This window comes from Variovorax sp. efr-133-TYG-130 (assembly GCF_030208835.1).
In the GTDB taxonomy this organism is placed as follows: Bacteria; Pseudomonadota; Gammaproteobacteria; order Burkholderiales; family Burkholderiaceae_C; genus Variovorax.
Genome location: NZ_JARVTD010000031.1, coordinates 112499 through 168822 on the forward strand (window position 1 = coordinate 112499; position 56324 = coordinate 168822).

Below are 56324 nucleotides of genomic sequence, written 5' to 3' on the forward strand. Positions count from 1 at the left end.
TCGTGCTGGCGGCCTACTCCTCGCTCACGCCGGCGCAGAGCAGCGTGACCATCTACGGCACGGTCGACCTTTACATGGCCTTCGCCAAGTCGGGCATCACCTCGTCGAAGCGGCTCGAGGACGGCGGCCAGACCGCCTCGCGCCTGGGCTTTCGCGGCACTGAAGACCTTGGCGGCGGGCTCAGCGCGCACTTCACGCTGGAGAGCGGCTTCGCGCCCGACACCGGCAACGGCACGCTGCCAGGGCCCGCCATGTCGTTCAGCCGGCAGTCCTTCGTCGGCCTGTCCGGGCCGTGGGGGCAGATCGACGCGGGCCGCATGTACACGCCCATGTTCTACACGCTGTTCAAGGCCGACCCCTACGGCGTGAATTCGGTGTTCTCGCCGATCAACCTGGTGGCCGCCACCGACGCGCAGCCGGGCCTCACGCCCTTCGCGGCCCGCGCCAGCAACATGATTCGCTACCGCACGCCGGCCAGCAGCGACTTCTTCGCGGACATCGCCTATGCGCCGGGCGAATCGAGCGCGCCGAGCCACCAGAGCGGCAACTTCTACGGCGGCAGCATGGGCTGGTCGCGCAAGCCCTACTACGTCGCCTATGCGTTCCAGCGCGCGCGCTCCGGCTCGGCGGCGGCGCCCGTGGCCGAGCCTGCCACCTCCACCTACCAGGCGCTGAGCGGCGCCTACGAACTGCCGGACATCGGCCTGCAGTTCTACGCGAACTACGTGCGCAACACCTCGAGCCTGCCGCGCGTGCCCGCCGCGAAGCTCGCGAGCCTGGGCGTCACCTACAACGTGACGCCGGCCTCGAACCTGATGTTCGAGGCCATGCAGCGCAAGGTGGACGACACCGGCCGCTCGCAGCTGGCCTGGACGCTGGGCTACGACTACTACCTGAGCAAGCGCACCGTGCTGTATGCGCGCTGGCTGCGGCTGCTCAACCGCAACGGCGCATCGGCCTCGCTCGCGACCATCGCGGTCGCGCCCGACAGCGGCAACGGCGTGCGCGTGCTCGCCACCGGCATCCGCCACAACTTCTGAAACCTCTACGCCACACTCCATGGATTTCTTCAGTTCCCAGGCCGAATCGCTCTCGGCCCTGTTCGCGCCGCGTGCCATCGCGGTGGTCGGCGCCTCTTCCAACCCGCAGAAGATCGGCGGCATTCCGGTCGACTACCAGCGACGCTTCGGCTTCGACGGCACGCTCTACCCGGTCAACCCCAACGCCGACCGCATCCAGGAGTTGCAGGCATGGCCCAGCCTGCGCGCCATCGGCCAGCCGGTGGACCTGGCCATCCTGGCCGTGCCCGCGGCGCTGGTCGACAGCGCGCTCGACGACGCCATCGCCGCGAAGGTAAAGGGCGTGGTGCTGTTCTCGTCGGGTTTCGCGGAAATCGGCGACGAGGGCACGGCCGCGCAGGCGCGGCTCGGCGACAAGGCGCGCGCGGCCGGCGTGCGGCTCATCGGCCCCAACTGCCTGGGCTTCATGAACATCGCGCGCAACGTGTACGCCACGTTCTCGCCCGCGCCCGGCGTGGGCCGCGTGAGCGCGGGACGCATCGGGCTGGTGAGCCAGTCCGGCGCGTTCGGCGCGTATGCGTACTCGATGGCGCGGGCGCGCGGCGTGGGCCTGTCGCTGTGGGCCACCACCGGCAACGAGGCCGACGTGCAGTTGGCCGACTGCCTGGCCTGGCTCGCGCAGGACCCGGCCACCGACGTGATCATGGGCTACATGGAAGGCTGCCGCGACGGCCCCCGGCTGCGCGCGGCGCTGGCGCTCGCGCAGGCGAACGGCAAGCCGGTGGTGATGGTCAAGGTCGGCAGCACTGCGCTGGGCGCGCAGGCCGCCGCCTCGCACACCGCCGCGCTGGCGGGCGACGACGCGGTGTACGACGCCGTGTTCCGCCAGTACGGCGTGCTGCGCGCGCGCAACCTCACCGAGTTTTTCGACCTGGCGCACAGCGCGGCGGTGGCCGGGCGGCCGCGCGACCGCTCGATCGGCCTGTTCACGCTCTCCGGCGGCGTGGGTGCGCTGATGGCCGACGAGGCCTCCGCGCAAGGCCTCGACGTTCAGCCGCTCAGCGAGGCAGCGCAGGGCACGCTGCGCAGCTGGGTTCCCTTCGCGGCGCCGCGCAACCCGGTCGACATCACCGGGCAGGTCACCAACGACATGAGCCTGCTGGAGCGCAGCGCGCGCGTGATGCTCGACGACCGCGGCTTCGCGTCGTGGATGGGTTTCCTGGCGGCTGCCGGTGCGTCGAATGCGTTCTGGCCGGTGCTGCGCGAACTGGTGGGCTCGCTGCGCGCGGCCTACCCCGACACGCTGCTCGCCATCAGCACGCTGCTGGCGCCCGAGCGCCGCGCCGAGCTGGAAGCCATGCGCTGCCTGGTGTTCGCCGATCCGTCGGACGGCATCCGCACGATTGCCGCGCTGGCGGGGCTGAAGACCGGCGCGGCTCCTTCGACGGTCTCGGCGGACCCGGCGCCCCCATCGAATCCGCTGAAGCTCGCGCCCGGCACCATGTCCGAACCCGAGGCGCTGGCGCTGCTCGCCGAAGCCGGCGTGCCCGTGGTCGAGCACCGCGTGGTGCGCAGCGCCGACGAAGCCGCCGCCGCCGCCGAAGTCATCGGCGACGCGGTGGTGGTGAAGATCGTGAGCGCGGACATTCCGCACAAGTCGGACGTCGGCGGGGTGGCGCTCGGCCTGCGCGGCGCGGCGCAGGCCCGCGCGGCCTTCGAACTCACGCGCGACCGCGCGCTCACCGCGCGGCCCGATGCGCGGCTCGACGGCGCGCTGGTGGCACGCATGCTGGGCGGCGGCGTCGAGTGCATCGCGGGCGTGCACCGCGATCCGGTGTTCGGCCCGGTGCTGATGTTCGGCCTGGGCGGCATCCACGTCGAGACGCTGCGCGACGTGTCGCTGCGCGCGCTGCCCATAACGCGCGACGACGCAATGGCCATGGTGCGCGAGCTGCGCGCCTTCGCAATCCTTGGCGGCGCGCGCGGCCGCGCGCCGGTCGATCTCGAATCGATCGCCGATGCGCTGTGCGCGCTGGCCGGCTTCGCGCTGCGCGCCGGTGATTCGCTCGACAGCGCCGAGATCAATCCGCTGATCGCGCGGCCGCTGGCCGACGGCGGCTGCGTGGCGGTCGATGCGCTGGTCGTCGGGCGCGGCGCATGAAACAAGGACCGGAGACAAAACGCATGACGACATCGAAGAGGCAAGCCACCATGATTGGAATCAGCGCCGCGCTCGCCTTCATGGCGGGCGGTGCGCACGCCGAAGCGCCCTTTCCGTCGAAACCGCTGCGCATCATCGTGCAGTACCAGGCGGGCGGCTCCACCGACATCCTGGCGCGCATCGTGGCAGAGGGGCTGTCGAAGCGGCTGGGCCAGCCCGTGGTGGTCGAAAACCGCAGCGGCGCGGGCGGGATCATCGGCACCGACTACGTCGCCAAGAGCACGCCCGACGGCTACACGCTGCTGTTGACGGTGCCGGGCCCGGTCACGGCCAACATGGTGCTCTACAGCAAGCTGCCCTACGACCCGCGCACCGACCTGCGCATGGTCTCGGACATCGCCACCACGCGCACCGTGCTGGCGGTGCATCCATCGGTGCCCGCGAAAGATTTCAAGAGCCTGATCGCCGCCGTGAAGGCCGCGCCCGGCAAGTACACGATGGGTTCGTGGGGCCCGGGCACGCAGCCGCACCAGATACAGGTCTACATGGACAAGACCTACGGCCTGCAGACGCTGCACGTGCCCTACAAGGGCGAGAGCCCGATGGCGGTCGACCTGATCGGCGGCGTCATCAACATGACCGTGGGCTCGGTCACCACGCTGCAGCCGTACATCGCGGCCGGCAAGCTGCGGCCGCTGGCGGTGGCCGGCCCGCGCCGCGCCAAGGCGCTGCCCGATGTGCCGACCTTCGCCGAGCAGGGCTACGCCGACGAGGTCTACGCGCTCACCGGCCCGACCTCGCTGATGGCGCCGGCGAAGACGCCCGACGCGGTCGTCGAACGGCTCGGGCGCGAAGTGAGCGCGGTGGTCCGCCAGCCTGAAGTCAGCCGCCGCATCGAGGAACTGGGCGCCGAGCCCGTCGGCAACCTGCCGGCCGAGGCCACGGCCGCCTACAAGGCCTTTCTTCCGGTGACGCTGCGGCTCACGCAGGCCACGGGCGTGAAGCTCGATTGAGAGCGCGCCCACTCGCATTCCATGAACCCCAGCAAAGAGAACTCCGACATGAACGCTCCCGAAACCCAACTCGCCGCGACCCTCGCGCGCAAGGCGCTCGCCCGCTCGATCGGCCTGGCCGCCTTCGTCTACGGCTACCCCCTCACCGAAACCTATCGCACCTGCGCCATGCAGACCGCGCCCCGGGCCGAGCGCCGCGCCGGCGCCTCGCACGGCTCGGACGTGCGCGCGCCGCTGAACACGCTGCATCACGCGCCGCGCCCCTCCACCCATGAAGACCGCGATGTGGTGACGCCGGCCAACGACCTGCTCTACGCCATCGCGTGGGTGCATCTGGCCCACGGGCCGATGCTGCTGACGGTGCCCGCGTCGTCGCGCCATCCGGGGCGCTACTTCGTGCTGCCGCTGTACGACGCCTACACCGAGAACTTCGAGAACCTGGGGCCGCGCAACTGCAGCCCCGAGGGCGAGACCGTGGTGCTCGTCGGTCCGGGCGGCACGGTGCCCGCATCGCTCGCCGGCCACCGCGTGGTGCATTGCCCGACGGACCTCGTCTGGCTGATCGGCCGCATCCTGGTCGGGGACGAGAGCGATTGGCCCGCCGCACGCGCGCTACAGTCCGAGATCAAGCTGGCCCCCGCGCCCGGCACGGCACTGCAGGGCCGGCCGGCCGCCGTCGAGCACTGGGACGGCCCGCTGCAGGACGCGATGGCCGCCGCCTTCGAACACGGCGAGCCGGCCGCGCAGGTCGCGCCCCGTTTCTTTACCAACATGTGCCTGGAGCTCGCCGAGGCGCCGGGCCGCGTGGAAGACCGCGCGCTGGTGGCCTGGTTCGGCCAGGCAGGGTTGCGGGCGGACGCCGCGTTCACGTGGGAGACGCTGGACGAAGCCTCGCGCGAGGGCCTGATCGAGGGCTTCGCGGAAGGCGTGCAGCTGATCGGCGCGGCAGGGCGCAACCGCCGCCCCAAGCCGTGGTCGATGACGCCTTCCACCGGACGCTACGGCAACGAATTCCTCGGCCGCGCCCGTACCGCCTACCTGGGCCTGGGCGCGCTGGCCACCAGCGAAGCCGTGTACGCCGCCGCGCACCACGACGCGAAGCAGGAGCCGCTGGACGGCCGGCGCAGCTACACGATGCGCTTCGAGGCCAACGACCTGCCGCCGGCCGACGCCTTCTGGTCGGTGACGCTCTACGACGCCGACCGTTTTCTCTACCCCAACGAGATCAGGCGCCATGCGATCGGCGACCGCACGCCGGGCCTGAAGCGCGCGGCGGACGGCAGCCTGGAGATCGGCCTGAGCCACGCGCGCCCGGGCGACACCGCCAACTGGCTGCCCGCGCCGGCCGGTCGCTTCTACCTGATCCTGCGCATGTACTATCCGCGCGAAGGCGTGCAGAGCTGGCGCATTCCTGCCCTGCAGGCACGGGAGGCCTGAGCCATGCCGGCGACCGAGGACAACGAACCGCGCGCGCTGGCCGAAGAGGCCGTCGTCTATTCTTTCCCGCTCTACGAGATGAGCCGCATGCGCGCGGCCACTTCGCCACAGCGCACCGACGTCGCAGGGGAAGCCCCGAAGCCCCATCGCTGGTGCAACGTGTTCACCCATGCGCGGCAACTGCTTGGCGCGGGCAAGAGCCGCGTGGTCACACCGAACAACGACACGCTCTACACCAACGCCTGGCTCGACCTGGGGGACGGTCCGCTCGTGATCGACGTGCCGGACACGGCGGGGCGCTACTACGTGCTGGGCCTGCTGGACTTCTACACGAACCCGTTCGCGCACATCGGCCAGCGGCTCACGGGGACGGCCGCGCGATCCTTTCTCGTCACTGCGCCGGGCTGGCGCGGCGAGCTGCCTGCCGCGTTCCGCGAGGCCGGCGCGCACATCGAGGCGCCGACGCGCTGGCTGTGGGTCATCGGGCGCATCCTGGTCGATGGGCCGCAAGACGTGCAGGCGGTCAATGCGCTGCAGGATGGCTTCCTCGTTCGCACGCTCGACGATTGGCGGTCCGGCAAGGCATCCATGCCGAAATGCTTCGACCCGGCCTGCGACCCGAAGGCACCCCTGAGCGCCGAGCACTTCGCGGCGCAGGTGAACCGCGCGCTGCGCGAGAACCCGCCGCCCGCGCGCGACGCGGCATTGCTCGCCCGCTTCGCCGCGCTCGGGCTGGGCCCCGATGCCGGCGCACTCAGTGAAACGCAGTGCAACTTGCTGCAGGAAGCGCTCGATGCAGTGCTGCCGCGGCTGCGCAACGCGCAGTCTGGCGCCACGGCTTCCACCGGCTGGGTGCAGATGCCGCTGGTCGAAGGCAGCTTCGGCGACGACCACCTGGCGCGCGCGCTGGTGGCGCTCAAGTACATCGGCATGCTCGAAAGCCGCGAGGCGACCTATCCGCTGGCTTGGCACGACGCCTCGGGCCGCAAGCTCGACGGGAGCGGCCGCTACACGCTGCGGTTCGCGCCCGGCAATCTGCCACCGGTAGAGGCCTTCTGGTCGCTCACCATGTACGACAGCCGCGACTACATGCTGGTGGGCAATCCCATCGACCGCTACGCCATCGGCGACCGCACGCCGGCGCTGCGCCGCGACGCCGACAGCGGGCTCACCCTGCACATCCAGCATGCGCGGCCCGAAGGCGAAGCCGCGCAGGCGAACTGGCTGCCCGCACCCGAGGGCGCTTTCTATCTCTGCCTGCGCGCCTACGTGCCGCGCGAAGAAATGCTGGACGGCCGCTATGCGCTGCCGGCACTGGTGCGCACCGGGGAGGCCGCATGAGCACGAGCATCGTGGAACAGGAAAAGCCCTTTCTCATCGTCGGCACGGGCACCGAGACGGTCGCGCCGGGACTGCACATCCTGCGCGGCCAGGGACAGTCTTTCGTGGCCGAGACGGACGCCGGGCTCGTGGTGATCGATGCGGGCCCGGGCGGCCCGGTGACGCAGGGAATGATCGATGCGGTGCGCGCGCTCAGCAGTGCGCCGCTGCACGCGCTGTGCTACAGCCACGGGCACGTGGGCTACAACGCCGGCGTGCCGATGTGGCTGGCGCATGCCGCGCAGCGCGGGGATGCGCCGCCGCGCGTCATCGCGCACCGCAACGTGCTTCGGCGCCAGGCCCGCTACAGGGAGACAGAGACGCTGCAGCACCGCATGGCCGAGATCCAGTTCAACCGGCCCGCCGGCTTCTTCGACCGCCGGCTCGCCATGCACGCGCCGACCGAGACCTTCGACGACCGGCTGCGGATCGGCGGCGGCGAGCAGCGCATCGAACTCCGCTGGGCGCCTTCGGAAACCGACGACGCGATCGCGCTGTGGAGCCCGTCGCAGCGGGTGCTGTACGGCGGCGCGGCGCTGATCGATTCGATCCCCAACATCGGAACGCCATTTCGCACGATGCGCGACACGGTGCGCTGGGCCGACACGCTCGATGCGCTCGCGGCGCTGGGCGCGCGCAAGGCGGTGCGCGAGTTCGGCGCCACGCTGGAGGGCGAGGATCAGGTGCGGCACGTGCTCACGCACACCGCGCGGGCGCTGCGCTGGCTGCGCGCGGAGGTGGTGCGGCTCATGAACGAAGGACTGAACGAGCGCGGCGTCCTGGCGCGCATCCGCTTTCCCGACGAGCTGTTCGGCGTCGAGTGGATGAAGCCCACCTACGGCGACCCCGGCTACATCGTGCGCGACATCTACCGCTCCGAGAACGGCTGGTGGGACCGCAACCCCACCTCGCTGCACCCCGAGGCGCCCGAGGCCATTGGCCGTGCCGTGGCCGACGCCATCAGCGACAAGCGCGGCGTGATCACGCATGCACGCACGCTGGCGCAAGGCGGCCAGTGGCAGCTGGCGCTCCACGTGATCGACCTGCTGGCCACCGCCGAGGGCGACACGCCAGAGATTGCGGAGGCGCGTTCGCTCAAGGCCGAATGGCTGCGCGAGCGTGCGCGGCAGGTGCCGAGTTACGTGTCGCGCAACCTGTATCGCGTCGGCGCGGACATGATCGAGCAGGGAACGCAGGCGCGCTTCGGCATTCACTGACCCATACCCCAGCATCCCAGGAGACAAGACATGACAACCACATTCCTCGGACACCGCGTGCGCGCGCTGGCCCTCGGCGTGCTCGCCGCATGCGCCGCGGCAGCCGGCCACGCGCAGGGTGCCGACACCTACCCCGACAAGCCGGTGACACTGGTCGTTCCCACGGCGGCGGCGGGCGGCACCGACACCATCTCGCGGCTGATCGCGGACGCGCTCTCCAAGTCGCTGAAGCAGCCCTTCATCATCGACAACCGACCCGGCGCCAACGGCATCCTCGGCACCGACCTGGTGGCACGCGGCACGCCCGACGGCTACCGGCTGCTGTTCACCTACGCCGCTGCGATGGTGGTGAACCCCAGCCTCTACAAGAAGCTGCCCTACGACCCGGTGAAAGACTTTGCGCCCGTGGCGCAGATCGGGCGCGGCGGCAACCTGCTGCTGGTGCGCCAGGACCTGCCGGTGAAGACGCTCAAGGAATTCATCGCCTACGCCAAGGCGCGGCCCGACAAGCTCAGCTACTGCTCGTGGGGCAACGGCTCCGGCGGCCACCTGGCGATGGAAAGCCTCAAGAAGCAGGCCGGCCTGGTGATGACGCACGTGCCCTACAAGGGCAGCGGCCCCTGCGTGCAGGACCTGATGGGCGGCCAGGTCGACGCGGCCTTCGCCGACATGTCGTCCACGGTGGAGCTGGTGCGCGCCGGGCGCCTGAAGGCGCTGGCCAACAGCGGCCCCTCGCGCATTCCGATGCTGCCCGACGTGCCGACGATGACCGAGGCCGGCTACCCCTTCACCAACTACTCGTGGTACGGGCTGCTGGCGCCCGCGAAGACGCCGCCGGCCATCGTGAAGAAGCTCAACACCGCGGTGAACCAGGTGCTGAAGGACCCGGCCGTGGTGCAGCGGCTGCGCGAACTCAATTTCACCGACCTGCCGCAGAACACGCCCGAGCAATTCGCCGCGACCATGCAGAAAGACCTGCACGACTGGAGCGTGCTGGTGAAGGACATCGGGCTGACGCTCGAATGAGCGGTCAGTCGTCGTCCATGTGTCGTGACCGGCCGAACCAGAAGCCCAGGATCATGCCGACCGTGCCGAAGCCGATGGCGATCCAGAGGCTCAGGAAGGTGAAGACGTTGTAGCGCCCGGGCTGCTGCGCGAGCGCGCTCGCCAGGTCGGGTTCGTTCAGGCCGCCGAGCCCGCGCGCGGCGGCGAAGTCGAAGCCCGCCGAGCCGAGGAAGTTGAGCGTCAGCAACAGCGGCAGGATGGTGAGCAGCGGAAACCACGCGCCGCGCATCTTGCGCCACGACATCAGCTGCGCCGCCACGAACAACGCCACGCCGACACCGATCAGCCCGAGCACGAAGCGGTCGCGGGCCAGCGGCAGCAGCCACGGCCAGACCCATTGCAGCGGGTAGAGCGGCCATTCCGCCTGCGGCGCCAGGCCGCCGGGGCGCGCAAAGGCCTGCCAGCCCAGCGCGAGCGTGACGCGCCCCACCAGCGCGGACGCACAGGCCACGGCCGCGACGCTCAGGCAGCCGATGCGCAAGGGAGACGAACGCGGCTGCGCAAAGGCATGCGCCGGCAGCACGGGCGACGGAAATTGCCCCGGCCGCCAGACCCGCTTCACCACAATGACCGGCGGCGGCGCCACCGACAGCGCGCCGCGCACCAGCCAGTCGATGGCGAAGATCGCCAGCGCAAAGGCCATCGCGGCCGTCAGCCAGGCGCAGGCGCCCGGCATGTCGACGAAGCCGATCGGCGTGAACATCGGCAGGTTGCCGTACACGAGCCCCGCGCAGCCGTAGGCCAGCAGGATCGGCACGCAGCCGACATGGGCCGCGCGCATCAGCAGTTCGTCGCTGCGGACCGACTCCTGGCCCAGCGCCTGGACGCGTGACCAGGCGCCGCGCAGGCTCACTTGGCCAGCGACTTCAGCGCGAGCTTGATGCCCTCGCTCACCGTCGCGTCCTTCGGCAAAGCCTTCAGCGCGAGCGCGGCTTCCTTGTCGCTGTAGCCCAGCGCGATCAGCGCCTGGAGGATGTCGGCCTGCGCGTCGGAGGCCGCATGCGCCGGCAGGCCGATGTCGGCGCCGAGCTTGCCCTTGAGCTCCAGCAGCAGCCGTTCGGCGGTCTTCTTGCCGATGCCCGGGATCTTCACGAGCCGGCCCAGCTCCTGGGTGGTGATCGCCTGCGCCAGTTCGCCCACGCTCATGCCCGACAGCAGGCCCAGCGCGGTGCGCGGCCCCACGCCGGTGATCTTGATGAGCTGGCGAAAAGCCGCACGCTCCTCGGCGGTACCGAAGCCGTAGAGAATCTGCGCGTCCTCGCGCACGACGAAGTGCGTGAGCAGCGACACCTTCGCGCCGACGTTCGGCAGGTTGTAGAACGTGCTCATCGGCACATCGACCTCGTAGCCGACGCCGTTGCAGTCCACCACCACCTGCGGCGGATTGCGTTCGGCAAGGATGCCGGTGAGTTTGCCTATCATGGGTGCCCTTTTTCCTTGAAATGTCCGGCGTGATTCTGCGACACACCTTTACCCCACTGAACAATTCGCGCCTCGGCCACCTGTGCGGGCCTTTGGACGCCCACCTGCGCCGCATCGAGGAAGCGCTGGGCGTGAAGATCGCGCACCGCCACGAGCAGTTCAAGGTCGACGGCCCCAAGGCCGCCGCCCAGCGCGCGATGGACGTGCTGCAGGCGCTCTATGAAATCGCCCAGCGCACGATCGACCCGGCCGTGGTGCAGCTCACGCTGGCCGGCGACGGCTCGATGCTCGAGGGCGATGACGACATCGCGATGCTGGTCACCCGCCGCACCGACCTGCGCGCGCGCACCCCCACCCAGGCGGTGTACCTGGACAACATCGCCAAGCACGACATCACCTTCGGCATCGGCCCGGCCGGTACCGGCAAGACCTACCTCGCGGTGGCCTGCGCGGTCGATGCGCTGGAGCGCGCGGCGGTGCAGCGTATCGTGCTCACGCGTCCGGCCGTGGAAGCGGGCGAGCGGCTCGGCTTCCTGCCCGGCGACCTGACGCAGAAGGTCGACCCCTACCTGCGCCCGCTGTACGACGCCCTCTACGACCTGATGGGCTACGAGAAGGTGCAGAAGGCCTTCGAGCGCAACGCGCTGGAGATCGCGCCGCTGGCCTTCATGCGCGGGCGCACGCTGAACAATGCCTTCGTGATCCTCGACGAGGCGCAGAACACCACGCCCGAGCAGATGAAGATGTTCCTCACGCGCATCGGCTTCGGCGCGCGCGCGGTGGTGACGGGCGACGTGAGCCAGATCGACCTGCCCAAGCAGCAACTGAGCGGCCTGATCGACGCCGAGCGCGTGCTCAAGCGCGTGAGCGGCATCGCCATGACGCACTTCACCAGCGCCGACGTGGTGCGCCACCCGCTGGTGGCGAAGATCGTCGACGCCTACGACGGCCAGCGCAAGCGCGCGGGAGCGCACTGAGATGGCCGCATCGAAGCTCCCGGCACTGTCCCTGTCGCTGCAGTTCGGCCGCTTCAAGGGCGTGGAGCGGCACCGCGCCGCGTTGCCGCGCCACAGCGTGACGCGCTGGATCCGCCATGCGCTCGACATCGACGGCGAGATCACCGTGCGCATCGTCGATGCCGAGGAAGGCCAGCGCCTGAACCGCGAGTTCCGCGGCAAGGACTACGCCACCAACGTGCTGACCTTCGACTATGCGCAGAGCCCGCTGGTGATGGCCGACCTGGTGCTGTGCGCGCCGGTGGTGGCGCGCGAGGCGAAGGAAAACCGCAAGACCCTGGCCGACCACTATGCGCATCTGCTGGTGCACGGCACGCTGCATGCGCAGGGCTGGGACCACGAGACCAGCGAGGCCGACGCCGACGAGATGGAAGCCTGCGAGATCGAGATCCTCGCGGGCCTGGGCATCCGCAGCCCGTACGGCAAGTAGCCGGACGGCGGCGGCTAAGCCGTCATCTGCAGCGGGATCGTCACCGGCCCGTCGTTCAGCAGGTGCACCTGCATGTCGGCGCCGAATTCGCCGGTGGCCACCACCGGGTGCGCGGCACGGGCCTGCGCCACGAAGTACTCGTAGAGCCGGCGCCCCTCGTCGGGCGGCGCCGCCTGTGTGAAGCTGGGACGGTTGCCGCCGCTCGCGTCGGCCGCGAGCGTGAACTGGCTCACCACCAGCAGGCCGCCGCCGATGTCCTGCACGCTGCGGTTCATCTTGCCCGCCTCGTCGGCAAAGATGCGCAGCTTGAGGATCTTGGCGAGCATGCGGTCGGCCAGCGCATCGACATCGCCGCGCTCGGCGCACAGCAGCACGAGCAGGCCGGAATCGATGGCGCCGACGGTGCGGCCCGAGATGTCGACGCGTGCATGGGCGACACGCTGGAGAACGGCTTTCATGGGGGGTGATGTTCGCCGGCCTGGGTGGCGCGGGCTTCCATGGTCAGGGGCAGGAGCTGGATGGTGACGCGCAGGCCCGGCACGGCGTCCATCAGGGACTGCTCGAGCTGGTCGCGCATGCTGGCGGCGTGCTGCAGCGTCCAGTCGCCGGGCACGTGCATGTGGAGGTCGGCAAAGCGGCGCTGGCCGGCGCTGCGCGTCACCATGTCGTCGAAGCGCAGCCGGGTGCCTTCGGGCATGCGGGCGGCGAAAGCGTCGAGGGTGGCGCGCACGGTGGCGAGCGTCTCGGGGTCGAGCGCGCGGTCCATGAGCCCCTGGGACGAGCGCCACACCAGCTTCGCGCCCTCGCGCACGATGTTGAGCGCCACGCCGATGGCCAGCACAGGATCGAGCCAGAGCCAGCCGCTGAGCTGCACGCCGACGATGCCGATCACCACCGCGGCCGAGGTCCAGACGTCGGTCATCAGGTGGCGGCCGTCGGCCTCCAGGGCGATGGAGCGGCGTTCCCGGGCCGCCCGGAACAGCATCACGGCCAGCCCGGCGTTGAGGCCCGAGCTCACGACCGACAGCGCCAGGCCCCAGCCGACCTGCTCCAGAGGCTGCGGCGACAGCAGGCGCTGCACCGACACCCAGAGGATCGCGATGGCCGCGCCGACGATCAGGATGCCCTCGAAGCCCGACGAGAAGTACTCGGCCTTGTGGTGGCCGTAGGGGTGCTCGTCGTCGGCCGGACGCTCGGCGATGGTCACCATGGCCAGCGCGAACATGGCGCTCGCGAGGTTGACGAAGGACTCCATCGCATCCGAGATCAGGCCCATCGAATTGGTGATGTAGCCGGCCGTTCCCTTGAGCACGATGGTGATCAGGGCGACCGCGACGGAGAGGCGAAGCAGGGTCTTGGGGGTCAGCGTCATGCGGGATCGGATGTGGATTTGGACGAATGGCCACGCAAAAAGCGGTAATAGGCCGCAAGATCCGGCTGAATTTTCGGCCTCGTGTCCATATGTAACGCCTTCGCCTTAATATTTGTGACCGTTGCGAAACATCTCGCGCAGAAAAGTCAGGATGATGAAAAAAACCGTGATCGCCTTGTGCGGCCTCGCCATTGTGGGCTCGGCAGCGATGGCCCAGACGCCCGCCGCCGAACCGAAGGCAGGCTTCGTGAAGTCCGTGCGCGGCAGCGTGCAGCTGCTCGATGCGGGCGGCGCCGTCCGCAACGCCAGTCCCGGCGATGCGCTGGGCTCCGTGGACCGCATCGTCACCGGGCCCGACTCCTCGGCCTCCGTGGTGATGCGCGACGACACGACGCTGGTGGTCGGCCCCGCGTCGCGCCTCGACCTGAAGGAATTCCATTTCGACGGCACCACGCACGAAGGCGGCATGCTGCTGTCGCTGCTGCGCGGTTCGATGCGCATGATCACCGGCCTGATCGGCAAGACCAACCCCGACGCGGTGCGGGTCGAAACCCAGACAGCCACCATCGGCATCCGTGGCACCGATTTCATCGTTCAAGCGGACGGGCGCCCATGAAGACCCGTTTCGCACTCCTCACCGTCCTCGCGCTGTCGCTCGCTGCATGCTCGACACCCGGCACGCGCGTGGTGCTGCTGCCGCAGGCCGACGGCACGCCTTCCGCCGTGGTGGTTCGCGCCAAGGACGGGGAAGAAGTCCTGTCCAAGCCCTACCAGCGCGCCACCGCCGCCGTCGGTGCCAGCGGCGCCCCGGTCGTCGACCAGGCCGACGCGGCCAAGGTGCAGGCGGAGAACAGGCAGCTGTTCGACATGCGCCCGCCGCCGCCGAAGCGCTACACGGTGTATTTCGAGCTCGGCGGCACCACGCTCACGCCGTCTTCGCAGCTGACCTTGTCCGAGGCGCTGGCCGAAGCACAGGCGCGCAGCGGCAGCGACATCGTCGTCACCGGCCACACCGACACCAAGGGCTCGATCGAGCAGAACGACGAGCTGTCGCGCCGGCGTGCGCAGGAAGTGGTCCAGCTGCTGGTGGAACGCCAGTTCCCGTCGCGCCGCATCGAGGCTGTCGGGCGCGGCGAGCGCGAACTGGCGGTACCGACCGCGGACGACGTGGACGAGCCGCGCAACCGGCGCGTCACCATCGAAGTCCGCTAGCGCCGCCCCGGTCAGCTCAGCGTCACGCGCGCGAACTTGCGCTTGCCGACCTGCACCACGTAGCTGCCCGCGGGCAGCTTCAGCGCCTTGTCGCTGACCACGGCGGAGTCGATCCGCACGCCGCCGCCGTCGATCAGGCGGTTGCCCTCCGAAGTCGACGGTGCCAGGTTGGCCTGCTTGAGCACCTGGGCGATGCCCAGCGGGGCGCCGCTCAGCGCCACTTCGGGAATCTCGTCGGGCACGCCGCCCTTGCTGCGGTTGATGAAATCCTGCTCGGCCGCCTCGGCCGCCGCCGCGCTGTGGAAGCGCGCGGTGATTTCCTTGGCCAGCGCGACCTTGGCGTCCTTCGGGTTGCGGCCGCCTTCGATCTCGGCCTTCAGCGCCGCGATCTGCTCGAGCGACTGGAAGCTCAGCAGCGTGTACCAGCGCCACATCAGGTCGTCGGAAATCGACAGCACCTTGGCGAACATGGTGTTGGCGTCCTCGCTGATGCCGATGTAGTTGTTCTTGCTCTTCGACATCTTCTCGACGCCGTCGAGGCCTTCCAGCAGCGGCATGGTCAGTATGCACTGCGGTTCCTGGCCGTATTCCTGCTGGAGGTGGCGGCCGACGAGCAGGTTGAACTTCTGGTCGGTGCCGCCCAGTTCGAGGTCGCTCTTGAGCGCGACCGAGTCGTAGCCCTGCATCAGCGGGTAGAGGAACTCGTGCACCGAAATCGACTGGCCGGCCTTGAAGCGCTTGTTGAAGTCGTCGCGCTCCATCATGCGGGCGACCGTGTACTTGGCGGCCAGCTGGATCATGCCGCGCGCGCCCAGGGGGTCGCTCCACTCGGAGTTGTAGCGGATCTCGGTCTTCTCGGGGTCCAGCACCAGGCTGGCCTGTTTGTAATAAGTCTGGGCGTTGGCCTCGATCTGCTCGCGGGTGAGCGGCGGGCGGGTGTTGTTACGGCCGGAGGGGTCGCCGATGGTGCTGGTGAAGTCGCCGATCAGGAAGATCACCCGGTGGCCCAGGTCCTGCAGCTGGCGCATCTTGTTGAGCACCACGGTGTGGCCGATGTGAATGTCAGGCGCGGTCGGGTCCAGTCCCAGCTTGATGCGCAGGGGCGTCCCGGTGGCTTCGGAGCGCTGCAGCTTGCGCACCCATTCGTCCTGCGGCAGCAGCTCGTCAGCGCCCCGGAGGGATATTTCGAGCGCGCGTCCTACACTATTTGAGAGGCTCATGGATGTAACAGATTCGGCCTTTACGGGCTTTTTTGGCTGACTTTTGGGGTGCCGAAGCTATACTCAGCCCGACTTTTCAAGCGCCGGATTCTAAGCGGCGCTTTTTTCCGCACCGTCTCCTGCCGCCCTGAACGTACTGGGCCTTGCAGCACGGATTTGCAGAACCTGAGCTGGAATTCAAGTTTGATCAACGGCATTCTTGCCGCCGAGGAGCTCCTTGCTTCCCGCGTGGCCTACACATTCCGGACGTACCCCAAGCAGATCACCGCAGTCATCGCGGCTGCCCTGCTGAGCGCCGGCACCCTCGCGGTGGCATCGCTCGGCCCGGATGCATCCGACCTCCCCGTGCGCCAGATCCTGGAAGCCACGGCACCTGTTTCAGTGGCCGACCAGAGCGAAGCGCTGGAAAGCTTCAGCTTCACGCTGTTCCGCACCGACGTCACCCGCTCGAGCGACACGGCCGAGGCGCTGCTGAAGCGCCTGGGCATTTCCGACCCCGCCGCCACCGCCTTCGTGCGCGGCAGCGTCGAGGCCCGCAACGCGCTGTTCTCGCGTGCCGGCCGCACCGTGACGGCCGAGGCCACGCAGGAAAACCAGCTCAAGAAGCTCAGCGCCCGCTGGATTCCGGACGGCGACGGCGGCTTCAAGCGCTACGTGATCGAACGCACGCCGACCGGCTTTGCCGGCGTGACCGAGCGCGACACCCTCACGGCAGGCACGCGCCTGGCGAGCGGCACCATCCGCACCTCGCTGTTCGCCGCCACCGACGACTCGCGCATTCCCGACGCGGTGGCGAGCCAGCTGGCCGACATCTTCGCGGGCGACGTCGACGTGCGCAACCTGCGCAAGGGCGACCGCTTCGCCGTGGTCTACGAGACCCTGGAAGCCGACGGCCAGGCGCTGCGCAGCGGCCGCGTGCTCTCGGCCGAGTTCGAGAACAACGGCAAGATCCACCAGGCCGTCTGGTTCCAGCCCCCGGGCGCGGGCCAGAAAGGCAGCTACTACCGCCCGAACGGCGACAGCCTGCGCAAGGCCTACCTGGCGACGCCGGTCGAGTTCTCGCGCGTATCCAGCGGTTTCGCGATGCGCATGCACCCGATTTTGAATAGCTGGCGCCAGCACAACGGCATCGACTACGCCGCACCCACGGGCACTTCGGTGCGCACGGTCGGCGACGGCACGGTCGATTTCGCGGGCACGCAGAACGGCTACGGCAACATCGTCATCATCAATCACCGCAACAACCAGCAGACGGCGTACGCCCACCTGAGCCGCATCGACGTCAAGTCCGGCCAGAGCGTGAGCCAGGGCCAGACGATCGGCGCCGTGGGCATGACCGGCTGGGCCACCGGCCCGCACCTGCACTTCGAATTCCGCGTGGGCGGGGTCTACCAGAACCCGACCTCCATCGCGCAGGAAGGCGGCGCGCCGATCACCGCGGCCATGCGCCCGGCCTTCGAGCGCATCGCAGTCGGTGCCCGCACCGAGCTGGCGGCAGCCTTCTCCGTCATCCAGGCCAGCGCGGACTGAGCACGCGCGGCGGCCCTTCTTTCTTCACCTGACGCCAGGATGGCCGCCGAACTTTTCATCGGCCTGATGTCGGGCACCTCGCTCGACGGCGTCGACGGCGTGCTCGCCGAGCTTTCAGACGGCCGCATCGCGGTGCGGTCCTACGCCACGGCTGGCTTCCCCGTGGCACTGCGCGCCGAGCTGCTCGCGCTCAACACCCCCGGCGACAACGAACTGCACCGCGCGGCGCTGGCCGGCAACGGGCTCGCGAGGGCCTATGCCGGCGTGGTCCGGCAACTGCTGGCGGACAGCGGCACCGATGCCGGCGCCGTCACCGCCATCGGCGCGCACGGGCAGACGGTGCGCCACCGGCCACTGGAGTTCGACGACGTCGGCTACACGCTCCAGATCAACAACCCCTCGCTGCTGGCCGAGCTGACCGGCATCGACGTGGTCGGCGACTTCCGCAGCCGCGACCTGGCTGCCGGCGGCCAGGGCGCGCCCCTGGTGCCGGCCTTCCACCGCGCGCTGTTCGCACGCGCCGGCGAGCCGGTCGCGGTGCTCAACATCGGCGGCATCTCGAACCTGAGCCTGCTGCCGCCCGCCGACGCGCCCGAAGGCGCGATCGTGCTCGGCTTCGATTGCGGCCCCGGCAACGCGCTGATGGACCATTGGTGCCAGGCCCACCAGGGCCAGCCCTTCGACCGCGACGGACAGTGGGCGGCCAGCGGCCAGGTGCTGCCCGGGCTGCTCGCGCAGCTGCTGGCCGATCCCTACTTCGGCAAGGCACCGCCCAAGAGCACGGGGCGCGACCTGTTCAACCCGGACTGGCTGGCCGCGCAACTCGGCACCACGGCCCTGCCGCCCGCCGACGTGCAGGCGACGCTGGCCGATCTGACCGCGAGCGCCTGCGCGGCCGACCTGCGCCGCCACGGAAAAGACGCCAGGCTGCTGATCGTCTGCGGCGGCGGCGCGCTGAACGGCCACCTGCTCGCCCGCCTGCGCGCGCTGCTGCCCGGCGTCAGCGTGGAGGCATCGACCGACCACGGCCTGCCGCCACAGCAGGTCGAGGCCGCCGCCTTTGCCTGGCTGGCCCGCGCCACCGTGCGGCGCGAGCCTGGCAACCTCGCCAGCGTGACCGGCGCGCGCGGGGCGCGCGTGCTGGGCGCCATCTACCCCGCCTGACAGCGGCCGTCCGTCAGCCCTGGCCGGACACTTCCGGCTGCGCGGGGTGCGCCGCGCGCACCTCCGACGGCAGGTGCCAGAAGATGAGAGCGGACGCCACGGTGATCAGCCCCATGGTCGCGAAAGTCGCCTGGAAGGCATCGAGCGTGTGGGCGGCCGTCTCGGTGCCGAAGATGCCGTTGTAGCCCGCCAGCACCGCGCCGGCGGCGGCCACGCCCATGCTCATGGCCAGCATCTGCACCATCGACAGCAGGCTGTTGCCGCTGCTGGCCATGCTGCCGTCCAGGTCCTTCAGCGTGATGGTGTTCATGGCGGTGAACTGCAGCGAATTGACCGCGCCGAAAGCCAGTAGCTGCAGCACGTGCAGCACCATCGGCTGGCCCGGCGCCGTGAGGCCGAAGCTGGCCATGGTGCAGCCCACGAGGGCCGTGTTGACCACCAGCACCCGGCGGTAGCCGTAGCGCGTGATCAGCGGCGTGGCGAAGCGCTTCATGGCCATGCCGGCCAGCGCGATCGGCAGCATCATCAGACCGGCGCGCACCGGCGAATAGCCCATCGACACCTGCAGCAGCAGCGGCACCAGGAAAGGCATGCAGCTGCTGCCGAGCCGCGAGAACAGGTTGCCGATCAGCCCGATGCTGAGCGTCGGCACCTGGAAGAGCGAGGGCGCGAACAGCGGTTCGGGCGTGCGCGAGGCGCGCAGCCAGTAAGCGGCGATGCTGGCAAAGCCGAAGATCAGCACGACCATCACGCCGCCCTGGCGCAGACCCACGCCGTCGAGCGAAAGCGAGATCGCCACCATGCCGAAGGCCAGCAGCGCATAGCCGACGCTGTCGAAGCGCTTCTGCACCACGCCGCGCAGGTCGGGCATGTACTTGAGCGTGGCGATGCAGCCGGCCAGACCCACGGGCACGTTGATCAGGAAAATCCAGTGCCAGGAGGCGTACTGCACCAGCCAGCCGCCCAGCGTGGGGCCCAGCAAAGGCCCTATGAGCCCCGGGATGGCCACGAAACTCATCGCCTGTAGGAACTCCCCGCGCGGCACCGTGCGCAGCAGCGACAGCCGCCCCACGGGCAGCAGCAGCGCTCCACCGAGCCCCTGCACCACGCGCGCGGCCACCAGCTGCCCCAGGCTGTGCGACAGCGCGCAAAGCACCGAGCCGAGCGCGAAGAGCACGATCGCCGAGAAGAAGATGCGGCGCGTGCCGAAGCGGTCGGCGATCCAGCCCGAAGCCGGGATCAGCATCGCCATGGTCAGCGCATAGGCCACCACCACCGATTGCATGCGCAGCGGGCTCTCGCCGAGGCTGGCCGCCATTGCCGGCAGCGCGGTGTTGATGATGGTGGCATCGAGCGTCTGCATGAAGAAGCCGACGGCGACGAGCCACAGCAGGCTCTTGCGAACGGGTTGAACGGCGGTTTCGGCCTCTGAAGTCATGGGCAAGGGGAAAGGAGCAGGAACGAAAAAGCCGCCCGGAGGCGGCTTTCTGGAGAGGGCTTGGTCAGCGGCATCCGGGCATCAGGCCGAGAAGCTCGATCCGCAGCCGCAGGTGCTGGTGGCGTTGGGGTTCTTGATCACGAACTGGGCGCCTTGCAGGTCTTCCTTGTAGTCGATCTCGGCGCCGACCAAGTACTGGTAGCTCATGGCGTCGATCAGCAGGGACACACCGTTCTTGGTCATGGTGGTGTCGTCTTCGTTGGTGATCTCGTCGAAGGTGAAGCCGTACTGGAAGCCGGAGCAGCCGCCGCCTTGCACGAACACGCGCAGTTTCAGGTCGGGGTTGCCTTCTTCGGCGATCAGGTCGGCCACCTTGGCTGCCGCACTGTCGGTGAAGACGATCGGCTCGGGCATCTGGGTCTGGATGTTTTCGGCTACGGCGCTCATGGGGTAATAACTCCTGGTGGGCCGAACAGGCGGCCAATGGAACGAATGCTACTGCAATGCCGCATTTTCGGCAGGCGGACTGTGGCGTGCACCCCTATGCAAGTGGGGTCGGACGGCAATGCGCCAAGACGTCGCAACGAAAAAGCCGCCCGGAGGCGGCTTTTTGTTCGAAGCGAACAGGATCAGCGCTTGCTGAACTGCTTGCGACGACGGGCGGAGTGCAGACCGACCTTCTTACGCTCGACTTCACGTGCATCGCGCGTCACGAAGCCGGCTTGGCTCAGGACGGGCTTCAGGCTTGCGTCGTAGTCGATCAGGGCACGGGTGATGCCGTGGCGCGTGGCGCCAGCTTGACCCGATTCGCCGCCGCCGTTCACGTTGACCATCACGTCGAAAGCTTCGAGGTTGTTGGTCAGCACGAGGGGCTGCTTCGCGATCATGATCGAGGTTTCGCGGCCGAAGAACGCTTGGATGTCCTTGCCGTTGACCGTGATCTTGCCGGTGCCCTTTTTCAGAAACACGCGGGCGACGCTGGATTTGCGACGGCCGGTGCCATTGTTCCATTCACCAATCATTCTCAAGGCTCCTTACAGTTCCAGCACTTTGGGCTGTTGGGCGGTATGCGGGTGCTCAGCGCCACCGTACACCTTGAGTTTCTTGATCATTGCGTAACCGAGCGGGCCCTTGGGCAGCATGCCCTTGACAGCCTTTTCCAGGGCGCGGCCCGGGTGCTTGTTCTGCATGTCGCGGAAGTTCGTCGCCGTGATACCGCCCGGGTAGCCCGAGTGACGGTAGTACACCTTGTCGATCGACTTGGCGCCGGTGACGCGCAGTTGCGCGGCGTTGATGATGACGATGAAGTCACCGGTATCGACGTGAGGCGTGTAAATGGCCTTGTGTTTGCCGCGCAAACGGAGAGCAACTTCGCTGGCTACTCGTCCGAGGACCTTGTCGGTCGCGTCAATCACAAACCACTCGTGCGTCACGTCAGCGGGCTTGGCGCTGAACGTTTTGGTCATGAGTTTTTCTCTTGAAAAGAGGGTTTGGCGAGCCCTTTTCCACGGTCGGCGTTCCTCTGGTGGGAATCTCTTAGGTGGGTTTGTAGTCTTCGCCGCGGGGCTACAAAAACGCTGCGAAGCCCGCGATTATATGAAGAAACGGCGAAATGGCCAATTTCCGGGGTTCGGGCCGGTTTCAGCGCTGGATGCGGACCAGCTCCAGAACCTCGTTTCCGCCGGAAACGATGCCTCGCTGGTACGCGGCTTCGAAGCGGACGACGCGGCGCAACTCGGGGCTGTAGAGGGCGGCCCCGGAGAAGCGGACGCTGCCGCTGGCGAGCGGTGCGCTCATGCTGGAGGCATAGATCCAGCCTTCGTACCCGATGCTGAGCACTTGGAGCTCGACCCCGTCCACGCGTACCGAGCGCTCTCCGCCCACCGTGGCGACGAGCTCATAGCGCTGGTTTTCGCCGGCGGACGCGTAGTTCGCCTGCCAGCGCATGCCGGGCAGCAGATTGTTGCGCGCCCACCCGCCTGGCGGCGAGGACGAGTCGAACAGCCCGCCGGCCGGCGACGTGACCGACACCACTTGCCCGTCGGTCTTCTCGACCTTGCCGCCACCGTTGAAGACAATTTCGTCCCCGTTGATCCGGTCCACCCGGTAGATCACCGTCGCGCGGGTGCCTGTGAGCTTGTCGGTGCGCACGTATTCGAGCGCATCGCCGGCGCGCAGCGGTTCGTTCAGGGCGACGCTGCTGCCGGCCCCCCGGCGGGCGCTGCCCGCGGGCTCGCTGGCCCGGGCCTCCAGCATCGCCTTCGCACGCACAGGCAATTCCGCCAGGAACTCGACCGGCATCGCGAAATTCAGGCTGCCGCCGTCGCGCGCGGCAAAGGTGGTGATTCCGAGCAAGCGCCCTTCGCTGTCGAACAGGCCTCCGCCGCTCGAGCCCGGCGAGATGGCCGCCGTCGTCTGCAACAGCCGCGCTTCAGGCTCGCCGGCGCCACCACCACCGGTGCCGCCGCGCAGCCCCGACAGGATGCCCTCGCTGAGCGTGTTCTCCAGCCCGCGCGGATTGCCGATGGCATACACCCGCTGTCCGACGCGCGCGCTGCCCGCGGGCGCCAGCGCGACCGGGGGCGCCGTGAAATTGGCCACCTTGATCTGGCACAGGTCGCGCGCAGGGTCCGGAAACTCCAGCGTCGCCCCGTAGGTGACGTTGTCCTGCTTGATGACGAAGCTGCTCGCCTTGGCCAGCACGTGGCAGTTGGTGACGAGGCGCCCGGGCGCGATCACCACCGCGCTGCCCGCACGCAAGGGCCGCTCCTGCGCGTCGAAGGTGCGAACCGCCCAGACGCTGCCCGACACCTTGCTGAACAGCACTTCCGGCTCCAGCGCGGCGGCCGCGCCCGCCGCGAGGGCCAGGCCCAGGAACGCGGATGCCGCGCGCAGCGGCACGGCCTTCACCGGGCCGCTCATGGCTTGTTCGGCAGCAAGCCGCTCAGGTCGTCCATCGAAACCCGTGTTTCGGCCTTGGGCTGCGGCGCAGGCGGGGCCACCGGAGCGGCCGGCGCCACCACCTTGACCGCAGGCGGCGGCTCCGGTGCCGGCACCACGGGCGCCGGACGCGCCTCCTCGGGCGGCTTCACCGCCACGACCTTGGGCGCCACGGGCGGTGCCGCGGCCATCTCGGTCGTGCCGATCCGGACACCGGCGGTTGGCCCTTCGCCCGTCTGGGCGCTGCGGTCGATGCTTCGCACTTCGCCGAAAATCAGCTGGATCCAGCTCGGATAGTTGTAGCCCGCCGCCGTGCCGGCATCGACCGCCGCGCCGATCAATCCGCCGATCAGGATGTTCCCCGCCATGCCCACGTTGGCGCGCGACACGGCCTGTCCGTTGGCCGGTGCGAAGCCGGGCTGGCTGCATTCGATGTTGAGATTGGCGCTAGAGCGCCTGATCGGCACCGTGTCGCCGGAGCGCATCACCGAGTCGTTGCGGTCGTTGGTGACCAGGCATTTCGCGCCGTCGACCACCTTGCCCGTCGACGTCATGGTCTCGATCTTCACGTTCTGCGTGGTGCCGTGCGTCACCGACGCGCAGCCCGTCAGAATAGACAGAACACCCGTGCAGGCGCACAGGCCCCAAAATCGCCATCCAGCTCCTCGCATCTGCGACGCCCTCTTTTTGTAAATCGATGTTTCGGCGCGAGAGTCTAGCGTCGTCCATCCACTTTTTTCAGGCCCATTCCTCATGTTCAGTTACCGCCACGCCTTCCATGCCGGCAACCACGCCGACGTGCTCAAGCACACGGTGCTGATTGCCACGCTCGACCACCTGCTCGAAAAAGACGCGGCCCTCACGGTCGTCGACACCCACGCCGGCGCCGGCCTGTACCGCCTCGACGGCGACTACGCCGGCACCAGCGGCGAAGCCGCCGAAGGCATCCTTCGCCTTCTTTCGGGCAAGAAAGAGCCCGCCGCGCCCGCAGCAGCAGCAGCAGCACCCGCGGCGAAGTCGGCCGCGAAGAAGGCGGCACCCGCCGCCGAAGCCCCGCTGGCCGACGCCATTGCCCGCTACCTCGGCGTGATCAGCGACTTCAACCCCAAGGGCGGCGCGCGCGTCTACCCGGGTTCGCCGTTCATCATCCAGCATCTGCTGCGCGACCACGACAAGCTCAAGCTGTTCGAGCTGCACCCGACCGACTCGCGCACGCTGAGCGCCAACATCGCGCAGCTCGAAGCCGGCCGCCAGATCGCCGTGCTGCTGGAAGACGGCTTCGGCAGCGCCACCAAGTTCCTGCCGCCGCCCTCGCGCCGCGCGCTGGTGCTGATGGACCCGAGCTATGAGATGAAGACCGACTACGGCCGCGTGCTCGACTTCGCGGCCGAGGCGCTCAAGCGCTTTGCCACCGGCACCTACGCGATCTGGTATCCGATCATTCCGCGCCCCGAGGCGCACGACCTGCCGCGTCGCCTGAAGACGATGGCGACCAAGGCCGGCAAGTCGTGGCTGCATGCCACGCTGACGGTCAAGTCGAGCAAGATCACGAAGGACGCCGCATCGGGCGAAACGCAGCGCCCGGGCCTGCCGGCCAGCGGCATGTTCCTGATCAATCCGCCCTACACGCTGAAGCCGCTGCTCGCCGAAGCGCTGCCACAGCTGGCGGAACGCCTGGGGCAGGACCGCAACGCCACCTTCTCGCTCGAATCGGGCGGCTAGCCCTTTCCCGTTACTTGCGGCGGCGCTGCGGCACGATCACCTTGCGCCGCGCCGGAACCTGCACCCTGGCGCGCTGCTGCGGCTCGGCCGACGCCACCGGCGCCTGCGCGTCGCCCGGCTCCACCGGCAGGCCGCCGCAGCGCATGCCGTCGTGGTCCACCACGGTCAGCGCCACCTGCTTGATGCCCAGGCCGGTCAGGCCGATGCGGTCGGCCGCGGCGCGGCTCAGGTCGATCACGCGGCCCATCGAATAGGGGCCGCGGTCGTTGATGCGCACCAGCACCTCGCTGCCGTTGACGAGGCTGCGCACGCACACGCGCGTGTTGAAGGGCAATGTCTTGTGGGCCGCGGTCATGGCGGTCATGTCGAAGCGTTCGCCGCTGGCGGTCTTGCGCTGGTGGAACTGGATGCCGTACCAGGAAGCGCCGCCGCGCTCGAAGATCTCGCGCGGGCCGTCGTCGCCGGGCACGCCGTCGTCAGGCGTCAGTTCGCCCGTGCCGGACACGGCCAGGTCATAGCGCACCGAGGGCACGCTCGACCGCGCCGCGACGCCCGGCGGCACCGCCAGCGCCCGCGGCAGGGGTTTCAGGCTGCCATCGCCTTCGGCATCGGTGGCGGGCGGCATGGCGCAGCCCACGAGTGCGCAGGTCGCGGCCACGAGGGCCGCGTGCAGCACGCTGCGCAGCGACGCTGCCGTCACCCCGACCGCGCGCCCTCTCAATCCAGGCGCTCCAGCAGAGCCAGCGTCGCGGCCGACTGGTTCATCGTGTAGAAATGCATCGCCGGCGCGCCGCCCTCGGCCAGGCGCGCGCACAGGTCCGTGACCACGTCGAGGCCAAAGGACTTGATCGACGCCGTGTCGTCGCCGAAGCCCTGCAGGCGCAGGCGGATCCAGCGCGGGATCTCGGCGCCGCAGGCGTCCGAGAAGCGCATGAGCTGCGTCGAGCTGGTGATCGGCATGATGCCCGGCACGATGGGCGTGTCGAGCCCCAGCCTGCGCGCGTCGTCGACGAAGCGGAAGTACGCCTCGGGGCTGAAGAAATACTGCGTGATCGCCGAATCGGCGCCCGCCTTCACCTTGGCGGCAAAGGCCTGCAGGTCGGCTTCGGGCGAGCGGGCCTGCGGATGGATCTCGGGGTAGCAGGCCACCTCGATGTGGAAGTCGCGGCCGGTCTCCTCGCGGATGAAGGCGACCAGGTCGCTCGCGTACTGGAACTCGCCGCCGATGCCGTAGCCGCTCGGCAGGTCGCCGCGCAGCGCCACCAGGCGCTTGACGCCCATGGCCTTGAGCTCGGCGAGCTGCTCGCGCACCGTGGCGCGCGTGGCGCCGATGCACGAGAAGTGGCTCGCCGCGTCCACGCCCTCGGACAGGATCTCCTGCACCGCACCGAAGGTGCCCTGGTGCGTGGAGCCGCCAGCGCCGTAGGTGACCGAGCAGAACTGCGGCTTGCGCGCATACAGCTGCTGGCGCACGGCGCGCAGCTTGACCGCGCCTTCGGGCGTCTTGGTCGGGAAGAATTCGAAACTCAGCGGAAGGCGCACCTGCGTCTCCTTAGGAACCGTCCGCGTGAACAGCGCGCACGGCGTGAATGAAAAACTCGCGGTTGCCGTCGCCGCCGGCGATCGGGCTGTCGAACCACTGCAGCACGCGCAGGCCGAGGGCCTCGCAGGCGTCGCGCAGGCGCTTCTCGACCACCGCATACATGGACTCGTCGCGCACGATGCCGCCCTTGCCGACCTGGCCCGGCTGCAGTTCGAACTGCGGCTTGACCAGCATCAGCAGGCGGCCGTCGTCCGCCAGGAACTCGACCACCGCCGGCAGCACCAGCGTGAGCGAGATGAACGACAGGTCGCCCACGATCAGGTCGAAGCGCGACTCGCCCTCTTCGCCGAGGTCCTCGGGCGACAGCGCGCGCGCATTGACGCCCTCGATGGGCACCACGCGCTCGTCCTCGCGCAGCTTCGCGTGCAGCTGCCCGTGGCCGACGTCGACGCCCACCACCTTGGTGGCGCCGCGCTGCAGCAGGCAGTCGGTGAAGCCGCCGGTCGACTGGCCCACGTCGAGGCACAGCTTGCCGGCCGGATCGACGCCGCTCGCGGCCAGCGCGCCTTCGAGCTTGAGGCCGCCGCGCGACACATAGCGCGCCTCGGCCGCGTCGACCAGCTCGAGCTCGGCCGACTCGGGCACTTCGTCCTTGTTCTTGGCGACGTTGCGCCACGCGTCGCTCGTGCCCGCGTCGCGCCACCGCATGCCGCCGGCGATGAGCCGCACGGCCTGGGAACGCGACGCGGCCAGGCCGCGCTCCACCAGCAATTGATCGGCGCGCATGCGCTGTCGATCAGTAGCGGTACGTGTCCGGCTTGTACGGACCGTTCTTGTCCACGCCGATGTAGGCGGCCTGCGCGTCGGTCAGCTCGGTGAGCATGGCGCCGACCTTCTTCAGGTGCAGGCGAGCGACCTTCTCGTCGAGGTGCTTGGGCAGCACGTAGACCTTGCCGGCCTCGTAGGCGTCGGGCTTGGTGAACAGCTCGATCTGGGCGATGGTCTGGTTCGCGAACGACGACGACATCACGAAGCTCGGGTGGCCCGTGCCGCAGCCCAGGTTCACGAGGCGGCCCTTGGCCAGCAGGATGATCTTCTTGCCGTCCGGGAAGGTGATGTGGTCGACCTGCGGCTTGATTTCTTCCCACTCGTACTTCTCGATCGAAGCGACGTCGATCTCGTTGTCGAAGTGGCCGATGTTGCAGACGATGGCCTGGTCCTTCATGGCGGCCATGTGCTCGTGGCGGATCACGTCGCGGTTGCCGGTGGTGGTCACGAAGATGTCGGCCTTGTCGGCGGCGTATTCCATCGTCACGACCTTGTAGCCTTCCATGGCGGCCTGCAGGGCGTTGATGGGGTCGATTTCAGTCACCCACACCTGCGCCGACAGCGCGCGCAGGGCCTGGGCCGAGCCCTTGCCCACGTCGCCGTAGCCGGCCACCAGTGCCACCTTGCCGGCGATCATCACGTCGGTCGCGCGCTTGATGCCGTCCACCAGCGACTCGCGGCAGCCGTACAGGTTGTCGAACTTGCTCTTGGTGACCGAGTCGTTCACGTTGATGGCGCGGAACAGCAGCGTGCCCTTGGCCGACATTTCGTTAAGGCGGTGCACGCCGGTGGTCGTTTCCTCGGTCACGCCGATGATCTCGGCGGACTTGCGGGTGTACCAGGTCGGATCGACGGCCAGCTTGGCCTTGATGGCGGCGTACAGGATGCGTTCTTCTTCGCTGGTCGGGTTGGCCAGCACGCTCTGGTCTTTTTCGGCGCGCTGGCCCAGGTGCATCAGCAGCGTGGCGTCGCCGCCGTCGTCCAGGATCATGTTCGGGCCTTCGCCCTTCGAGCCCTTGGGACCGAAGTCGAAGATGGCGTGGGTGTAGTCCCAGTAGTCCTTCAGCGACTCGCCCTTGATGGCGAACACCGGCGTGCCCTTTTCGGCGATGGCGGCGGCGGCGTGGTCCTGCGTCGAGAAGATGTTGCACGAGGCCCAGCGCACTTCGGCGCCCAGGGCTTGCAGCGTCTCGATCAGCACGGCCGTCTGGATGGTCATGTGCAGCGAGCCGGTGATGCGCGCGCCCTTGAGCGCCTGGCCCTTCGCGAACTCCTCGCGGATGGCCATCAGGCCGGGCATTTCGGTTTCCGCGATGCGGATTTCCTTGCGGCCCCAGGCAGCGAGGGACAGGTCGGCGATCGCCTGGTCGGCGGTCGAGACGGGGGTGGGCTTGAGAACAGCGCTCATGAGAACTCCAACAAAACTGGTTTGAAAGATGCCACTGCGTTCGGGGAAAAGGACTCACCGCGAGAACAGCGGGTGAGCGTGGTTGCGATGTGGATCCGAGCCTCACGCCTGGCGGCGCTGCAACGCTCCTCGGGACGGGGCATTGTAGACGGGGCGAACAGCCGCGCCAACCTCGGGGATTTGCGCGCATTTCGAGCGTCTTCTGCCCTCTTCGGCTGACATTTGAGACGCGCGGCGCGTCGCCCGCTCCCGGGGCCGCATGCCGCAACGCCGGCATGCGGCCCTTGCTCATTCAGTCCTAAGTCGGCCGCCAGCAGATTCCGGCGCGGCGGCGTACATTGCCCCGACTCCCACTCCGCCGAAAGCACCCATGCAGATCTTCCTGTCCCACAACCGCCGGGCGCTGCTCGCCGCCACGGTCCTCAGCCTGGGCTTCGCCGCGCTGCCGACCGGCGCAGCCGCCCAGACTTCCGACCCCGTGCGCATCCGCGGCACCATCGTCCGCGTCGACGCGAAGACCCTCGTCGTGCAGGACCGCGGCGGCGAGGTCGTCTCGCTCGCGCGGCCGGCCGACATGCCGGTGTCGGAGGTCTACCGCATCAAGCTGTCCGACATCAAGCGCGGCAGCTTCGTGGGCACGGCCGCCATGCCGCAGGCCGACGGTACGCAGAAGGCGATCGAAGTGGTGGTGTTTCCCGAGGCCGCACGCGGCACCGGCGAAGGCCACCGCCCCTGGGACCTGCTGCCCGAGAGCACCATGACCAACGCCACCGTGGCCGACCTGGCCGCGGCGCCGAAGTCGGTGCGCGGCGGCCAGCAGATGCGGCTGACCTACAAGGGCGGCGAGAAGACCGTCATCGTGCCGCCCAATGTGCCGGTGGTCACGTTCCGGCCCGGCACTGAGGCGCTGCTGGTGCCCGGCGCCAAGGTGATGGTGAACGCGCAGGAAAAGAACGGCACGCCCACGGCGCTGCGCGTGACCGCGGGCCGCAACGGCTTCGCGCCTCCGATGTAATCCATCCAAGGGAAATCCCGCAGGCATTTTTTTCGTGGCGGCATGCCGGTGCGGCGTATCGTGGCGATGGACTTTTGCCGTCCGGCCGGTCCTCGCCATCCATCCGTTCACCGTCACAGGAGATTCCGCACCATGGCCACAGCCAAGAAAGCCGCCGCCAAGAAGACCACCGCCAGCAGTAGCAGCAGCGACAGCACCGCCAGCGCGAAGAAGGCAGCGCCGACTGCCGCGGACATGCTCAATCCGCTGAAGGGCATGGCCGACCGGCTGCAGGACCTCAACCTGACCGGTGGCGCCGGCAAGCTGCTGGAAAGCGGCCGCAAGGACCTGGCGGCCCTGATGCAGGCCAACGAGAAGTCCTACCAGGGCCTGCAGACCGTGGTGCAGCGGCAGACCGAGATGATCAAGCACGCCATCACCGAATGGCAGACCGCCGCCAAGGAAATGCCGGGCAAGGATGCGAAGGAAAACCTCGCCAGGCTCGACGAGCTCGGGCGCCAGTCGTTCCAGCGCGCCATCGACGACATCAAGGAGCTGGCCAACCTCGCCGCCAAGTCGCAGGCCGACGCCTTCGACGTGGTGCGCCAGCGCATCCAGTCCAACGTGGACGAGGTCACGAAGATGCTGCAGCGCAAGTAAGGAAGCACCGGCGTTCGCGGGGCGCTTTGCGCCAGCCGGCGGGCGGAAATCCCCGGCCTTCTAAAATCGCGGCATTCCCCTGCCCGATTGCCCACCTTGTCTTTTGTTGCCGAAACCCGCCGCCGTCGCACCTTCGCGATCATTTCCCACCCTGACGCCGGCAAGACCACGCTGACCGAGAAGCTGCTGCTTTTCTCGGGCGCGATCCAGATCGCCGGCTCGGTGAAGGCGCGCAAGGCCTCGCGCCACGCCACCTCCGACTGGATGGAAATCGAAAAGCAGCGCGGCATCTCGGTGGCCTCGTCGGTCATGCAGATGCTGTACCGCGACCACGTCATCAACCTGCTCGACACGCCCGGCCACAAGGACTTCTCGGAAGACACCTACCGCGTGCTCACCGCCGTCGACTCGGCGCTGATGGTGATCGACGCGGCCAACGGCGTGGAAGCGCAGACGCGGCGGCTGATCGAGGTCTGCCGCCAGCGCGACACGCCCATCATCACCTTCGTCAACAAGATGGACCGCGAAGTGCGCGAGCCGCTGGACATCCTGGACGAGGTGGAGCGCGAACTCGGCATGCCCTGCGTGCCCATGACCTGGCCCGTGGGCCAGGGCAAGACTTTCCGCGGGATCATGAACCTGCGCACGCAGGCCATGACGGTGTTCGAGTCGGGCAGCGAGCGGCTGCCGCAGGACTTCGAGACCATTCCGCTGAGCGAGCGCGACACGCTCGCCAAGCGCTTCGGCGCCGACTTCGAGACCGCCATGGAAAGCATGGAGCTGGCCACCGGCGCATCGCCCACCTGGGACCGCGAAGCCTTCCTGGCCGGCAAGCAGACGCCCGTGTTCTTCGGCTCCGGCGTGAACAACTTCGGCGTGATGGAAGTGCTGGACGCGCTGGTCGACCTGGCGCCTTCGCCGCAGTCGCGCACCAGCACCACCATGGTCAACCGCCAGCCGGTGGTGAAAGAGATCCAGCCCGAGGACAAGGATTTCGCGGGCGTGGTCTTCAAGGTGCAGGCCAACATGGACGCCAACCACCGCGACCGCATCGCCTTCGTGCGCATGGCCTCGGGCAAGTACACGCCGGGCATGAAGCTCAAGGTGCAGCGCACCGCCAAGGAACTGCGCCCCACCAGCGTGGTGACCTTCATGAGCCAGCGGCGCGAGGCGGTGGAAGAGGCCTATGCGGGCGACATCGTGGGCTTCACCACCCATGGCGGCGTGCAGCTGGGCGACACCATCACCGACGGCGCGAGCCTGCAGTTCACCGGCCTGCCGTTCTTCGCGCCCGAGCTGTTCATGACCGTGATCCTGAAGAACCCGCTGCGTACCAAGCAGCTCCAGCAGGGCCTGGCCCAGCTCGGCGAAGAGGGCGCGATCCAGGTGTTCCGCCCCGAGATCGGCGGCCCGATGCTGCTGGGCGCCGTCGGCCAGCTGCAGTTCGAAGTGGTGCAGCACCGCCTGAAGGCCGAGTACGACGCCGACGTGCGGCTCGAAGGCTGCCAGTACACCGGCGCGCGCTGGATCACCGCCGACACCCAGGCCGAGCTGCGCGAGTTCGTCAATGCCTATCCGCAGCGCATGGCGAAGGACGCCGCGGACACACTGGCTTTCTTGTGCACCTCGCCGTACGACGTGCGGCTGGCGCAGGAGCGCTTTCCGAAGATCCACTTCCATCCGCTGCGCGAGCATGCGGGGTTGGCGCTGCAGAGCGCGGGCTGAGCGCCCGGACGGGATCAGCTCCCGGTAGAAGCATAGTGGCGCAACCCGAAGCGCCACACGCCGAAAGCCGCCGCGAGGAACACGAAGCCCGCGAGCGGCGACACCAGCCCCGTCCACGCGGGCGCCCCGAGCGGATCGGGCTTGCCCAGGATCGCCAGCGCCGGGTAGTACGCCACGCAGGCCAGCGGCACGATGAATGTCAGCACGCGCCGGAACCACTGCGCATACAGCGCCAGCGGATATTGCGCGGCCTGTACGCCGCCGTAGGTCAGCACGTTGGCGATCTCCAGGCTTTCGACGGTCCAGAACGACAGCGTGCCCTGCAGCACCAGGATGCCGAGGAACAGCGCTGCGCCGCCGGCCAGCGCGAAGAGCGCGATGCCCACGGCGCCCGGCGTCCACGCGATGTCGGCCTGCACCGTCGCGAACACGAGCACCAGAATGCCTTGCAGCAGCCGGCCCGCGCGGCTGATGCGGAAGTCGTGCCCCATCAGTTGCAATGCCACGGGGCGCGGGCGCAGCAGCAGACGGTCGAAGGCGCCGGTGCGCAGGAACTCGGTGCCGAGCGTGTCGAAGCCGCGCCCCAGCGCGTCGGCCACGGCGAACATGCAGTTCACGAGCCCGTAGAACAGCGCCACTTCGCCCAGCTGCCAGCCCTGCACTTCACCGAAGCGATGGAACAGCGCCCACACTGCGATGACCTCGATGCCGGTGCCCAGGAACTGGCCTGTGGTCAGCATCAGCGCGGAGGCTGGATAGCGCGCCTGGCCGCTGAGGGAGGCGGCGATGAGCCTTATGAGGAGGCGGAGCGATCTCATTTGTTCAGTGGCTCCGAATTGTTTTGCGTGCGCTGTGGGTGCGTGCACAGGCCACCGGGTAGCTCCCTCCGCGAATGTCCCCCGCCCTGCGGGCTCCTCCTTTATTTCGCTGCGGGAGCCACCCGGCGCCCTGTGCACAACGAGCGCTGCTCTCGTGCTGGCTGATCAACCGGTGCTCTGAGCGATCACGCCGGCTGGGTGCTCTGCGCAGCGAAATAAAGGAGGAGGCCGCAGGCCGGGGGACATTCGCGGAGCAGAGTACCCAGGCGGCGTGATCGCACCCCGAAAGCATCGAACACCCAGTCAAGAACTCAACCACCCTGCACCTCCAGCCGCCGCATCGTCCGCTGCATCGCCATGCGGCCGAACACGACCAGCACCACGATCCAGAAAGACTGCAGGCCCAGCCCCAGCATGGCCTGCCAGCCGCTCATCAACCCGAAGTAGAGCCGCGCGGGAATGTCGACCACGCCCGCGAACGGCTGCAGCAGCAGCGCCGTCTGCCATGCGTCGGGCAACAGCACCAGCGGCAGCAGGTTTCCAGAGAACACGATGACCACCGGCCCCGCCAGCGCATTGATGCCACGCTCGTTGAGCGCCGCGGTCGCCGCGATGTTGAGCAGCATGACCATCGACGTGGACAGCAGCAACGCCAGCACCGCGGACGCGAGAAATGAGACAGCTGCCGAAAAACTCGCCGGCGGCTGCCAGGCCCAGTCGCCCAGCCCGGCCAGCGGCAGCGCGATGCCAGCGAAGGCCGCCATCAACGCCACGCGCGGCAACACGCGCGCCGCGATCCAGCCCGCGCTGCGCGCGAACCACAGGGCGTAGGCATCGACAGGCCGAAGGCGGTCGTAGGCCACCGCGCCGGTGCGCACGGCCTGGGCCACCTCCGGGTCGCCGAGCCACGGCACCAGCACCAGCAGGCCCTGCGAAAGCCAGCTGTAGGTGATCGCCTGCGTCAACGACATCGGCGTGCCGGCCATCGACGCGCCGCTGTAGAAGGCGGCCAGCACCATCACCTTGATGCCGCCCCACCAGCACTGCGTGCCGAAGCCCGCGAGCGCGGCCGTGCGGTACTGCAGCATCTGCAGGAAGCGCGAGGCAAAGGCCGCGATGTAGGGGCGCGCGAGTTCGCGCAGGGCCGTCGTCACGCTTCGGCCGCTCCGTGCATCGCGTAGAAGCGCGCGATGACGGCCTCGATGGCCAGGCCTTCGAGGCGGATGTCTTCCACCGCATGGCCGGCCGCGATGCGGGCGATCAGCGCGGGCGCCGTCGTCACCGCCGGGTCGAAGTCGAGCACCAGCGTCTGGCCGTCGCGCGAATGCACCCTGGCGCCTTCCACCTGCGCGGGCAGCGCCGCGTCCTGCGCAAAGTCGACCACCAGTCGGCGCTCGGCCATCACCTGCGCGCGCAGCGCTTCCACCGGACTGTCGGCCAGCACGCGGCCGTGGCCGATGATGATCACGCGCTGCGCCAGCGCCTCGATGTCGTGCATGTCGTGCGTGGTCAGCAGCACGGTGGTGCCGCGCTCCCGGTTGGCGCGGCGCACGAAGTCGCGCACCGCCAGCTTCGACGGCGCGTCGAGCCCGATGGTCGGTTCGTCGAGGAACAGGATGTCGGGTTCGTGCAGCAGCGCCGCCGCGATTTCCGCGCGCATGCGCTGGCCGAGCGACAGCTGCCGCACCGGCTGGTCGAGCACGCGCTCCAGGTGCAGCAGCGCGACCAGCTCGTCGCGCGTGCGGCGGTAGCGCACGGGGTCGACCCGGTAGATGTCGCGCAGCAGGTCGAAGCCGTCGCCCACCGGCAGGTCCCACCACAGTTGCGTGCGCTGGCCGAAAACCACGCCGATGCGCCCCACGTGCCGCTCGCGGTCGGCGAAGGGGTCGCGCCCGTCGATCTCCACGCGCCCGCCGTCTGCCCGCAGGATGCCCGCGAGGATCTTGATGGTGGTCGACTTGCCCGCGCCGTTCGGCCCGATGAAGCCCAGCAGCTCGCCGCGCTCGAGCGAGAACGACACGCCCGACAGCGCCTCCACCGTGCGATGGCGGCGGTGCACGAGGCCGCGCAGCGCGCCCATCACGCCGGGGTCGCGCTCGGAGATGCGGTAGGTCTTGAGGAGGTTGTCGACGAGGATGTGGGGCATGAAGAGCGCCGCACCGGGCTCGATGCGCGGCGGGGGCGGGATGCTACACGAAAAGCGCCGCTACGATCACGCCTCCTCTCATCCTCATCTGCCCCCTCCTGCACGCCATGCCAGCGCCGTCTTCACTGCCCGTTTCGCCGAACCACCTGATGCCTCTGACACGTTGGGAGGCATCCGCGCGCGGCGCGCTGACGGGCGTGTTCACGGACATCGACGACACGCTGACCAGCGAGGGCGCGATCACGCCGGACGCCCTTGAGGCGCTGGCCGACCTCAAGGCCGCGGGCCTCGCGGTGGTTGCCATCACGGGCCGGCCGGTGGGCTGGAGCCTGCCCTTCGTCAATGCCTGGCCGGTGGATGCCATCGTGGCCGAGAACGGCGCGGTGGCGCTGCTGCCGGCCGCGGGCGGGGAAGTCGAGAAGCGCTACCAGCAGGACGCAGCCACGCGCGCCGCCAACTTCGCGCGCATGCAGGCTGTGCTGGCGCGCATCGAGCGCGAGATACCCGGCGCCGCGCGCGCCACCGATTCACCGGGCCGCGAGACCGACATCGCCATCGACCACAGCGAGTTCGTCCAGCTCGACGACGCCACCGTGGCGCGGGTGGTGGCGCTGATGCGCGGCGAAGGCATGCACGCCACCGTGAGCAGCATCCACATCAACGGCTGGTACGGCGACAACGACAAGCTCGAAGGCGCGCGCTGGATCGTGCGCGAGCTGTGGGGCCGCACGCTCGACGACGAGATGGACCGCTGGGCCTACGTGGGCGACTCCACCAACGACCAGTTGATGTTCCGCACCTTCGCGCACAGCATCGGGGTGGCGAATGTGGCGCGCTTCGTGCCGCAGCTGGCGCACCTGCCGCGCTACGTGACGCAGGGAGAGCGCGGCACGGGGTTTGCCGAGGCGGCGCGCGCCGTGCTGGCCGCGCGCCGCGCATAGCCGACGCCGGAGCTCAGGCGCCGGGCGCCTTCCGCAGCACCGCCCAGTAGTTCCATGCGCCGAAGGCGGCAATCAGCAGCAGCACGGCGGCATAGCCTTCCACCGTAGCCAGCAGGCCGAGCGGCTTGACGAGGAAGCCCGCCAGCATCGCCGGCAGGCTGAACGCGAGATAGCTCACCACGAAGATGGCCGCGAACAGTTCGCCGCGCTCGTGCGGCTGCGCCAGCGGCGCCAGCGCCTGCACCAGCGCCGAGAACGCACCGCCGAAGCCCACGCCCGCCACTGCGGTGCCGACGAAGAACAGTGCGAGCGAGCCCGTGGCCAGCGACGCGAGCAGCAGCACCAGCCCGGCCGCGATGCTGGCCATGCCGACGATGGCGGGCCGCGGCGCGGCAAGGCGCCCCAGCAGCGTTGGCGCGATGGCGCCGACACCCGACAGTACCGCCACCGTGAGCCCGTTGACCACGCCGTTGTCGACGCCGAACACGTGCAGCATCAGCGACGGCGCCAGCGAAAGAAACAACCCGCCGAGCGCCCACACCACGACGAACACCGGCAGACCGCGCGCGAACTCGGCGCGCGCCCGCGCCGGGATCGACACGCGCGGCACCAGCGAGGCCCAGGCGCCGGGGCGGCGCGTCACCGTCTCGGGCATCCACAGCACCACTGCCGCGCCGAGCGCGAACACCGCTGCCAGCACGCCGAACACCAGCGCCACGGGCTGGACCGAGAACTTCACCGCCACGCCCGTCAGCAGCGCGCCGAGCGCAAGGCCGGCCATCGGCGACACGCTGGTGATCAGCGCGCCCAGCCGCTTGCGCGATGCCGGCGCGGCCTCGACCACCGCCGCGCTCAGCGCGCCGCTCGCAACGCCCGTGGCCACGCCCTGCACCACGCGCGCGACGATCAGGCCGCCGATGCCCTGCGCCAGCAGGAAGAGCCCCATCGCCACGGCCTGCAGCGCCAGCGCCCCGAGCACCACCGGCCGCCGTCCGATGTGGTCTGACAGCGAGCCCGCCACCAGCAGCGAGATCAGCAGCGCGATGGCGTAGATCGCGAAGGCCACGGTGAGCAACGACGACGAGAAATGCCAGGCGTGCTGGAACACCACGAACAGCGGCGATGGCGCTGCGGCCGCAAAGAAGAAGGCGAACAGCACGGCGGCCAGCAAAGGGAACGCCACGTTCGCAGGCAGCCGCCGGGGCTTGGCGCGGGCGGCGATGCCGGCGGTGGCGGCTGCGAGTTCGGGGCAGGTGGACGGCATGTCGAATCCTTAATGCAACTTTTTTTGCTTTTGTGATTCTAGACCTGTGAATCTTCTAAAGCAAATATCTTTGCGTTAAAGTCCGGACATGAACGACGTCACCCTCCCCAACAAGCGTCCCGGCGGCCGCAGCGCGCAGGTGCAGGCGCAGGTGCGTACCGCGCTGGAAGAACTGGTGGCCGAGCAGGGCCGCGAGCGCGTCACCGTGCCGGCCGTGGCGGAGCGCGCGGGCGTCAGCGCGTCGAGCATCTACCGCCGCTGGGGCGACCTGCAGGGCCTGCTGGCCGAAACGGCCACCCATCGGCTGGACCCGAACCGCCCGCTGCCGGACACCGGCACCCTGCGCCAGGACCTGGAAGCCTGGGCGCGCGAACTCATCGAGCACCTGGCCAAGCCGTGCAACACCTCATTGCTGAAAGCCGCGGCCGCGCTGGCCAACGGCGATTCGGACACCGACTGCCTGCGCAACCGCCGCAGGGAAGCGCTGACGCTGGTGGAGCAGGCGCATGCGCGCGGCGAGCGCGCGCCCGAGCCGCAGCAGGTGATCGATCACCTGATCGCGCCGATCGTGTTCAGGCTGGTGTTCGGGAGTGAGCCGGTGAAGCCGGAGCTGGCGGCGCGGCTGGTGGACGAGCTGTTTGCGATCGGGGCGACTGCTCGCTGATCGGTGGTGTGCAGTTTTAGACCATTTCTAGACATGCGAGCATCAACATGTATAGAAATTCGAGTTTTCTATACACGGCAGGCCTAACATGCATGGAAATTCTCAATTCCTATGCACACGCTTGCCCGTCTTGATCAGCTCGACCCCGCCCGCTTCGACACGCCCGCGATTCTGAAGAAACTCGCGAGCGCAAGCCGCCAACTGGCTGAACTCAAGGGAATCGCAGCGGCCATTCCCAATCAAGGAATCCTGATCAACACCCTTGGGTTGCAGGAAGCCAAAGACAGCTCGGCAATCGAAAACATCGTCACGACGCACGACGAGTTGTTCAAGGACGACGTACTGCCCGAGGCCTTCGCCAATCCGGCGGCCAAGGAAGTGTTGCGATACCGGCAGGCTTTGCGCGTGGGCTTCGAACAAGTGCGCGAAAGCGGCTTGATCACATCGAATCACGTCATCCAGATTCAGTCCGAGCTAGAAAAGAACAACGCGGGGTTTCGCAAACTGCCGGGGACGGCGCTGAGAGACGGCGCTGGCCGCACTGTCTACACGCCACCGCAGGATCCCGACGAGATCGTCGCGTTGATGCGCGCATTGGAGCGCTTCGCCAATGAGGCAGAACTGTTCGCCGTGGATCCGTTGATCAAGATGGCGTTGATCCACCACCAGTTCGAGAGCATGCACCCGTTCTACGACGGCAATGGACGCACGGGACGAATCCTCAATGTGCTCTACCTGGTGAAAGAACGCCTGCTCGACATCCCGGTGCTGTATTTGAGCAGTCACATCGTGCGAACGAAGACCGACTACTACCGGCTGCTGCAGGCCGTCCGAGATGACGATGCATGGGAGGAATGGGTGCTCTACCTGCTCGAAGCCGTGGAACTGACGGCAGGCCAGACCATCGAGACCATCAACGCGATCAAGTCGGCGTGGTTCGACTACAAGCACCGCATTCGCAACAGCTACAAGTTCTACAGCCAGGACCTGATCAACAACCTCTTCATGCACCCGTACACCAAGATCGAGTTCGTGCAGCGCGACTTGCAGGTTTCGCGCCTCACGGCAACCAAGTATCTCGACTCGCTGGTCGAAGGCGGCTTTGTGCAGAAGCAGAAGGTCGGGCGCAGCAACTACTACATCAACACAGCGCTCGCCTCCATCCTGCGAGGCGACAAGTAGGTCGGCTTACTTCTCCTTCGCCAACCCCAGCTTCTCGATCACCGCCTTCTCCCGCACCACCGTGTCCTGCGCGAACTTGGTGTACGTGGCCGAGCTCATGTAGTTCGGCAGCATGTCGTAGCGGCCCAGCGACGCCACGTAGCTGGGCTCTTCCATCGCCTGCTTGAAGGCGTCGTGCAGCTTCTTCACCACCTCGGGCGGCGTGCCCTTGGGCGCGCCGATGCCGAAGGGCGAGTTCTGCACCACGTCGTAGCCCAGTTCCTTCAGCGTAGGCGCATCGGGGAACTTGGCCAGGCGCTTCTCGCCCCAGGTGTTGAGCACGCGCAGCTTGCCGGCTTCCACCTGCGGCGCGAAGCCCGTGCTGTCGGCGGCGGCCATCAGCTGGCCGCTGACCACCGCCAGCATCAGGTCGGCGCTGCCCTTGTAGGGCACGTGCTGCAGCTCGATGCCGGCCTTCTGCGCGACGATTTCGGTGGTCAGGTGCGGGCTGGTCAGCGTGCCGGTGGAGCCGTAGGTGAGCTTGCCGGGGTTGGCCTTGGCGTAGGCGACGAAGTCGGCCCAGGTCTTGAAGGGGCTGTCGGCCGGCACCACGATGCCGAAGGCGTAGCCGGTGACGTTCAGCACATAGGTGATGTCCTTCAGCGGGTCCCAGTTGATCTTGGTGGTGTAGCCGAGGCGGAACACGCCCAGCGGAATCTGCGCGACGGTGTAGCCGTCGGGCTGCGCGGTCTGCAGCGCCTGCGCGGGCAGCGTGCCGCCGGCGCCGGGCTTGTTGTCGATGATCACCGGCTGGCCGAGGATCTTGCTCGCGTTGTCGGCAAGCTGGCGCATGGTGATGTCGGTCGGGCCGCCCGCCGGAAAGGCGATGACCAGCTTGACCGGCTTGGTGGGAAAGCCCTGTGCGAAAGCCGCCAGAGGAGAAACGAGGCCGCACGCGGCGAGCGTAGCGGCGCAGAGGAATGATGAACGGCGGAGCATGGCTGACTGGATCCTGACTTGGAAAAGCGCCGATTGGGCCTTGCCCGGTGCGCGAAGGCAATCGGGACTGCCCTGATTTCCCGCCCGGCGAGGGGTGAATCGGGCGATCCGAGTCGCCTGCGCGTCAGCCAGCCGGCTGGCTATGCCTGCCCGAAGCCTTCGAGCACGTTCACCGCGTTCACGCCCACCTCGGCCACAGCATAGCCGCCCTCGAACACGAACACCGTCGGCAGGCCGGCGCGCGCCAGGTCCTCGCCCATGCGCAGGTAGTCGTCGCTCTTCAGCTTGAAGCCGGAGATCGGGTCGCCCTCGAAGGTGTCGACGCCGAGCGAGACCACGAGCGCGCCGGCCTTCACTTCGGCGATGCGCCCGAGCGCGGCCTTCAGCGCCGCGCGCCACGCCGTGAAATCGGTGCCCCGCGGCAGCGGCAGGTTGTGGTTGAAGCCCTCGCCCCTGCCCGCGCCGCGCTCGTCGGCATGGCCCAGGTAGTACGGGTAGTCGGTCAGCGGATCGCCATGCAGGCTGGCGAAGTGCACGTCGTCGCGCTCGTAGAAGATGGCCTGCGTGCCGTTGCCGTGGTGGTAGTCCACGTCGAGCACCGCCACGCGCCCCACGCCCGCATCGCGCAGCGCCTGCGCGGCGACGGCGGCGTTGTTGATGAAGCAGTAGCCGCCAAAGAAATCGGCGCCCGCATGGTGGCCCGGCGGGCGCGTGAGGGCAAAGGCCGCGCGCTCGCCGCCGATGACGCGCCGCGCCGCAGTCCACGCACAGGCGGCGCCATGTCGCGCCGCCGCCCAGCTGCCGGCCATCAGCGGCGTGCCGGAGTCGAACGAGAACAGCCCCATGCGCGCCGGAAAGCTCTTGGGCAGCACGTCGGTGCGCATGCCGCGCGTGGGCCAGTACGACGGCAGCGCATCGCGCGACGCGTTGGCCGGGTCCAGCGCCACCCACTCGTCCCAGGCATGCGCGATGAAGTCCAGGTAGCGCGGCGCATGCACCCTGGCCAGCAGCGATTCGTCGAACGCATCGGGCGCCTGCAGCGGGCCGAGGCCGCGGCGCTCCAGTTCATGCTTCACATGGTCGACGCGTGCGGGCACCTCGAAGCACGGCACGAGTTCGCCGCGGAACATCTCGACTTTGCCCTGGTGGAGAACGTGCTGGTCGTTGTAGATGGTGAGCATGGATGAAGAAGAGCGGCATCTGCGGTGGTGAAGCCGCCCATCATGCCGCACGCCGCAGCACCGCCCGGCGCCGGCCCGAGGCCGTGAGGCCGAACAGGTCCTTCGGGTCGTCCAGCTCGGGCACCAGCGCGATCTGCTGGCCGATGCCGCGCTCGGTGGCAATGCGCTGGATGTAGCGCAGCGCGGTGTAGTCCTCCAGCGCGAAGCCGACCGAATCGAACAGCGTGACCTGCCCCGGGCTCTCGCGGCCGGGCACTTCGCCCAGCAGCACGCGCCACAGTTCGTGCACGGGGAAGTCGGCCGCCACCTGCTGGATCTCGCCCTCCACGCGGGTCTGCGGCTCGTACTCGACGAACACGCGCGCCAGCCGCAGCACGTCGGGGTGCAGCTCGGTCTTGCCGGGCGAGTCGCCGCCCACGGCGTTGATGTGCATGCCGGGCTCGATCATGTCGGGCGTGAGCACGGTCGCGCGGCCCTGGTAGGCAGTGACGGTGGTGACGATGTCGGCGCCGCGCACGGCATCGGCCACGGAGCGCGCACGCACGATCTCCAGCGGCGTGCAGGCCGAGAGATGGCGCACCAGCTTGTCGGTGGCGTGCGGGTCGGTGTCGAACACGCGCACCTGCTCGATGCCCAGCAGCGCATGGAAGGCCAGTGCCTGGAACTCGCTCTGCGAACCGTTGCCGATCAGCGCGAGGCTGCGCGAGTCGGGCCGCGCCAGCGCCTTCGCGGCCATTGCCGAGGTGGCGGCCGTGCGCAGCGCGGTGGTGAGCGTGAGTTCCGACAGCAGCATGGGGTAGCCCGTGTCGACCTCTGCCAGCACGCCGAAGGCCATGACCGTCGGCAGCCCGACCTGCGTGTTGTGGGGATGCCCGTTGACGTACTTGAAGGCATAGGCGCCGTCGTCGGCCACCGGCATCAGCTCGATCACGCCGAGGTGCGAATGGCTGGCCACGCGCGCTTTCTTGTCGAACTCGCGCCACCGCAGGAAGTCGTCGCGCAATGCGTCGGCCAGGGCCTCGAGGAATTGCGGAACGCCGGTCTCGTCCACCAGGCGGACCAGGCTGTGAACATCGATGAAGCGGGTCATGACATGGCTCCTTGCGTGGCCCGCGGCACGGCGCTTCACCCCTTCACATGGTCTCCACCATGGCTGATTCAGGATGCGCCTGCGCCAAGGGTTGAAGCCATTGTGCGCCGCTTTCCACGACCTTGGCGAGGCCCCCGAAAGGCCTATGCGTTCAGATGGAACGGCGCGTTGGCGAACAGCTGCACGCCGTGCAGCAGCGCGTCTTCATCGAAGTCGAAATTCGGATGGTGATGCGGATGCACGATGCCCTTGGCCGCGCTGCGCGCACCGATGAACACATAGGCGCCCGGCGCATGCTTCAGGAAGGCGCCGAAGTCCTCGCTGTTCGGCAGCGGCCGGATCGGCTGCAGCGCCGCCGTGGAAACGCCCTGGCGCACCACCTCGCGCATGCGTTCGGCCACGGCCGGGTCGTTGACCACCGGGCTGTAGCCGCGGACGTATTCCAGGTCGCAGGAGGCGCCGTGCGCGCCCGCCACACCGTTGGCGATGCGTTCGACCAGGGCCGGTACCAGTTCGCGCACATGCTCGCTGAAACAGCGCACCGAGCCCCACAGCTCCACCGTGTCCGGAATCACGTTGAAGGCGCTGCCGCCTTCGAAGCGGGTGATCGACAGGATCAGCGCCTCGTGCGGATCGGCGTTGCGCGAGACCACGGCCTGCAGGTTGCCGACGATCTGGGCGCCGATCATGATCGGATCGATGCAGCGGTCGGGGTTGGCCGCATGGCCGCCGCGCCCGCGCAGGCGCAGCACGAAGCGGTCGGAGCTGGCCAGCGCCGGGCCGTCGAGCACGGCGATGCTGCCGGTGTCCAGCGTCGACATGACGTGCGCCGAGATCACCTGGTCTACGCCCCGCATCACGCCCGCGTCCACCATCTGCTGGGCGCCGCCCGGATGCTGTTCCTCGGCATGCTGGAAGAAGAAGCGCACCTCGCCCGGCACCTGCGCGCGCAGGCCGGCCAGGATGCGCGCCGCGCCGAGCAGCATCGCAGCGTGGCCGTCGTGGCCGCAGGCGTGCATGACGTCGGGCCTCGTCGAGGCGTAGTCGCAGCGCTTGCGATCCTGCAGCGGCAGCGCATCGACGTCCGCGCGCATCGCCAGCGTGCGGCCTTTCCTGCCGCCGGCCAGCCGCGCGAGCAGGCTGGTCGGCGTGGGACGGCTCACTTCCAGGCCCTTGATGGCAGCGAGCTCGCGTTCGAGGAAGTTGGCGGTATCCACCTCCTTGAACGAGAGTTCGGGGTGGCGGTGCATATGGCGCCGCCATGCGACGACCTCGGCATGCTGGCGCTGCGACTGCGATTCGATGGTCTCGGCGATGCCGGCGAGCGAGAACCGCGTGCTGAATACGTTCATGGTGCCGTCGCTCACTCGGGACTGATGCCCGCAGCCTGCATGATGCGGCGGTTGCGCGCCAGCCCGCTTTCGATCTGCGAGCGGAAGGCGTCGGCAGAACCGCCGACCGGGTCCGCGTCCATCTCGTTCAGGCGCGCGATCAGCGCCGGATCGCGCAACGCGGCCACCGCGGCGTCGTGCAGCCTCTTCTGGATGGCGGCCGGCGTCTTCGCCGGCGCCACCAGGCCGAACCAGGTCATCGCAAGCTGGTTGAGATCCGGCTGGCCGAGTTCCTTGAGCGTGGGCACGGAAGGCAACGCCTGCAGCCGCTTCGAGGCGCCCACGGCAAAAGGCAACAGCTTGCCGCTCTTGATATGCGGGGCCGACGAGGGGTACTGGTCGATCGATACCTGGGTCTCGCCCGCCAGCGCGGCCGTCATGGCCGGCCCCATTCCGCGGTACGGGACGTGGCGCAGCCTGAACTTGAGGTCGGCATTCATCGCCTCGATCAGCAGGTGGCTGATGGAACCGGGGCCCGACGAGCCGATGTTGTAGATGTCGGGCCTGGCGCGCACCTCGGCCACCACTTGCTCGAAACTGCGCCCCGGGAACGAAGGATGCACCATGAGGACCGTGGGCACGGTCGCCAGCATGGTGATCGGCGCGAGGTCCTTCAGCGGATCGACGCGGTTGGCCTTCAGCATGACCGGATTGACGGTCAGCGTGCTCACGGTGCCGATGCCCAGGGTGTAGCCGTCCGCCTCGGCGCGGGCCACTGCTTCCGAGCCGATCATCCCGCCACCGCCCGCCCGGTTGTCCACGACCACCGGCTGGCCCAGCGTGGCCTGCATCTTGTCCGCCACCAGGCGGGCCACGATGTCGGTGGAGCCGCCGGGCGCAAACGGCACGATCAGCTTGACCGGGCGCTGGGGATAGCTGTCCTGCGCCGCTGTCGGAAGCGCGAGCTGGCCCAGCAGGGCGGCCGGAATGGCGGCAAACCGGCGACGTGAGAGCTTCATGGGTTGGTGATCCGTGTATGCCGAAAGTTGTCGGATTATGTTGACGCCCATGATCGGCATCCAATAAATTCGCGGCCCTTCGTATAAGCAAATCCAATACCCCGGAGCCCGCATGCACGCCGCGACACCAGCCTCCTCCGTCCTCTATTCCCGGCTGGTCACGAAGGGACGCTTGCGGCACCTGCAGCTCCTGGTGTCGGTCGCAGATTCGGGCAGCGTGCGGCGCGCGGCCGAACAAATAGGTATCAGCCAGCCGGCGGCGACGCAGGCCTTGGCCGACATCGAGTTCCTGCTCGGCACCCCTCTGTTCGACCGTCACGTGCGCGGCATGCGGCTCACACCCGCGGGCCACGCGATGGTGCCGATGGCGCGCAACACGCTGAGCGCCTTGCGCGCATCCGCTGACACGGTGCATGCGCTGGCGGAAGGCGCCGGCGGCGTGCTGCGCGTGGGCGCGATCACCGCCGGCGTCGGTGGCCTGCTGTGCCGGGTGCTGCCCGCGTTTGCAACACGCCACCCGTCATTGCGCATCGAGGTGCTGGAGGCGCCCGGCGACCAACTGCTGGCCGACGTGATGTCGGGCCGCGTCGACATGGCGCTGTGCCGCCGGCCGCCCGAACTGCCCGCGCCCTGCACCTTCGAGATGCTCGCGCCGGACGCCCCCTGGATCGTGGCGGGTCGCCGTTATCCGCTCGTGCGCAATGCCCGGCCGACGCTGGCCGATCTGCGCGCCGCGCGCTGGATGGAGCCTGTCCGGGGCATCGGCGTGCGCAGCGTCTTCGATGCGCTGTTCGACACGCCCGATGCACCGAAGCCCCAGCTTCACCCGATCTCCAGCACCTCGCTGCCGCTGGTGCTCGAGTTGCTGCGCAACCACCGCGTGCTGACGCTGGTGCCGCGCAGCATCATCGCGCCCTTCGTGGAGTGGGGCGTGGTCGCCCGCGTGGCCTACGAACTCGGCGGCGAGTTTGAGGGCCTGGGCGTGCTGCAGGGTTCGGACAGCGACAGGCCGGCGGTGGCCGCCTGCCTGGAGGCATTGCGCGAGGCCGCCGGCTGGGAAGCCCCCGCCTGAGCGGCGGCGGTCAGCGCGCCAGCACAGGCGCCAGCGCCACCCCGGTGTGGGTACCCAGGCGCACCACTTCTTCCGGCGGCGCCGCCGCGACGATGCGCCCGCCAGCGTTGCCGCCTTCCGGCCCCAGGTCGAGGATCCAGTCGGCCTCGGCGATCAGGTCGAGGTCGTGCTCGATCACCACCACGCTGTGGCCACCGTTCACCAGCCGGTGCAGCACGTGGATCAGCTTCTCGACGTCGGCCATGTGCAGGCCCACGGTCGGCTCGTCGAGCACGTACAGCGTGTGCGGCGGCTTCTGGCCGCGGCGGGTGATGTCGTCGCGCACCTTGCTGAGTTCGGTCACCAGCTTGATGCGCTGCGCCTCCCCGCCCGACAGCGTGGGCGAGGGCTGCCCCAGCGTGAGGTAGCCCAGGCCCACGTCCTTCAGCAGCTGCAGCGGATGGGCGATGTTGGGCATGCTCGCGAAGAACTCGACGGCCTCGTCGACTTCCATCTTCAGCACGTCGCCGATGCTCTTGCCGCGCCAGCTCACGGCCAGCGTCTCGGGGTTGAAGCGCGCGCCATGGCAGACCTCGCAGGGCACCTTCACGTCGGGCAGGAAGCTCATCTCGATGGTGCGCACGCCCGCGCCCTCGCAGCCTGGGCAGCGGCCTTCGCCGGTGTTGAAGCTGAAGCGCGCCGGGCCGTAGCCGCGCGCCTTGGCTTCGAGCGTGTCGGCAAAGAGCTTGCGGATGGTGTCCCAGAAGCCGATGTAGGTGGCCGGGCAGCTGCGCGGCGTCTTGCCGATGGGCGTCTGGTCGACCTCGAGCACGCGGTCGATGGTCTCGTAGCCGTCGACCTTCCTGCAGCCGGCCCATGCCGGGCGCTTGCCGGCGGCGTCGGCGTCGCGGCCCGCCTTCGTCATGCGCTGCACCACGATGCCCTGCACGTTGGCCAGCAGCACGTCGCGCGCCAGCGTCGACTTGCCCGAGCCGCTGACGCCGGTGACCACCACCAGGCGGTGCAGCGGCAGCGTGGCGGTCACGTCCTGCAGGTTGTGCAGGTCGGCGCCGTGCACGGTGAGCCAATCGCCGCTCTCCTCGGCCTTCGGGTCGGGCGAGGGAATCGTGCGGCGTGCCTGCAGCGGGTGCCGGATGGCATCGCGCAGGTAGCGGCCGGTCTGCGAATCGCCGGCATTCTGGATGTCGGCCACCGAGCCTTCGGCCACCAGCCGGCCGCCGCGCTTGCCCGCGCTCGGGCCGATGTCGATGATGTGGTCGGCACGGCGGATGGTGTCTTCGTCGTGCTCCACCACCACCAGCGTGTTGCCCTTGTCGCCCAGCTTGTGCAGCGCGTTCAGCAGGATCTGGTTATCGCGCGCATGCAGGCCGATGGTCGGCTCGTCGAGCACGTAGCACACACCCTGCAGGTTGCTGCCCAGCTGCGCCGCCAGGCGGATGCGCTGCGCCTCGCCGCCGGAGAGCGTGGGCGCGCCGCGGTCGAGCGTGAGGTAGCCCAGGCCCACTTCTTCGAGGAATTCGAGCCGGCTCTTGATTTCCGGCACCAAGTCGCGCGCGATCTCGGCTTCGCGGCCCGTGAGCGCCAGCCCTTCGAACCACTGGCGCACCTCGGTCACGCTCATGCGCGCAAGCTCGGTGATGCCGATGCCGCCCGTGCCGTCGGCCGCGGTGCCGAAGCCCACGGCGCGGGCGGTGGCGTTCAGGCGCGTGCCCTCGCAGGTCGGGCAGACCACGTCGGCCAGGTCCTCGACCTCGGGTTCGGCGAAGGTCTGCTCGCGGCCCTTGTTGTCGTCGTCGCGCACGGAGTCGTCGAACACCTTGCGCTGGTCCTTGCTGAGCTTGACGCCGGTGCCCACGCAATCGGGGCACCAGCCGTGCTTGCTGTTGTAGCTGAACAGGCGCGGATCGAGCTCGGCATAGCTGGTGCTGCACACCGGGCAGGCGCGCAGCGTGGAGAACACGTTCACGCGGCCGATGCCCGCGGCGGACACGCCCGCCATCATCGCGGCGCGCAGGCCGTCGAGTTCGCTCAGCACATGCACCACGCCCTTGCCGTGTTCGAGCGCCCTGGTCAGCGCCTCGCGCAGTTCGGTTTCCTTCGACGGCAGCACGTCGAGGCTGGCCACGGGCAGCTCGATGCTGTGTTCCTTGAAGCGGTCGATGCGCGGGAAGCCGGTGGTCGGCAGGAAGTCGCCGTCCACGCGCAGGTGCGTGAAGCCGCGCGGGCGCGCCCAGTCGGCCAGCTCGGTGTACACGCCCTTGCGGTTGCTCACCAGCGGCGCGAGCAGGCCGATGTGCTGGCCCTTGAAGTTGCGCATCAGCTGCGCGGCGATGCTGTCGGGCGTCTGCGGCTGCACGGCGGCGCCGTCGTGAATGCAGTGCTGGATGCCCAGCTTGACGTACAGCAGCCGCAGGAAGTGCCACACCTCGGTGGTGGTGCCCACCGTGCTCTTGCGGCCGCCGCGCGACAGGCGCTGCTCGATGGCCACGGTCGGCGGAATGCCGTACACCGCGTCCACCTCGGGCCGGCCGGCGGGCTGCACGATGCTGCGCGCATAGGCGTTGAGCGACTCGAGGTACCGGCGCTGGCCTTCGTTGAAGAGAATGTCGAACGCGAGCGTCGACTTGCCGGAGCCGCTCACGCCGGTCACCACGCTGAACTTGCCGCGCGGAATGTCCACGCTCAGGTTCTTCAGGTTGTGCTCGCGCGCGTTGACGATCTTGATGGCATTGCTGCCCGGCGCCGTCTTCGCGTTGGCGATGTAGCGGCGCGCGGCGCGCTCGGCCACCTTGTAGGCGTCGGGGCCGATGGCAAGCTCGTAGTCGGCCAGCGCGGCGCCGGTGAGCGAGGCGCGGTTCTCGCGCAGCTGCTCGGGCGTGCCTTCGGCCACCACCTGGCCGCCGCCCTCGCCTCCTTCGGGGCCGAGGTCGATGAGCCAGTCGCTCGCGCGGATCACGTCGAGGTTGTGCTCGATCACTATCAGCGAATGCCCCGCGTCCAGCAGCTTGCGCAGCGCGCGCATCAGCCGCGCGATGTCGTCGAAGTGCAGGCCGGTGGTCGGCTCGTCGAACAGGAACAGGGTGCCCTTGCGCGCCACCGACTGCTTGCTGGCGGTCGCGTTCTTCGCGGCCTCGGCCAGGAAGCCGGCGAGCTTCAGGCGCTGCGCCTCGCCGCCGGAAAGCGTGGGCACGGGCTGGCCCAGCTTGACGTAGTCCAGGCCCACGTCGGAGATGGGTTGCAGCACGCGCAGCACGTCGCGGTCGGCCTCGAACACCGCCGCCGCTTCGGCCACGGTGAGGTCGAGCACGTCGGCCACGTTGTAGCTCCTGCCCTTGCGCTCCACGCGCACTTCGAGGATCTCGGGGCGGTAGCGCTTGCCGTCGCAGTCGGGGCAGCGCAGGTACACGTCGGACAGGAACTGCATCTCGACGTGCTCGAAGCCCGAGCCGCCGCAGGTGGGGCAGCGCCCGTCGCCGGAGTTGAAGCTGAACTTGCTCGCGGTGTAGCCGCGCTGGCGCGACAGCGCCGCGGTCGCGAAAATTTCGCGGATGGCGTCCCACGCGCCCACGTAGCTCGCGGGGTTGGAACGCGCGGTCTTGCCGATGGGCGACTGGTCGACGAACACCACGTCGCCGAGGTGGTCGGCACCGAGCATGCGGTCGTGCGCGCCGGGCGTTTCCGTGGCCTTGCCGAAGTGGCGCATGAGCGCGGGCGCCAGCACGTCCTGTATGAGCGTGGACTTGCCCGAGCCGCTGACGCCGGTGACGCACACCAGCCGCGCCAGCGGAAACTCGACCGTCACGTCCTTCAGGTTGTGCTCGCGCACGCCTTCGAGGATGAGCCGGTGCGTGTTCTCGCTCACCAGCCGCTTGAAGCCCATGCCGATCTTCTTGCGACCGCCCAGGTACTGGCCGGTGAGCGTGTCGGCGTCGCGCAACTGGTCGGTGGTGCCGTCGAACACGATCTGCCCGCCGCGCGCGCCGGGGCCGGGGCCCATGTCGATCACGCGGTCGGCGGCCAGCATCACGGCCGGGTCGTGCTCGACCACCACCAGCGTGTTGCCCGCGTCGCGCAGGCGAAGCATGGCCTCGGTGATGCGGTTCATGTCGCGCGGATGCAGGCCGATGCTGGGCTCGTCGAGCACGAACAGCGTGTTGACCAGCGAAGTGCCGAGCGCGGTGGTGAGGTTGATGCGCTGCACCTCGCCGCCGCTCAGCGTGCGGCTCTGGCGATCCAGCGTGAGGTAGCCGATGCCGACGTCGTGCAGGTAGCGCAGGCGGGTGGTGATTTCTTCGAACAGCAGCTTCAGCGCCTGCGCCTCGCCCTGTCTTGCTCCTTCCCCCGCCGGGGGAAGGTCGGGATGGGGGCTCTCGGCCTCCACCACGGCCACGGCCTTTGCGGAGGCCGCGTGCCCCCACCCCTGCCCTCCCCCAGCGGGGGAGGGAGCCATGCCGTTGCCCATGCGGTCGAAGAACCTGCGCAGCCTCTCGATGGGCAACAGCATCAGGTCATGCAGGCACAGCCCCGGCAGCGCCTCCAGCTGCGCGCGCGTCCACTTCGCGCCGGTCGGCATGAAGCGCTTCCCGGGCGGCAGCACCGCGTCGGCGTCTTCCTTGCTGCCGATGCGCCAGATCAGGCTGTCGAGCTTCAGCCGTGCGCCGCTGCAGGTCGGGCACTGCGTGTAGCTGCGGTACTTGGACAAGAGCACGCGGATGTGCATCTTGTAGGCCTTGCTCTCCAGGTAGGCGAAGAAGCGGCGCACGCCGTACCACTGCTTGTTCCAGTTGCCTTCCTTGTAGTTCGGCGTGCCCTCGATCACCCAGTGCTTCTGCTCGTCGGTGAGCTTGTTCCAGGGCGTGTCGCGCGGAATGCCCGCCGTCTCGGCGTGGCGCATGAGGTCGTCCTGCGCTTCTTTCCACGCGGGCGTCTGGATGGTCTTGATGGCGCCCGCGCGCAGCGTGAGCTTGTCGTTCGGAATCACCAGGCCCAGGTCGACGCCGATCACGCGGCCGAAGCCGCGGCAGGTGTCGCAGGCGCCCACGGCCGAGTTGAACGAGAACATCGACGGGATCGGGTCGGCGTAGCGGATGTCGCTCTCGGGGCAGTGCAGGCCGGTCGAAAATTTCCACACATCGGTTGCAGCGTTTTCCTCGGCTCCCGTGGCATGCACGGTGACGCGCCCGCTGCCGCGCTTGAGCGCGACCTCGATGGCCTCCACCACGCGCGAACGCTCGGCGCTCGAGGCGCGGAAGCGGTCCGCCACCACGTCCAGCACCTTGCGCGGGCCGGTGGGCGTGGCCACTTCGCGCTCGGCCTGCACGCGCGTGAAGCCGCTGGCCGACAGCCACTGCGTGACTTCCTCCGCCGTGGTGCTCGCGGGAAGCTCGACCGGGAAGGTGACGACCAGGCGCGGGTCGCCCGCAGCCGCTGCGCGCTCGACGATCTGCGCATAGATGCTGTCGGGCGAGTCGTGCCGCACCGGCAGCGCGGTTTCGCGGTCGAACAGATCGGCCGCGCGCGCGAACAACAGCTTCAGGTGGTCGTTCAGCTCGGTCATGGTGCCGACCGTGGAACGCGAGGAGCGCACCGGGTTGGTCTGGTCGATGGCGATGGCGGGCGGCACGCCCTCCACCTTGTCGACGGCCGGCTTGTCCATGCGGTCCAGGAACTGGCGCGCATAGGCGGAGAAGGTCTCCACGTAGCGCCGCTGTCCTTCGGCATAGAGGGTGTCGAACACGAGGCTCGACTTGCCCGAGCCGCTGGGCCCGGTGACCACGGTCATCTCGCCGGTGCGGATGTCGAGGTCGAGGTTCTGGAGATTGTGCTGGCGCGCGCCGCGAATCCGGATGGAGCCCTGTGTCATGAATGCCTTGAGGGGTGGGGCAAACATTCTAGGGAGTGGTCCATGACGGGCTTGCGCGGTGGGTCACAAGGTCCGTGCCCGCGCAGGGGTTTGTCCGAATGGAGTTCGAGACACTTCTGGAAACAAATACGACGTTTGTTTACGCCGATTCACACACCGCTTCCCAGCCCTGTTCCGAAAGGTTTCCATGACGAAGACGCGCACGCTTTGCGCCGCAGCCCTGCTGGCTTTCAGCGCCGCCGGCGCCTCGGCCCAGCTCCTGATCGGCCAGACCGCAGGCATGACAGGCTCGGTGGCCGCGAGCGTGAACGAGACCATCGGCGGGGCGCAACTGGTGATCGACGCGGTCAACGCGCAGGGCGGCATCCACGGCGAGAAGATCGAGGTGCTGCGCATGGACGACGGCTTCGACGTGAAGCGCGCCGGCGACAACGCCCGCGCGCTGATCGAGGACAGGAAAGTGCTGGCGCTGTTCATGAGCCGGGGCACGCCGCATTCGCAGGCCATCATCCCCTGGCTCGACAAGTACGACGTGGCGCTCATCGGCCCCTCGACCGGCGCGATGGTGCTGCACAAGCCGCTGCAGAAGCATGTGTTCAACGTGCGCGCCACCTACCAGCGCGAGGCGGAAAAGGCGGTGCAGCACCTGCTGACCATCGGCCTCACGCGCATTGCGGTGGTGTACGTGACCGACTCGTTCGGGCAGGACGCGCTGGAAGGCGCGATGGCCGGCTTCGCCAAGGGCGGTGCCAAGCCCACCGCGACCATTCCCGCGGACCGCGACAAGCCCGACTACAAGGCCATCGTGCCGGCCATCAAGGAGGCCAACGCGCAGGCCGTGGTGTGGATCGGCTCGGGCGTGGCCGTGGTGGACGGCATCAAGGCGCTGCGCGCGGCCGGCTCGGCGGCGCAGGTGGTCACGCTGTCGAACAACGCGTCGTCGGGCTTCATCAAGCAACTGGGCGATGCAAGCAAGGGTGTGATCGTGACGCAGGTGTTCCCTAACGAACGCTCGCTGGGCCAGCCCATGGTGAAGGAAGCGCTGACGCTGGCGCAGGCCAAGGGCCAGGCGGAGCTGTCGCCGGCCGCGCTGGAAGGATTCGCGTCGGCCAAGGTGCTGGTGGAGGCGCTGCGCCGCGCCGGCCCCAAGCCCACGCGCGCCAAGGTGACGGCCGCGCTGGAAAGCATCAGGGGCTTCGACCTGGGCGGCGGGCTCGAAGTGAGCTACTCGCCGCAGGACCACAGCGGCATCGACTTCGCCGACCTGTCGATCATCAGCGACGGCCGCTTCAAGCGCTAGCCGGGCCAGGCGAGGCTACTTCGGCGCGGCGGCCGGCGCGGCTTCGTGCGTGGTCGTGTCGCCGCCGTGCTTTTCGCCAGACATGTCGACCTTGTCGCCGGCCTTGGAAATCACGAACAGGGCAAGTGCGGCAAAAGCGATGAAGCCGACGACGATCTTCCACATGGGTCTGGTCTCCTGAAAAACTGGGGGGATGAAGGGAAAGGGCTCAAGAAAAAGGCTTCATGCGGGGTGGCATGAAGCCTCTTTGTTGAACGGAGGGCGTTGCGCCCTCCTGCTTGCGGCGGACTCAGTCGTTGGCGTAGATGTCCACGTCCTTGGTCTCGCGGATGAACAGCGTGCCGATCACCAGCGTGATGCCCGCGATGATGATCGGGTACCAGAGGCCGTTGTACATGTTGCCGGTCGAAGCCACGATGGCGAAGGCGGTGGTCGGCAGCAGGCCGCCGAACCAGCCGTTGCCGATGTGGTACGGCAGGCTCATCGAGGTGTAGCGGATGCGCGTGGGGAACATCTCGACCAGCATCGCGGCGATCGGGCCGTAGACCATCGTCACCAGCAGCACCAGCCAGAACAGCAACAGCACCGTCAGCACCTTGTTCATCTTCGCGGGGTCGGCCTTGGACGGGTAGCCCGCGACCTTCAGGTCTTCGGCCACGCCCTTCTTGAAGGCGGCGATTTCCTTGGCGGAGTTCTCGTCGAACTTGAGGTTCACCACGTTGCCGATGGGCGCCTCGACGGTCTTGTCGCCGATCTTCACCACGGCCTTGGAGCCCGGCGCGCCTGCCACGTTCTCATAGCTCACCGAGTTCTGCACCAGGTAGCGCTTGGCGATGTCGCACGAGCTCTTGAAGTCGATCTCGCGGGCCACCGGGTTGCCCTGGAACGAGCAGGTCGCCGGGTCGGCCGTCACCGTCACGCCGGCGGTGGCCTGTGCGCGGGCCAGGTCGGGGTTGGCGGCTTCGGTCAGCATCTTGAAGACCGGGAAGTAGGTGACCACGGCCAGCAGGCAGCCGGCCATGATGATCGGCTTGCGGCCGATCTTGTCGGACAGCGTACCGAAGATCACGAAGAAGGGCGTGCCCAGCAGCAGTGCCGCGGCGATCATCAGGTTGGCCGTGGTCGCGTCGACCTTCAGCTGTGCCGTCAGGAAGAACAGCGCGTAGAACTGGCCCGAATACCAGACCACTGCCTGGCCGGCCGTCAGGCCCACCAGCGCCAGGATCACGATCTTCAGGTTCTTCCACTGGCCGAAGGACTCGGCCAGCGGCGCCTTCGAGGTCTTGCCCTCCGCCTTCATCTTCTGGAAGGCGGGCGACTCCGACAGCGTCAGGCGGATCCACACCGAGATGCCCAGCAGCAGGATCGACACCAGGAACGGAATGCGCCAGCCCCAGTCGTTGAACACCGCTTCGCCCAGGCCTTCTCGCACGCCCAAAATCACCAGCAGGCTCAGGAACAGGCCGAGCGTGGCCGTCGTCTGGATCCACGAGGTGTAGGCGCCGCGCTTGCCGTGCGGCGAGTGCTCGGCCACGTAGGTGGCGGCACCGCCGTACTCGCCGCCGAGCGCCAGGCCCTGCAGCATGCGCAGCGCGATCAGGATCACCGGCGCCGCGACGCCGATGGTCGCGTAGCTGGGCAGCAGGCCGACGATGAAGGTCGACAGGCCCATGATCAGGATCGTGACCAGGAAGGTGTACTTGCGCCCGATCATGTCGCCCAGGCGGCCGAACACGATGGCGCCGAACGGACGCACCAGGAAGCCGGCCGCGAACGCCAGCAGCGCGAAGATGAAGGCCGCACCCGCATCGAGGCCGCTGAAGAACTGCTTGGCGATGATCGCGGCCAGCGAGCCGTAGAGATAGAAGTCGTACCACTCGAACACGGTGCCGAGCGACGAGGCGAAGATGACCTTCTTCTCCTCCGCTGACATGGGCCGGGGGGCCGGATGCGGCACTCCCCGCGAATCTAGTGTGGCTGCCATTTGGTCGTCTCCTGTGTGTATGCGTCCATGCGGTTCCACCGATTCCGGGGACCGTGGGGCATTCTTGGAGGCGCGACTGACCCGAGGCTTTCGCGAAACTGAATCGACGCTTACGGATTAGGGTGAAACCCGCGCCGTGCGTTTCAGCTTGTAAGAAATCGGACCCTTGCTCGGGTTTGTCCTCAGCCCTGCTTGCCGCTGCGCAGCAGGGACGGGCGCTGGTCGGCGGCGGTCCATTGCGGGCCGTCGAACCATGCGTCGCCGCTCAAGTAGGCGCGCAGCATGGCGAGCCCGTCGAAGCCCCAGAACAGGCGCCCGTCGACCACGTAGGCCGGCGTGCCGAACACGCCCAGCTGCAGCGCCTCTTCGGTGTTGCGCTTGAGCAGGGCCTTGCTCTCGTCGCTGTTCGCGTCGCGCAGGGGCTCGAGCTGCGCGGTGAGCGCGGCAAGGCGGGCCGGGTCGCCCGCTTCCTCGCCGCCGCGCCACACATGGCGGAAGACGGTCTCCGCCACGAGCCGGCTGATGGTGCCGTCGTCGCCGGTCGACAGCGCGAGCCGCAGGTGCGCCAGCGGGTTGTAGGGATGCGAGGCGGGCATCTCGATCGGGATGCCGTGCGCGTGGCCCAGCCAGAGCACGTGGCGGTAGGTCCAGCTGCGCTTGGACGGAATCTCCGCCGGGCCGAGCTGGCCGTGCTGCTTGAGCAGCGCCCCCAGCAGCACCGGCTTGTAGGCCACGCTGTAGCTCAGCCCTTCGAGCGCCTCCGGCAGGTGCTCGAACGCAAGGTGCGCGTAGGGCGAGATGAAGTCGAGATAGAAGTCGATGTGCTTCATGCGGCGTGGTCTCCTGGGGCGCGCCAGATGCCGGCGAGCGCCCGCAACTCTATCGCGCGCCACACATGGCGCCGGGTCTCGTCTTCCATCTTGCTCCACCCCGCGATTTCGGGAATGGTGCGCAGGCAGCCTTCGCAGAAGCCGCTCAGGCGGTCCATGCGGCACACCGACGAGCAGGGCGAGGGCACGTCTTCGGCCATGGCCTGCACGGCCACGGCGCGCTCGGCCAGCGTCTGCGCCTCGCCGAAATTCACACCACGTCCGCCACCGGCGCGCCGGTGAGCTTCTCGAGGTCTTGCGGGCGCAGCTGGAACACCGCATGCGGGTGGCCTGCCGCGGCCCAGATTTCCTCGAAGCGGAACAGCTCGCGGTCGATCAGCACCACCGGCTTGGTCAGGTGGCCCACGGGCGACACCCCGCCGATGGTGAAGCCGGTGCGCGCCTTCACGAAGTCGGCGTCGGCACGGCCGGTCTTGCCGATCAGCGCATCGACCTTCTTCTCGTCCACGCGCTTGTCGCCGGAGGTGATGACCAGCACCGCCGCCTCGTCGCTCTTGCGGCGGAAGATGATGCTCTTGGCGATCTGGCCGACGGAAATGCCGAGCGCGTCGGCCGCCTGCTGCGCGGTGCGGCAGGCGTCATCGAGCATGCGTGGCGAATGGGGATGGCCGGCGTCCTGCAGCACGCGGGAAACGCGCTGGACGCCTTCGGGGAGGGAGTGGAGTTCGGAGCCGCACATGGGATT

52 protein-coding genes and 1 riboswitch (1 of these 53 cut by a window edge) are annotated in these 56324 nt (G+C 68.6%); of the genes, 22 read left to right on the forward strand and 30 right to left on the reverse strand.

Translation table 11 applies throughout. The features are described 5' to 3' along the window. The 7 genes from QRN67_RS26010 to QRN67_RS26040 all read left to right on the forward strand — a co-directional run. A protein-coding gene (locus tag QRN67_RS26010) for a porin (protein WP_285414194.1) crosses the window boundary here: on the forward strand, positions 1-1040 show its 3' portion. Its footprint begins 25 nt before the window's first position; the window shows 1040 of its 1065 coding nt (coding positions 26-1065); the start codon falls outside the window, past its left edge; it ends in the stop codon at positions 1038-1040. 19 nt (positions 1041-1059) lie between these two features. Continuing rightward, a complete protein-coding gene (locus QRN67_RS26015; RefSeq protein ID WP_285414195.1) occupies positions 1060-3180 on the forward strand; it encodes an acetate--CoA ligase family protein in 2121 nt (706 codons plus the stop codon). Positions 3181-3260: 80 nt separating this feature from the next. After that, on the forward strand, positions 3261-4193 hold the full coding sequence (locus QRN67_RS26020; RefSeq protein WP_503010947.1) for a Bug family tripartite tricarboxylate transporter substrate binding protein: 933 nt from the start codon (positions 3261-3263) through the stop codon (positions 4191-4193). A 21-nt stretch (positions 4194-4214) separates the two neighbouring features. Next, positions 4215-5630 (forward strand): DUF1254 domain-containing protein, encoded by a 1416-nt coding sequence (locus QRN67_RS26025; RefSeq protein WP_503010946.1) that lies wholly within the window; start codon positions 4215-4217, stop codon positions 5628-5630. Between the two features lie 3 nt (positions 5631-5633). Then, a complete protein-coding gene (locus QRN67_RS26030) occupies positions 5634-6971 on the forward strand; it encodes a DUF1254 domain-containing protein (protein WP_285414197.1) in 1338 nt (445 codons plus the stop codon). After that, a complete protein-coding gene (locus QRN67_RS26035; RefSeq protein WP_285414198.1) occupies positions 6968-8227 on the forward strand; it encodes an alkyl sulfatase dimerization domain-containing protein in 1260 nt (419 codons plus the stop codon). The genes QRN67_RS26030 and QRN67_RS26035 overlap by 4 nt, the downstream gene beginning before the upstream one ends. Before the next feature lie 30 nt (positions 8228-8257). After that, positions 8258-9253: a Bug family tripartite tricarboxylate transporter substrate binding protein gene (locus QRN67_RS26040; protein WP_285414199.1), complete on the forward strand. Its 996-nt coding sequence runs from the start codon at positions 8258-8260 to the stop codon at positions 9251-9253. 4 nt (positions 9254-9257) lie between these two features. On the opposite strand, the gene QRN67_RS26045 is transcribed toward QRN67_RS26040, so the two are convergent. Beyond that, positions 9258-10145 (reverse strand): hypothetical protein, encoded by an 888-nt coding sequence (locus QRN67_RS26045; RefSeq protein ID WP_285414201.1) that lies wholly within the window; start codon positions 10143-10145, stop codon positions 9258-9260. Continuing rightward, the gene (gene ruvA / locus QRN67_RS26050) at positions 10142-10714 is read right to left on the reverse strand and encodes a Holliday junction branch migration protein RuvA (RefSeq protein ID WP_081269699.1); all 573 of its coding nucleotides are present in this window, start codon (positions 10712-10714) and stop codon (positions 10142-10144) included. Before ruvA ends, QRN67_RS26045 begins: the two co-directional genes overlap by 4 nt. A 20-nt stretch (positions 10715-10734) precedes the next feature. Here ruvA and QRN67_RS26055 point away from each other — a divergent pair, with 20 nt between their 5' ends. Both QRN67_RS26055 and ybeY read left to right on the forward strand, forming a co-directional pair. After that, positions 10735-11691, forward strand: a complete 957-nt coding sequence (locus QRN67_RS26055) for a PhoH family protein (protein WP_172839902.1) — start codon at positions 10735-10737, stop codon at positions 11689-11691. 1 nt (position 11692) lies between these two features. Further along, positions 11693-12160: an rRNA maturation RNase YbeY gene (ybeY, locus tag QRN67_RS26060; protein WP_106936758.1), complete on the forward strand. Its 468-nt coding sequence runs from the start codon at positions 11693-11695 to the stop codon at positions 12158-12160. Between the two features lie 14 nt (positions 12161-12174). On the opposite strand, the gene dtd is transcribed toward ybeY, so the two are convergent. Together dtd and QRN67_RS26070 are read right to left on the reverse strand one after the other, a co-directional pair. After that, positions 12175-12618, reverse strand: a complete 444-nt coding sequence (gene dtd / locus QRN67_RS26065; protein ID WP_106936757.1) for a D-aminoacyl-tRNA deacylase — start codon at positions 12616-12618, stop codon at positions 12175-12177. Continuing rightward, entirely contained in the window at positions 12615-13532 is a 918-nt protein-coding gene (locus QRN67_RS26070; RefSeq protein ID WP_106936756.1) for a cation diffusion facilitator family transporter, read from the reverse strand. Before QRN67_RS26070 ends, dtd begins: the two co-directional genes overlap by 4 nt. 151 nt (positions 13533-13683) lie before the next feature. Here QRN67_RS26070 and QRN67_RS26075 point away from each other — a divergent pair, with 151 nt between their 5' ends. Both QRN67_RS26075 and QRN67_RS26080 read left to right on the forward strand, forming a co-directional pair. Next, positions 13684-14148 carry a FecR family protein gene (locus QRN67_RS26075; RefSeq protein WP_285414203.1) on the forward strand — a complete coding sequence of 155 codons (465 nt, stop codon included), beginning with the start codon at positions 13684-13686 and terminating at the stop codon, positions 14146-14148. After that, complete coding sequence (locus QRN67_RS26080; protein WP_285414204.1) at positions 14145-14744, forward strand: OmpA family protein; 600 nt, start codon at positions 14145-14147, stop codon at positions 14742-14744. The genes QRN67_RS26075 and QRN67_RS26080 overlap by 4 nt, the downstream gene beginning before the upstream one ends. A gap of 11 nt (positions 14745-14755) precedes the next feature. On the opposite strand, the gene tyrS is transcribed toward QRN67_RS26080, so the two are convergent. Then, positions 14756-15964, reverse strand: coding sequence for a tyrosine--tRNA ligase (gene tyrS, locus QRN67_RS26085; RefSeq protein WP_081269693.1), 1209 nt, complete (start codon positions 15962-15964; stop codon positions 14756-14758). A 183-nt stretch (positions 15965-16147) separates the two neighbouring features. Between tyrS and QRN67_RS26090 the strand changes: the two genes are divergently transcribed. Together QRN67_RS26090 and QRN67_RS26095 are read left to right on the forward strand one after the other, a co-directional pair. Next, positions 16148-17494 (forward strand): M23 family metallopeptidase, encoded by a 1347-nt coding sequence (locus QRN67_RS26090; protein WP_106936752.1) that lies wholly within the window; start codon positions 16148-16150, stop codon positions 17492-17494. A 39-nt stretch (positions 17495-17533) separates the two neighbouring features. Beyond that, complete coding sequence (locus QRN67_RS26095; protein WP_285414205.1) at positions 17534-18658, forward strand: anhydro-N-acetylmuramic acid kinase; 1125 nt, start codon at positions 17534-17536, stop codon at positions 18656-18658. Positions 18659-18671: 13 nt separating this feature from the next. On the opposite strand, the gene mdtD is transcribed toward QRN67_RS26095, so the two are convergent. The 6 genes from mdtD to QRN67_RS26125 all read right to left on the reverse strand — a co-directional run bounded on the left by mdtD (position 18672) and on the right by QRN67_RS26125 (position 23629). Beyond that, positions 18672-20096, reverse strand: a complete 1425-nt coding sequence (gene mdtD, locus QRN67_RS26100; RefSeq protein WP_106936750.1) for a multidrug transporter subunit MdtD — start codon at positions 20094-20096, stop codon at positions 18672-18674. A gap of 81 nt (positions 20097-20177) precedes the next feature. Next, complete coding sequence (gene erpA / locus QRN67_RS26105) at positions 20178-20543, reverse strand: iron-sulfur cluster insertion protein ErpA (RefSeq protein ID WP_007827949.1); 366 nt, start codon at positions 20541-20543, stop codon at positions 20178-20180. Positions 20544-20725: 182 nt separating this feature from the next. Continuing rightward, a complete protein-coding gene (gene rpsI / locus QRN67_RS26110; RefSeq protein WP_081269689.1) occupies positions 20726-21118 on the reverse strand; it encodes a 30S ribosomal protein S9 in 393 nt (130 codons plus the stop codon). Between the two features lie 12 nt (positions 21119-21130). Beyond that, positions 21131-21562: a 50S ribosomal protein L13 gene (gene rplM, locus QRN67_RS26115; protein ID WP_007827946.1), complete on the reverse strand. Its 432-nt coding sequence runs from the start codon at positions 21560-21562 to the stop codon at positions 21131-21133. Between the two features lie 175 nt (positions 21563-21737). Then, positions 21738-23018 (reverse strand): S1C family serine protease, encoded by a 1281-nt coding sequence (locus QRN67_RS26120; protein WP_285414206.1) that lies wholly within the window; start codon positions 23016-23018, stop codon positions 21738-21740. Next, the gene (locus tag QRN67_RS26125) at positions 23015-23629 is read right to left on the reverse strand and encodes a hypothetical protein (RefSeq protein ID WP_285414207.1); all 615 of its coding nucleotides are present in this window, start codon (positions 23627-23629) and stop codon (positions 23015-23017) included. Before QRN67_RS26125 ends, QRN67_RS26120 begins: the two co-directional genes overlap by 4 nt. 160 nt (positions 23630-23789) lie before the next feature. Between QRN67_RS26125 and QRN67_RS26130 the strand changes: the two genes are divergently transcribed. Continuing rightward, positions 23790-24758 carry a 23S rRNA (adenine(2030)-N(6))-methyltransferase RlmJ gene (locus QRN67_RS26130; RefSeq protein WP_285414208.1) on the forward strand — a complete coding sequence of 323 codons (969 nt, stop codon included), beginning with the start codon at positions 23790-23792 and terminating at the stop codon, positions 24756-24758. A gap of 10 nt (positions 24759-24768) precedes the next feature. Here the strand turns inward: QRN67_RS26130 and QRN67_RS26135 are convergent, their stop codons facing one another. From QRN67_RS26135 to ahcY, 4 genes are all read right to left on the reverse strand, one after another. Continuing rightward, positions 24769-25383 (reverse strand): septal ring lytic transglycosylase RlpA family protein, encoded by a 615-nt coding sequence (locus tag QRN67_RS26135; protein ID WP_285414284.1) that lies wholly within the window; start codon positions 25381-25383, stop codon positions 24769-24771. 92 nt (positions 25384-25475) lie between these two features. Further along, on the reverse strand, positions 25476-26300 hold the full coding sequence (gene metF / locus QRN67_RS26140) for a methylenetetrahydrofolate reductase [NAD(P)H] (RefSeq protein WP_081269685.1): 825 nt from the start codon (positions 26298-26300) through the stop codon (positions 25476-25478). Between the two features lie 10 nt (positions 26301-26310). Then, on the reverse strand, positions 26311-27087 hold the full coding sequence (locus QRN67_RS26145) for a TlyA family RNA methyltransferase (protein WP_285414209.1): 777 nt from the start codon (positions 27085-27087) through the stop codon (positions 26311-26313). Between the two features lie 10 nt (positions 27088-27097). After that, complete coding sequence (gene ahcY, locus QRN67_RS26150; RefSeq protein WP_081269683.1) at positions 27098-28537, reverse strand: adenosylhomocysteinase; 1440 nt, start codon at positions 28535-28537, stop codon at positions 27098-27100. A 67-nt stretch (positions 28538-28604) separates the two neighbouring features. Beyond that, positions 28605-28674, reverse strand: a riboswitch (S-adenosyl-L-homocysteine riboswitch). Positions 28675-28907: 233 nt separating this feature from the next. Between ahcY and QRN67_RS26155 the strand changes: the two genes are divergently transcribed. From QRN67_RS26155 to QRN67_RS26165, 3 genes are all read left to right on the forward strand, one after another. Then, the gene (locus tag QRN67_RS26155) at positions 28908-29552 is read left to right on the forward strand and encodes a hypothetical protein (RefSeq protein WP_285414210.1); all 645 of its coding nucleotides are present in this window, start codon (positions 28908-28910) and stop codon (positions 29550-29552) included. Positions 29553-29684: 132 nt separating this feature from the next. Next, on the forward strand, positions 29685-30191 hold the full coding sequence (gene phaP / locus QRN67_RS26160; protein ID WP_285414211.1) for a TIGR01841 family phasin: 507 nt from the start codon (positions 29685-29687) through the stop codon (positions 30189-30191). A 96-nt stretch (positions 30192-30287) separates the two neighbouring features. Next, positions 30288-31916, forward strand: a complete 1629-nt coding sequence (locus tag QRN67_RS26165) for a peptide chain release factor 3 (RefSeq protein ID WP_285414212.1) — start codon at positions 30288-30290, stop codon at positions 31914-31916. Positions 31917-31930: 14 nt separating this feature from the next. On the opposite strand, the gene QRN67_RS26170 is transcribed toward QRN67_RS26165, so the two are convergent. The 3 genes from QRN67_RS26170 to QRN67_RS26180 all read right to left on the reverse strand — a co-directional run bounded on the left by QRN67_RS26170 (position 31931) and on the right by QRN67_RS26180 (position 34880). Further along, the gene (locus QRN67_RS26170) at positions 31931-32734 is read right to left on the reverse strand and encodes an ABC transporter permease (RefSeq protein WP_285414213.1); all 804 of its coding nucleotides are present in this window, start codon (positions 32732-32734) and stop codon (positions 31931-31933) included. A gap of 311 nt (positions 32735-33045) precedes the next feature. Continuing rightward, on the reverse strand, positions 33046-33822 hold the full coding sequence (locus QRN67_RS26175) for an ABC transporter permease (RefSeq protein WP_285414285.1): 777 nt from the start codon (positions 33820-33822) through the stop codon (positions 33046-33048). 62 nt (positions 33823-33884) lie between these two features. Then, entirely contained in the window at positions 33885-34880 is a 996-nt protein-coding gene (locus QRN67_RS26180; protein ID WP_285414214.1) for an ABC transporter ATP-binding protein, read from the reverse strand. Positions 34881-34987: 107 nt separating this feature from the next. Between QRN67_RS26180 and QRN67_RS26185 the strand changes: the two genes are divergently transcribed. Next, entirely contained in the window at positions 34988-35821 is an 834-nt protein-coding gene (locus tag QRN67_RS26185; RefSeq protein WP_285414215.1) for an HAD-IIB family hydrolase, read from the forward strand. 13 nt (positions 35822-35834) lie between these two features. Here QRN67_RS26185 and QRN67_RS26190 read toward each other — a convergent pair whose 3' ends face one another. Continuing rightward, entirely contained in the window at positions 35835-37085 is a 1251-nt protein-coding gene (locus tag QRN67_RS26190; protein ID WP_285414216.1) for an MFS transporter, read from the reverse strand. 88 nt (positions 37086-37173) lie between these two features. Here QRN67_RS26190 and QRN67_RS26195 point away from each other — a divergent pair, with 88 nt between their 5' ends. Beyond that, positions 37174-37749, forward strand: a complete 576-nt coding sequence (locus QRN67_RS26195; protein ID WP_285414217.1) for a TetR/AcrR family transcriptional regulator — start codon at positions 37174-37176, stop codon at positions 37747-37749. Between the two features lie 111 nt (positions 37750-37860). Further along, entirely contained in the window at positions 37861-38931 is a 1071-nt protein-coding gene (locus QRN67_RS26200) for a Fic family protein (RefSeq protein WP_081269673.1), read from the forward strand. Between the two features lie 6 nt (positions 38932-38937). Here the strand turns inward: QRN67_RS26200 and QRN67_RS26205 are convergent, their stop codons facing one another. From QRN67_RS26205 to QRN67_RS26225, 5 genes are all read right to left on the reverse strand, one after another. Continuing rightward, positions 38938-39909 (reverse strand): Bug family tripartite tricarboxylate transporter substrate binding protein, encoded by a 972-nt coding sequence (locus QRN67_RS26205; protein ID WP_081269672.1) that lies wholly within the window; start codon positions 39907-39909, stop codon positions 38938-38940. Positions 39910-40049: 140 nt separating this feature from the next. Continuing rightward, positions 40050-41090 carry a histone deacetylase family protein gene (locus tag QRN67_RS26210; RefSeq protein ID WP_285414218.1) on the reverse strand — a complete coding sequence of 347 codons (1041 nt, stop codon included), beginning with the start codon at positions 41088-41090 and terminating at the stop codon, positions 40050-40052. A gap of 40 nt (positions 41091-41130) precedes the next feature. Next, positions 41131-42180, reverse strand: a complete 1050-nt coding sequence (gene ocd / locus QRN67_RS26215; protein ID WP_285414219.1) for an ornithine cyclodeaminase — start codon at positions 42178-42180, stop codon at positions 41131-41133. A gap of 143 nt (positions 42181-42323) precedes the next feature. Beyond that, positions 42324-43532 carry an amidohydrolase gene (locus QRN67_RS26220; RefSeq protein ID WP_081269706.1) on the reverse strand — a complete coding sequence of 403 codons (1209 nt, stop codon included), beginning with the start codon at positions 43530-43532 and terminating at the stop codon, positions 42324-42326. 11 nt (positions 43533-43543) lie between these two features. Next, a complete protein-coding gene (locus QRN67_RS26225) occupies positions 43544-44530 on the reverse strand; it encodes a Bug family tripartite tricarboxylate transporter substrate binding protein (RefSeq protein ID WP_285414220.1) in 987 nt (328 codons plus the stop codon). Between the two features lie 112 nt (positions 44531-44642). On the opposite strand from QRN67_RS26225, the gene QRN67_RS26230 reads away from it, so the two are divergent. Beyond that, positions 44643-45602 (forward strand): LysR family transcriptional regulator, encoded by a 960-nt coding sequence (locus QRN67_RS26230; protein ID WP_285414221.1) that lies wholly within the window; start codon positions 44643-44645, stop codon positions 45600-45602. Between the two features lie 10 nt (positions 45603-45612). On the opposite strand, the gene uvrA is transcribed toward QRN67_RS26230, so the two are convergent. After that, a complete protein-coding gene (gene uvrA / locus QRN67_RS26235; protein ID WP_285414286.1) occupies positions 45613-51465 on the reverse strand; it encodes an excinuclease ABC subunit UvrA in 5853 nt (1950 codons plus the stop codon). 187 nt (positions 51466-51652) lie between these two features. Between uvrA and QRN67_RS26240 the strand changes: the two genes are divergently transcribed. Beyond that, on the forward strand, positions 51653-52765 hold the full coding sequence (locus QRN67_RS26240; protein ID WP_285414222.1) for an ABC transporter substrate-binding protein: 1113 nt from the start codon (positions 51653-51655) through the stop codon (positions 52763-52765). Positions 52766-52780: 15 nt separating this feature from the next. Here the strand turns inward: QRN67_RS26240 and QRN67_RS26245 are convergent, their stop codons facing one another. From QRN67_RS26245 to QRN67_RS26265, 5 genes are all read right to left on the reverse strand, one after another. Continuing rightward, on the reverse strand, positions 52781-52930 hold the full coding sequence (locus tag QRN67_RS26245; RefSeq protein ID WP_199851880.1) for a hypothetical protein: 150 nt from the start codon (positions 52928-52930) through the stop codon (positions 52781-52783). A gap of 124 nt (positions 52931-53054) precedes the next feature. Next, a complete protein-coding gene (locus tag QRN67_RS26250) occupies positions 53055-54749 on the reverse strand; it encodes an MFS transporter (RefSeq protein ID WP_081269665.1) in 1695 nt (564 codons plus the stop codon). A 182-nt stretch (positions 54750-54931) separates the two neighbouring features. After that, the gene (locus QRN67_RS26255) at positions 54932-55579 is read right to left on the reverse strand and encodes a 2-hydroxychromene-2-carboxylate isomerase (protein WP_285414223.1); all 648 of its coding nucleotides are present in this window, start codon (positions 55577-55579) and stop codon (positions 54932-54934) included. After that, complete coding sequence (locus QRN67_RS26260) at positions 55576-55833, reverse strand: DUF1289 domain-containing protein (protein WP_081269663.1); 258 nt, start codon at positions 55831-55833, stop codon at positions 55576-55578. Before QRN67_RS26260 ends, QRN67_RS26255 begins: the two co-directional genes overlap by 4 nt. Further along, on the reverse strand, positions 55830-56318 hold the full coding sequence (locus tag QRN67_RS26265; RefSeq protein WP_081269662.1) for a YbaK/EbsC family protein: 489 nt from the start codon (positions 56316-56318) through the stop codon (positions 55830-55832). The genes QRN67_RS26260 and QRN67_RS26265 overlap by 4 nt, the downstream gene beginning before the upstream one ends. Between the last annotated feature and the right edge of the window lie 6 nt (positions 56319-56324).

Excerpts from the sequence above, each read along its gene's own strand:
- QRN67_RS26240 (WP_285414222.1), top strand. The coding sequence starts at position 51,653 with ATGACGAAGACGCGCACGCTTTGCGCCGCAGCCCTGCTGGCTTTCAGC.
- QRN67_RS26225 (WP_285414220.1), bottom strand. The coding sequence starts at position 44,530 with ATGAAGCTCTCACGTCGCCGGTTTGCCGCCATTCCGGCCGCCCTGCTG.
- rplM (WP_007827946.1), bottom strand. The coding sequence starts at position 21,562 with ATGACCAAAACGTTCAGCGCCAAGCCCGCTGACGTGACGCACGAGTGG.
- QRN67_RS26030 (WP_285414197.1), top strand. The coding sequence starts at position 5,634 with ATGCCGGCGACCGAGGACAACGAACCGCGCGCGCTGGCCGAAGAGGCC.
- QRN67_RS26265 (WP_081269662.1), bottom strand. The coding sequence starts at position 56,318 with ATGTGCGGCTCCGAACTCCACTCCCTCCCCGAAGGCGTCCAGCGCGTT.
- ahcY (WP_081269683.1), bottom strand. The coding sequence starts at position 28,537 with ATGAGCGCTGTTCTCAAGCCCACCCCCGTCTCGACCGCCGACCAGGCG.
- tyrS (WP_081269693.1), bottom strand. The coding sequence starts at position 15,964 with ATGAGCCTCTCAAATAGTGTAGGACGCGCGCTCGAAATATCCCTCCGG.
- QRN67_RS26220 (WP_081269706.1), bottom strand. The coding sequence starts at position 43,532 with ATGAACGTATTCAGCACGCGGTTCTCGCTCGCCGGCATCGCCGAGACC.
- QRN67_RS26035 (WP_285414198.1), top strand. The coding sequence starts at position 6,968 with ATGAGCACGAGCATCGTGGAACAGGAAAAGCCCTTTCTCATCGTCGGC.
- QRN67_RS26180 (WP_285414214.1), bottom strand. The coding sequence starts at position 34,880 with ATGCCCCACATCCTCGTCGACAACCTCCTCAAGACCTACCGCATCTCC.
- uvrA (WP_285414286.1), bottom strand. The coding sequence starts at position 51,465 with ATGACACAGGGCTCCATCCGGATTCGCGGCGCGCGCCAGCACAATCTC.
- QRN67_RS26145 (WP_285414209.1), bottom strand. The coding sequence starts at position 27,087 with ATGCGCGCCGATCAATTGCTGGTGGAGCGCGGCCTGGCCGCGTCGCGT.
- QRN67_RS26095 (WP_285414205.1), top strand. The coding sequence starts at position 17,534 with ATGGCCGCCGAACTTTTCATCGGCCTGATGTCGGGCACCTCGCTCGAC.
- mdtD (WP_106936750.1), bottom strand. The coding sequence starts at position 20,096 with ATGACTTCAGAGGCCGAAACCGCCGTTCAACCCGTTCGCAAGAGCCTG.
- QRN67_RS26230 (WP_285414221.1), top strand. The coding sequence starts at position 44,643 with ATGCACGCCGCGACACCAGCCTCCTCCGTCCTCTATTCCCGGCTGGTC.
- QRN67_RS26020 (WP_503010947.1), top strand. The coding sequence starts at position 3,261 with ATGGCGGGCGGTGCGCACGCCGAAGCGCCCTTTCCGTCGAAACCGCTG.
- QRN67_RS26210 (WP_285414218.1), bottom strand. The coding sequence starts at position 41,090 with ATGCTCACCATCTACAACGACCAGCACGTTCTCCACCAGGGCAAAGTC.
- QRN67_RS26245 (WP_199851880.1), bottom strand. The coding sequence starts at position 52,930 with ATGTGGAAGATCGTCGTCGGCTTCATCGCTTTTGCCGCACTTGCCCTG.
- QRN67_RS26040 (WP_285414199.1), top strand. The coding sequence starts at position 8,258 with ATGACAACCACATTCCTCGGACACCGCGTGCGCGCGCTGGCCCTCGGC.
- QRN67_RS26175 (WP_285414285.1), bottom strand. The coding sequence starts at position 33,822 with ATGCTGCAGTACCGCACGGCCGCGCTCGCGGGCTTCGGCACGCAGTGC.
- QRN67_RS26190 (WP_285414216.1), bottom strand. The coding sequence starts at position 37,085 with ATGCCGTCCACCTGCCCCGAACTCGCAGCCGCCACCGCCGGCATCGCC.
- QRN67_RS26055 (WP_172839902.1), top strand. The coding sequence starts at position 10,735 with ATGTCCGGCGTGATTCTGCGACACACCTTTACCCCACTGAACAATTCG.
- QRN67_RS26135 (WP_285414284.1), bottom strand. The coding sequence starts at position 25,383 with ATGCCGCCCGCCACCGATGCCGAAGGCGATGGCAGCCTGAAACCCCTG.
- QRN67_RS26015 (WP_285414195.1), top strand. The coding sequence starts at position 1,060 with ATGGATTTCTTCAGTTCCCAGGCCGAATCGCTCTCGGCCCTGTTCGCG.
- QRN67_RS26185 (WP_285414215.1), top strand. The coding sequence starts at position 34,988 with ATGCCAGCGCCGTCTTCACTGCCCGTTTCGCCGAACCACCTGATGCCT.
- ruvA (WP_081269699.1), bottom strand. The coding sequence starts at position 10,714 with ATGATAGGCAAACTCACCGGCATCCTTGCCGAACGCAATCCGCCGCAG.
- QRN67_RS26170 (WP_285414213.1), bottom strand. The coding sequence starts at position 32,734 with ATGAGATCGCTCCGCCTCCTCATAAGGCTCATCGCCGCCTCCCTCAGC.
- QRN67_RS26255 (WP_285414223.1), bottom strand. The coding sequence starts at position 55,579 with ATGAAGCACATCGACTTCTATCTCGACTTCATCTCGCCCTACGCGCAC.
- QRN67_RS26075 (WP_285414203.1), top strand. The coding sequence starts at position 13,684 with ATGATGAAAAAAACCGTGATCGCCTTGTGCGGCCTCGCCATTGTGGGC.
- QRN67_RS26195 (WP_285414217.1), top strand. The coding sequence starts at position 37,174 with ATGAACGACGTCACCCTCCCCAACAAGCGTCCCGGCGGCCGCAGCGCG.
- QRN67_RS26025 (WP_503010946.1), top strand. The coding sequence starts at position 4,215 with ATGAACCCCAGCAAAGAGAACTCCGACATGAACGCTCCCGAAACCCAA.
- dtd (WP_106936757.1), bottom strand. The coding sequence starts at position 12,618 with ATGAAAGCCGTTCTCCAGCGTGTCGCCCATGCACGCGTCGACATCTCG.
- phaP (WP_285414211.1), top strand. The coding sequence starts at position 29,685 with ATGGCCACAGCCAAGAAAGCCGCCGCCAAGAAGACCACCGCCAGCAGT.
- rpsI (WP_081269689.1), bottom strand. The coding sequence starts at position 21,118 with ATGATTGGTGAATGGAACAATGGCACCGGCCGTCGCAAATCCAGCGTC.
- QRN67_RS26155 (WP_285414210.1), top strand. The coding sequence starts at position 28,908 with ATGCAGATCTTCCTGTCCCACAACCGCCGGGCGCTGCTCGCCGCCACG.
- QRN67_RS26080 (WP_285414204.1), top strand. The coding sequence starts at position 14,145 with ATGAAGACCCGTTTCGCACTCCTCACCGTCCTCGCGCTGTCGCTCGCT.
- QRN67_RS26130 (WP_285414208.1), top strand. The coding sequence starts at position 23,790 with ATGTTCAGTTACCGCCACGCCTTCCATGCCGGCAACCACGCCGACGTG.
- erpA (WP_007827949.1), bottom strand. The coding sequence starts at position 20,543 with ATGAGCGCCGTAGCCGAAAACATCCAGACCCAGATGCCCGAGCCGATC.
- QRN67_RS26250 (WP_081269665.1), bottom strand. The coding sequence starts at position 54,749 with ATGGCAGCCACACTAGATTCGCGGGGAGTGCCGCATCCGGCCCCCCGG.
- ocd (WP_285414219.1), bottom strand. The coding sequence starts at position 42,180 with ATGACCCGCTTCATCGATGTTCACAGCCTGGTCCGCCTGGTGGACGAG.
- ybeY (WP_106936758.1), top strand. The coding sequence starts at position 11,693 with ATGGCCGCATCGAAGCTCCCGGCACTGTCCCTGTCGCTGCAGTTCGGC.
- QRN67_RS26205 (WP_081269672.1), bottom strand. The coding sequence starts at position 39,909 with ATGCTCCGCCGTTCATCATTCCTCTGCGCCGCTACGCTCGCCGCGTGC.
- QRN67_RS26120 (WP_285414206.1), bottom strand. The coding sequence starts at position 23,018 with ATGAGCGGCCCGGTGAAGGCCGTGCCGCTGCGCGCGGCATCCGCGTTC.
- QRN67_RS26200 (WP_081269673.1), top strand. The coding sequence starts at position 37,861 with ATGCACACGCTTGCCCGTCTTGATCAGCTCGACCCCGCCCGCTTCGAC.
- QRN67_RS26070 (WP_106936756.1), bottom strand. The coding sequence starts at position 13,532 with ATGACGCTGACCCCCAAGACCCTGCTTCGCCTCTCCGTCGCGGTCGCC.